Consider the following 57,671-nt stretch of genomic DNA (forward strand, 5'->3'; position numbering starts at 1 on the left):
CGTCAGGGCCATCGAGGCACAACTCGGCAGCTGAGAACAGGTTTCAGGGCCCGGAGCCGGCAGGTGTTGCCGAAGGCTGAAGGCTCGCCTGGCAATGCGCATGACGTTTGAAACGACGGTCGGCGAATTTCCGATAGGCAAATGAAACGCCGCGATAGACGCCCGGCAAGGCGGCGAGCGCGCCCAGAAGCCGCCATCCCCTGAACTGCCGCCAGACCACCAGAAACGCGTCCAGACCGGTTTGGATCATCCCCTCTTCGTCACGCACGCGCAGATAAAGCAAGGCCTCCGACTGGCTCATGCCCGTGCCCTGAAGCAGCTCCGGATGCGTGGCGATATCGTTCCAGACGATGCTGGTTCTCGGTGTCAGCCGCTTGTAATAGCCGATCTCCCGCGAACAGAGCCCGCACTTGCCGTCGTAATAAACTTCGATCAACGCTCTCACCATCCGTTTGTCTGATTGATGGTACCTACGTTGGCAAAGCGGACATGGATTGCAGAAGGGTGTTTGCAAACCACACGGATTGTTGCGATGTCGGGATGTTCAGCAAAAAGGCCGGTCCACCATCGCGTGTCGACCGGCCTTTCTTTTCATAGATACAACTCTGCTTACCCGGCTTCGGCACTCCGGCTGACATGCCCCTGCCCGCCGAGCATCGTCTTGACCTTCTCGCGGATGTACTGGAGGCACACGTAAAGCACGGGGATCATCAGGACCCCGATCACGGTTGCAAACAGCATCCCGCCGAAGACGGCAAAGCCGATGGCCTTCTGGCTGGCAGCACCGGCGCTCGACGCCGTCATCAGCGGCACGACACCGAGCAGGAACGACAGCGCCGTCATCATCACGGCGCGGAAACGCAAGTGCGCCGCCTCGGTGGCCGCGTCCATGATGCTCTTGCCGCTGTCACGCTGTTCCATGGCGAATTCCACGATCAGGATCGCATTCTTCGCCCCCATGCCGACAAGCATGATCATGCCGATCTGGGTATAGAGATTGACATCCCCGCCGGTAACGAACACCGCAACGAGCGCCCCCATGATGGCGAAGGACACCGACATCAGGATCGCAACCGGCATCGACCAGCTCTCGTACTGGGCAACCAGGAAGAGATAGGTGAACAGGATCGACAGCATCAGGATGAACATCACGATGTTGCTGGCGCCCTGCTGCTGCTGCGCCGTGCCCGTCCATTCGTAGGTGTATCCCGGCGGCATGGCTTCGTCTGCCGCCGATTCCATCTCGTTGATGACGACACCGGTCGAGGCCCCGGGGGCCGGATCCGCCATGACGGCGGCTGCCCGGAACATGTTGTAGCGCGTCAGGATCTGCGGCCCGAGCACGTTCTCGGTCGTCAGGATACTGCGCAGCGGCACCATGGTGCCGTCCTGGGAACGGACATAGAGCCGGCCGATATCCTCGATCTTGTCACGATACTGCCCGTCGGCCTGGATCATCACCTTGTAGACGCGGCCGAAGATGTTGAAGTCGTTGATATAGAACGAACCGAGATAGGCCTGCAGCGTGGTGAAGACGTCGGAGACACCGATCCCAAGTGTCTTGGCCTTTTCCCTGTCGAGATCGACGAACACCTGCGGAACATTCGCCCGGAACGTGGAATAGGCGCGCGCGATATCGGAGCTCTGGTTGGCCGAATAGACCATCGAGCCGACGGCAGACGCCAGGTCCTGCGGCGTGCCGCCACCCGTCTGCTGCATCATCATCTGCACGCCCCCGGTGGTCCCGAGGCCCGGGATTGGCGGCGGATTGAAGGCAATGATGTTGGCGCCCGGTATCGTGGAGAAGTCAGCCCAGAACTTTGCCAGAATGGCATTGATGCGAAGGTTCGGTTCCTGCCGCTCCTCCCAGTTGCTCATTGTCGCGATCACGAGCGCGGCGTTCGAGGATGTCGCGCCGTTGAGGATGGAATAGCCGTTGACGATGACGACGTTTTCGACGCCCGGGACAGCCTGCGTCAGTTCAACCACGCGCTCCGTGACCGTCTCCGTCCGTTGTAGAGCGGCGCCATCGGGAAGCTGGACGTCCACCATCAGGTAACCCTGGTCCTCGGAGGGCAGAAAGCCCTGGGGCAGCGTGCTGCCGAGCGACATGATCACGGCGATCGCACCGCCGACGATGATCAGGCCGATGAAGGCCACGCGCACGAGCCGCCGGATGATCGCGGTATAGCCGTCGCGCACACCGGTGATGCCGCGGTCGAACAGCCCCATGAGCCCCTTCGGCGGGCCGGAGCGCGCTTTCAGGATGAGACCGCAGAGCGCCGGCGACAGCGTCAGCGCGTTGATCGACGAGATCACCACCGAAACGGAAATCGTTACGGCAAACTGAGAATAGAGCCGGCCGGTGATGCCGGGCATGAAGATCGTCGGCACGAACACGGCAAGCAGCACGAGCGTCGTCGCAATGACGGGACTGGTGATCTGCTCCATCGCCTTGGCGGTGGCTTCCTTCGGCGCCAGCCCCTCCTCCGCGATGATGCGTTCAACGTTCTCAACGACGACGATCGCGTCATCGACCACGATGCCGATCGCCAGAACCAGTGCGAACAGAGAAATCGTGTTGAGCGACATGCCGAGTGCAAGCAGTACCCCGAACGTCCCGATCAGCGACACCGGGATCGCAACGGTCGGAATGATCGTCGCGCGCCAGTTGCCCAGGAAGATGAACACCACCGACACGACGAGCAGAAACGTGAGGAACAGCGTCGCGATCACGTCGTCCAGCGAAGCCTGCACGAAGTCCGTCGTGTTGAACGGAACCGCGTACGCGACATCGTCCGGAAACGCTTGAGACAGGTTTTCAAGACGCGCGAGCACGTTCTCGGAAACCTGCAGCGCGTTTGCGCCCGGAGCCTGGTAGATCGCAAGAACCGTGGAAGGCTGGCCGTTGAACTCACCGGACGCGTTGTAGAACTGGGCACCGAGTTCGACCCGGGCAACGTCCCCGATCTTCACGATGGCCCCGTCCGCGCCGGTTCTCAGGACGATGTCCTCGAACTCTTCCGGTGTCGCAAGCCGGCCCTTCGCCTTGATCGTATACTGGAACTGCTGCCCATCCGGCACGGGTGGCGCGCCGATCTGGCCGGCGGCGACCTGGATGTTCTGATCCTGAACGGCGGCGATGAAATCTGTCGGCGTCATGCCCAGGCTGGTGAGCCTGTCCGGATCGAGCCAGATACGCATGCCGTAGGCGAAATCCGTCATCACGTCGGCGCGGCCGACGCCCTGAACACGGGCAAGCGCGTCCTTCAGGTTGATGGAGGCGTAATTGGACAGGAAGACAGGGTCATAGGTGCCGTTCGGCGAATAGAGCGTGATCACCAGCAGCATGTTGGTACTGGCTTTTTGAACGGTCACCCCGTTCGCGGTCACTTCGCTCGGCAGCTGGCTGGTCGCCTGTGACACACGGTTCTGCGTGTTGACGGTTGCAATATCCGGATCCGTCCCGACCGCGAAGGTCACGTTGAGCGAATAGTTGCCGCTGTCGTTGCTGGTCGACTGCATGTAGATCATGTCGTCGACGCCGTTGACCTGGCCCTCGATGGGCGCCGCGACGGTCTCCTCGAGAACCTCCGCGTTCGCGCCCGTGTAGGTCGCAGAGACGTTCACCACCGGCGGTGTGATATTGGGAAACTGCTCGACCGGCAGGGACACGTAGCCGAGAATACCGGCAATCGTGATGACAATCGAAATCACCAGCGCGAATTTCGGCCGGTAAATGAAAAAGCGAGAAAACATTTAGCTCTGCTCCGCCGGCTGGGATGCGAGGACAGGGTCGACCTCGACACCCGGTCGGACCTTTTGCAGACCTTCCGTTATGACTTCATCCCCTTCGGCCAGACCGTTCGTGACGACAAAATTCGTCCCGATCTGCTGACCAAGCTCGACATATTTCTGTTCGACCTTCTTGTCCGACGTGATCGCGAGAGCGAACGCGCCCTGCTGATCCCGCTGGATCGCCGCCTGGGGAACGACGAGCGCGGTCTCCGTGTTCGGAGCTTCCAGAAGAACCGTGACATAGGTCCCGGCAAGCAGGCGGACGTCCTTGTTCTCAAATTGCCCGCGGAAGGAAATCGTGCCCGTTGTGGCGTCGATCTCGTTGTCGATGTAGACGATCTTCCCGGTTTCTCCGTATTTGTCGCCGTTGGGAAGCACGAGGCTGATGGAAGGTGCTTCGTCGGGAGAAAGATCGGCGGGACTGATATTGTGGGTCTGCACAGCATTGAGATACTGCGCTTCGCTGACGGAGAAATTGACATAGACCGGCGCGAGACGAATCAGCTTGGCAAGTGAGCTGGTGTTGGGTCCGACGAGTTCCCCGACACTGAATGTGCTCTTGCCGATCTGACCTGGAAACGGTGCTGAAATGTCGGTGTAGCTCAAGTCGAGTTCGGCCTGCTGCAGGCCGGACTGTGCGGCCTCGACGGACGCTTCCGCCTGCTGTTTCTGCGCAAGCGTCGCCTCATACGCGGCTTCCGAAACATGTCCCTTGTCCAGAAGGTCCTTGTCACGCTTTTCGTCGGCCGCCTTGAGAGCCGCATCCGCCTTGGCGCTGGCAAGATCGGCTTTCGCCTTGGTCAGCTGCGCTTCGTATTGCGCCTTTTCGATCGTGAACAGAAGGTCGTCCTGCTTCACGAAAGACCCGTCTGGAACGGCCTTGTCTTCAAGGAAGCCGCTCACGCGGGCAACGAGATCGACCTGATCCACCGCCGCGATCTGGCCGACAAAAGACTCGCTCTGACGCACATCCTGGGAGGTCACCTTGGCAACCGTGACGGAGGGCGGCGGGGCCGCGGGGGCCTCTGCCTGCTTCGATTCGTCAGAACAGGCTGCCACCAGGCTCAGTGCAGCAGCAGCAAGGAGAAGATGACGGGAACGAGAAGCAATACGCTGAAATGGCATTCGAGAACTCCGCTGTCAGACCTTTGGGTCGCGCGCTTGATCGGAGTTCACTATAAAAGGACTGATTGATTCAACAAGCGAATTTTCTCGTTGTACGGGTCAGGCCGGACGATAGTCTTACGTCGCGTTTTCAATCCGCAATTGCCCTTGGTTGTTTTCCCGAGGGTCGGCTCAGGCGCGAAAGTTGTCAGCAGTCTTGTGAAGAAAGAATGAGCGTCAGGCCGTGCAGTCGGCTCGCGGGAAAGACACCTGTCCGGTCAGGTGAACCGGTCCCGATCTCAATTGCGGCAATCTGCGGCAGCTCTCCCTGCAGCGCGTCGGCAGCACTTTCGCCGACGAGGGACCGATACGCCGCCGGATTGAGCACGGAAATCCTGCCGCGCGCCGTCTCGACTTCAAGACCCAGGCTTGTCGCCCGCATTTCCCGCTGACCGGTAAAGCCACCCAGGAACTCGTGATGGTCCGACGGGTCTTCGGCGACCATGTAGATCGTCCTGATCTCCCCTGCTCCGTTGGCATGTGTCTGGAAAGCCGGTTTCCAGAAATTTTCCGGATACTTGTTGTGGCAGGTGAAGTAACCGATTTCCGGGCTTAGCGGATCCCGGAGGATGGTCAGGTCGAAGGCGACCTTTGCCGTCTTCCCGTCCGGCAGGTGTGCGATGCGTTCGAACGAAAACGGTTCGAACAGGGATAGGCCGGCTCTTTCAAAATCCTGCCTGTCGAGGCCTGCATCCCGGCTTTCCATGACCAGCATGCTCGCCCCTTCGCGTTTGGTCAGAAACGACCGGTTGAACGCACCGAAGGAAAACGTCGTTCCGGCCGTTTCCGTGATCAGACCGGGGTCCGCCACGCTGAGCAATTCGATGAAAAATCCGTCGAGCTGTATCAGCCGGTTGGCGGTTCCCCAGGGATGCCTGTTCTCCGGAGTGACCGTGAAGCCAAGCGCTTCATACGCCTTGCCCGCAGCGTCGAGGTCGTTCACTGCGACAACGATATGATCGAGACCTCGTAGCAACTCTGCCCCTCCCCGAAGCCCGGCCTAGACCAGACGGCTCTGCTGCAGCGCCGCCCCGATAAAGGACGCGAACAGCGGATGCGGTTCGAACGGCCGCGATTTCAGTTCGGGATGATACTGGACGCCGATAAACCAGGGATGGTCCTCGATCTCCACCGTTTCAGGGAGAACACCATCGGGAGAGGTTCCGGCGAAAATCAGACCGCAGTCTTCCAGCTGGCTGCGATAGCCGATATTGACCTCGTATCTGTGCCGGTGGCGTTCGGATACGCTTGTCTCGCCATAGATTTGGGCGATCTTCGACCCTGGCTTCAATGTGGCCGGATAGGCGCCGAGCCGCATCGTTCCGCCAAGATCTCCGTCTTCGTTGCGAAGTTCTCTCTCGTTGCCCTTGGTCCATTCCGTCATCAGTCCGACAACCGGCTCGCTGCTCGGACCGAATTCGGTCGAATTGGCTTCCGTGATACCGGCCATGTTGCGCGCGGCTTCAAGAACCGCCATTTGCATGCCGAAGCAGATCCCGAAGTAAGGTATCTTCCGGTTGCGGGCAAAACTTGCGGCGGCAATCTTGCCTTCCGCTCCGCGCTCCCCGAAACCGCCGGGCACGAGGATGCCGTGAACGCCTTCCAGATAGGGGCTGGGATCCTCCTTCTCGAAGGTTTCCGATTCGATCCACTCCAGATTGACCTTCACCCGATTCGCGATACCGCCGTGCACGAGCGCTTCGATCAGCGACTTGTAGGCATCTTTCAGCACTGTGTATTTGCCGACGATCGCGATCTTCACCTCTCCCTCGGGATTGGCGACGGCCTGCGAAATCTCCTGCCAGCGCTGCAGCACCGGCGCCGGGGCGCCCGTCAACCCGAATGCTGCAAGGACTTCGTCATCGAGCCCTTCCTGATGGTAGGCAATCGGCACGTCATAGATCGATTTCACGTCGTAGGCCGGAATGACGGCACTCTCCCGCACATTACAGAACAGCGAGAGCTTGCGCTTCTCCGTCTCGGGGATCGGACGATCGCAGCGGATCATCAAAATGTCGGGCTGAATCCCGATCGACCGCAATTCCTTGACCGAGTGCTGGGTCGGCTTGGTTTTCATCTCCCCAGCGCTCGGAATGTAGGGCATCAGCGTCAGATGGACGTAGACCACGTCCCCGCGCGGCAGATCGTTGCCGAGCTGGCGGATCGCTTCGAAAAACGGCAGACCTTCGATGTCGCCGACGGTACCGCCGATCTCGACAAGAACGAAGTCATAGCCGTCGTTGCCGTCAAGGACGAAGTTCTTGATCGCGTCGGTCACGTGTGGAATGACCTGCACCGTGCCGCCGAGATAGTCGCCACGCCGTTCCTTGGCGATGATGTTCTGGTAGATCCGGCCAGTGGTGATGTTGTCCTGCTGATTGGCAGGCCGGCCGGTGAAACGTTCGTAGTGACCCAGGTCCAGATCGGTCTCCGCTCCGTCGTCCGTGACGAAGCATTCGCCGTGCTGATAAGGGCTCATGGTGCCCGGGTCAACGTTCAGGTAGGGGTCGAGCTTGCGGAGTCGAACCTTGTATCCGCGCGCCTGGAGCAAAGCACCCAGAGCTGCTGAAGCAAGACCTTTTCCAAGCGAGGAGACCACGCCGCCGGTAATGAAAATATATCGCGCCATGGACCAATACCATATCCTTGCCGAGAGCCGTTTGGCCACTCGGGAGTTGCGTTCTCAACACATAAAAATGCCCTGCGAACAAAGCCGCAGGGCAGATGTCTTTGGAAGCGGCCGAAGCCTCTATTGTGCGGCCGGCACCTGCGGGCCAGAAGGCTCGCCCTGGGGTCTCAGCTGATCCAGGATACCGCCTGAACCGCTCGGAGCGCCCTCGACCGGTGCGCCGTCCGTCGACGCCGGTGCGGCATCGAGGATTGAACTCGGAGCCTCTTCATTCTGGGCGATCAGGCTCAGCGTCAGCGATGTCGCGAAAAAAGCGACCGCCAGAACAGCGGTTGCGCGTGTCAGCACATTGGCCGTTCCACGGCTGGACATGAGGCCGCCACCGCCACCGCCGCCGCCGCCAATACCGAGCGCACCGCCTTCAGAGCGTTGCAGGAGGACAACAAGCACCAGGGCCAACACGACCATAAGGTGGATAACGATGACTACGGTTTCCATCGAATGCCATTCTATCTGAATTTCGGGTTTGGCGGCCTTCTACACCAGTCGGCGCGCGCTTTCTACCCTTCAATTGCGACTTCGCGATCAAAGCTTCAAGTCTGAAGCGGTCAGGAATATGCGGCGATGATGCCGAGAAAATCGTCGGCTTTCAGACTTGCCCCGCCGACAAGCGCTCCGTTTACATTGCTGACGGACATGAGTTCAGCCGCATTTGCCGGTTTGACGGACCCGCCGTAGAGCAGCTTCATTGAGCTTCCCTCGCCGCCGAAGCGCTCGGTCAGGATGTCGCGCATGGCGGTGTGCATTTCCTCGACATCTCCGGCAGTCGGCGTGAGTCCTGTGCCGATTGCCCAGACGGGTTCGTAGGCGATGACACTGTTTTCCGCCGTCGCACTGTCGGGCACGGAACCAGCAAGTTGCGTCCTGACAACCTCCAGCGCCTTGCCCGCCTTGCGTTCGGCCTCAGTTTCACCGACACAAATGATCGCCGTCAGGCCGGCCCGCCAGGCAGCCTGCGCCTTTGCGTTCACGTCGCCGTCGGTTTCGCCATGGTCCGTCCGGCGCTCGGAGTGCCCGACGATCACCGCTTGCGCGCCTGCATCCTTGAGCATCTCGGCGGAAATGTCTCCCGTGTGGGCACCGGATGCCGCCGGATGACAATCCTGCCCGCCGATACCCGGCGCACCCTTTCCCGAGATCTCCGCCAGCGCGGCGACAAGTGTTGCCGGCGCACAGATCATCGCGTCGACCGTATCGGCCATCTCGTCACCCAGACCTGCCTTCATCTTGTGAAACTCGGCGAGGCTGGCGCGCAGTCCGTTCATTTTCCAGTTGCCGGCCACAAGCGGCTTGATCTTGGCGCTCATCTGTTTTCGTCTCCCAGATACCCGATGGTTGGACTGGCGCTTATAGAGCAGATGCGCCACCGCGTTGCAATCACCTTGGTTTGAGGACCTCCCTTTCTTCTCCGAACTTTGTTCCCGACCGTCTTGCGAGGAAGCCGCCACCTCATTATGATCCGCCCGCCCCGGTCACAGCGGCCTGGTTAAGCGCCGGTTGGAACGGCCTTGGACAAAAAAATAAATGGAAGTCGTCATGCTTGACTCACTGCGCAAAGGCGCCGGCACCTGGGTTGCCAAACTGTTTATCGCATTGCTGATTTTTAGTTTCGCCATCTGGGGCGTCACCGACTTCCTGCAGGGATTCGGTCAGAACACCGCGGCCAAGGTCGGTGACACGGAAGTGAGCATTTTCGAGTTCGACCGGACGTACCGTCAGGACCTCAACCGGCTCGCCCAGCAATTCGGCCGCCCACTGACCGCGGAAGAAGGCGCAGCCCTCGGCATTCCGCAGCAGGCTCTCGGAAGATTGATCGCGGAAGCGGCCCTGAGCAACACGGCTCAGGACCTGAAACTCGGTGTCTCCGACCAGCGTCTTGCAACGCTGATCCAGTCGGATCCCGCCTTTCGCGGCGCGAGCGGACGTTACGAGCGCGCCAGGCTCGATCAGGTCCTGCGCGCCTACGGCTACCAGGAAGACGAATATGTCGTGCAGCGGCGGCAGACGGCGGAACGAAACCAGCTCTCCGAGGGCATTGCCGGAAGCCTGAGAGCTCCGGTCAGCTACCTCGAGGCCCTGTCCGCCTATCAGTTCGAAACGCGGACTGCCGACTATGTCCTTCTGACGGACGAAGCCATCGGAGCAATTGAAGACCCGACGGACCCGGCCCTGACGTCGTTCTTCGATGAAAACAAGTCAGATTTCCGCGCCCCCGAATATCGGGAAATCAAGATCCTCTCCCTGACGCCTGAAACGGTTGCCAGGCCCGATGACATCGCAGAGGAAGATGCCCGCTACGAATACGAGCAGCGTGCGGAACGGTATTTCCAGCCCGAGCGGCGCAAGGTGCGCCAGATGTCGTTTCCCTCCAGCGAAGCTGCTGCGGAAGCCGCCGTGGAGATCGAGGGCGGCAAGACCTTCGAAGACCTGATGACCGAACGCGGGCTGAGCAACAACGACGTGACCCTGGGCGTGATGTCCAAGGACGACTTTCTTGATGAAACGCTCGGCGACACGGCGTTTTCGCTCGGGGAAGGCGAAACCAGCGGCGCGGTGGAAGGCCGGTTTTCAACGGTCATTTTGAATGTCGAGGAAGTTCTGCCGGAGAGCACACGCCCCTATGAGGAAGTCAAGGACGAGATCATCCAGGATCTTGCGGCCGAACAGGCCGAACGCGAAATCCTCGACATGCTCGACGAGGTGGAAGACGCGCGCGCCGGCGGTGCCCTGCTCGACGAAGTCGGGGAGCGGTTCTCGCTGCCTGTCGAAACGCTTGCCGCCTTTGACCAGTCGGGCAAGTCGGTGTCCGGCAGCGATGTCGAGCTGCCCGAAGCCGAAGGCCTCCTTGCCGCCGTGTTTGAAAGCGACGTAGGGATTGAAAACGATGTGCTGCCTTTCGGAGACCAGGGATTTCTCTGGTACGAAGTCGACAACGTGATCCCGGAACGTGACCAGACCCTTGACGAGGTGCGGGAACAGGTCATCACGGCCTGGAAGGCGGACCAGATGAATACCCGCCTGAGTGAAAGGGCCGCGGACATCCAGGCAAGGCTTGAAGGGGGCACCCCCCTCGAAACGCTGGCCGGCGAAGCGGAACTCGAAGTCAAGCGCGCCGAAAACCTGGCCCGGAACGCACCGGCGGGCGATTTTGGTCCCGACGCCGTAACGGCGGTGTTTGGCGGCCCGGTCGGCACCAGTGCGGTCGCAACCTCCGCCGGTGGCCAGAGGATCGTCTTCAAGGTGGCCGAAGTCTCCGTTCCCGACTTCGATGCAACGTCGTCTGCCAACGCCACGCTCAATGACCAGCTGTCACAGCAGATGAGCGACTCGCTCCTTGGGCAGTTCATCACGGACCGCCAGAACGAGGCCGGCGTCGAGGTCAATCAGGCCGGTATTTCGCAGGCGATCGGTCTGAACCCGCAGTGACGTGACCCGGAACGGACGATGATCATGACGACATTCAAGGAATTCATTGCCAAGGTCGCCGATGGTCAGACGCTGACCCCGGACGAAGCCAGACAGGCTTTCGACGTTATTCTGTCGGGATCGGCCACGCCGTCGCAGCTGGGCGGGTTTCTGATGGCCCTGCGCGTACGCGGCGAGAGCACCGCGGAGGTGACGGGTGCGGTCGCGACAATGCGGTCCAAGATGCTGACGGTCGATGCACCGGCCGACGCGATCGATATCGTCGGCACTGGTGGCGACAGCTCCGGCAGCTACAATATTTCGACCTGCACGGCGATCGTTGTCGCCGGTTGCGGCGTCCCGGTCGCAAAACACGGCAACCGGTCCCTGTCTTCCAAGTCGGGAGCGGCGGAAGCCCTTTCCGAGCTCGGCGTCAATATCGACATCGCACCGCAGAAGATCTCCGACTGCATTCGCAAGGCGGGCATCGGCTTCATGTTCGCACCACTCCATCATGCGGCCATGAAGCATGTCGGTCCGACGCGCATGGAACTCGGTACGCGGACGATCTTCAACCTGCTGGGTCCGCTTTCCAACCCGGCAGGCGTCAAGCGTCAGATGGTCGGCGTTTTCGCGAAGAAGTGGCTCGGTCCGGTGGCCCATTCCCTGAAGGAGCTGGGATCGGAAAAAGCGTGGATCGTGCACGGCTCGGACGGGATGGACGAAATCACCACGACCGGCCCGACCCATGTCTGCGAACTCAAGGACGGGTCCGTGAACACGTTCGACATCTCGCCTGAGGATGCGGGGCTTCCGACGGCTCGGGCCGAAGACCTTAAAGGCGGACTACCGGCCGAAAACGCAAGAGCGTTGCGGGAGGTTCTTGCCGGCGCCAGGAACGCCTATCGCGACATCGTCCTGTTCAATTCAGCAGCGTCCCTCATGGTGGCCGACAAGGCACGGGACCTGAAGGAAGGTGTCGAAATGGCGGCAGCAAGCATTGACGACGGAACGTCGGCCGACACGCTGGAAAAGCTTGTCGCGGCATCGAACGGATAGGATCATGTCTGACATCCTTCAGAAAATAGAAGCCTACAAGCGGGAAGAAATCGCCGCTGCCAAGGCGGCCGTGCCGCTTGACGATCTCAGGGGCCGGATTGCCGATCAGGCGCCGCCGCGCGGCTTTCAGGCAGCCATCGAGGCAAAGCATGCCGCCGGTGACTATGCGCTGATTGCCGAAATCAAGAAGGCGAGCCCCTCCAAGGGCCTGATCCGGGAAGACTTTGATCCGCCGCTCCTTGCAAAGGCCTATGAAGACGGCGGAGCCGCGTGCCTGTCCGTCCTGACGGATGCGCCATCCTTCCAGGGAAAACCCGAATTTCTGACCGCGGCCCGGGCGGCAGTGTCCTTGCCCGCTTTGCGCAAGGATTTTCTCTATGACCCGTACCAGGTCTACGAGGCACGTGCATGGGGCGGAGACTGTATCCTGATCATCCTGGCTGCGGTTGACGACGACACTGCTCGGCAGCTGGAGGAAACGGCTTTCGGTCTGGACATGGACGTTCTTCTCGAGGTTCACAACCTGGAAGAACTTGAGCGCGCGCTCAAGCTTTCGTCCCGGCTGGTCGGCATCAACAACCGGAACCTGAAGACCTTCGAAACCAGGCTAGAGACGAGCGAGGACCTCGCCCCGAAAGTGCCCGGCGACCGCATCGTGGTCGGAGAATCGGGCTTGTTCACGCCCGGCGATCTCGCACGCATGAACAAGGTCGGAATTTCGACGTTCCTGATCGGCGAAAGCCTGATGCGCCAGAGCGATGTCGCCGGTGCCACGCGCAACCTGCTCGCCCGCACATCTGTTTCCGCGGCAGTCTGAGGCCTCATGTCCGAGCAAGATCAGAAACTCACGCATCTGGATGAGGCGGGCGCCGCCAACATGGTCGACGTGTCGCAAAAGGAAAGCACACACAGGATCGCTGTCGCGCGCGGTTCGGTCATAATGCGCGCCGAGACCCTTGACCTCATCCGGTCCGGCAACGCCAAGAAGGGCGATGTGATCGGAACCGCCAGGATCGCGGGCATTCTCGCGGCCAAGAAGACGCACGAGCTGATACCGCTCTGTCATCCCCTGATGCTGTCCAAGGTCAAAGTGGACATCGAACCCGACGACACGCTGCCCGGCCTGGTGGTGACGGCGACCACCAAGGTCAGCGGACAGACCGGTGTTGAAATGGAGGCGCTGACGGCCTGTTCGCTCACCTGCCTGACGATCTACGACATGGCCAAGGCCGTCGATCGCGGCATGGTCATCGGCGACATTCGCCTCGTGGAGAAGGCCGGCGGCAAATCCGGGCACTGGACGCTCGAAAGAGACGGCAGCGAAGGTGGAACCTGATGAGTCTCATGCCGGTTGCCGAGGCGCTGGAAAAGCTTCTCTCGGATGTCGATACGCTGGAATCCGAGTTCGCAACACTCGAACAGGCAAACGGCCGGACCCTTGCCGAGAACCTCGTGTCGAAACGGACGCAGCCGCCTTTCGCAGCCTCGGCAATGGACGGGTACGCAATCCGGCATGAGGATGTTGCTGACGGCGGCGCAGTTCTCGAAGTCATCGGTGAAGCACCTGCAGGCCATGGCTATTCCGGCAAGGTCGAACAGGGTCAGACCGTTCGCATCTTCACCGGTGCACCACTGCCCGATGGCGCTGACACGATCCTCATCCAGGAAAATGCGCAGCGGCAGGACGACCGCATTTCCGTTCTTGAGATCCCTCAGCAAGGTGCATATGTCCGCCCTGCAGGGCTCGACTTTCAGAAGGACCAGGTCCTTCTTGAGCCTCCGCTCAAGCTGACCTACCGCCACCTGGCGCTTGCAGCCGCGATGAACTATCCCGAAGTGCCGGTCGTGAGGCGGCCGAGCGTCGCGATCCTTGCCACCGGCGACGAGTTGGTGCGTCCGGGCACGGAACCCGGTCCGGACCAGATCATAGCGTCCAACCACGCCGGGATTGCCGGACTTGTCGAGGATTGCGGCGGCCTGCCCCTCGACCTCGGCATCTCGCCGGATGACCCTGTCGAACTTGCGCATCACGTGCGCAGGGCAATCACCGACAGAGCCGACATTCTGGTGACCCTCGGCGGAGCTTCGGTCGGAGATCACGATCTGGTCCAGGACGTCCTCGGCCAGGAAGGAATGGACCTTGCCTTCTGGCGTATCGCCATGCGCCCGGGCAAGCCGTTGATGGCGGGCAGGCTCGGAACCACAAGGGTGCTCGGTTTGCCCGGGAACCCCGTCTCAAGTCTTGTCTGCGGATTGCTGTTTCTCAAGCCCCTGATCCACAGGATGCTGGGATCCGCTTCCGGTGCGACCGCGCCAAGACAGGCGGTCCTGGGCGACGACCTGCCCGAAAACGACCGGCGTCAGGACTATGTTCGCTCCACATTGCACGAAGACGCCGACGGACGGCTTGTGGCAACGCCGTTTTCCAAGCAGGACAGCTCCATGCTGGCCCTTCTGGCAAGGTCCGGCGCGTTGATCGTCAGACCGCCGCACGCCCCGGCACTGAAGGCGGGGTCATCCGTGGACGTGCTCGTGCTCTGAAAAAAGGGAGGCCGGTCCGCCTCCCCTTGAACTTCATGCTGACGAAAAGGTGCTACCGCTCACGCATCGCGTGCGCGATCTGGTCGGTGACCGGTTTCACCAGATAGCTCAGGACCGTTCTGTCGCCGGTTTGCAGGAAGGTCTCCACCGGCATTCCCGGGACCAGCGTCTGAGAGCCGAGTTTCTCCAACTCCTCGTCGTCAATGATTAGTCTGGCAGTGTAAAAACTCAGGCCGGTCCGCTCGTCCTGCGTGAGGTCGGCCGCAAGCGTCAGGAGCTTCGCGTTGAGCTCCGGCGTTGTTCTCTGGTCGAAGCTCGGAAAACGGATTCGTGCTTCCTGCCCCGGCTGAAGCTGGTCGATATCGACGGGCTGCACCTGTGCTTCGATGATCAGCTGGTCCTCCCGCGGAACGATCTGCATCACCGTTTCACCCGGTGCGATTACGCCGCCGATGGTATGAACGGACAGCTGGTGCACGAAACCGCTGCGCGGCGCCACGATATCAACCCTTGTCAGCTCGTCCTCAGCGGCAATCTTCTGTTCTTCCAACTGGGCAATGCGCGAGCGTGCGTCCTGCAGTTGTTCGAGAACTTCGGCCCGGTAGGATTCCTCGATTTGAAGGATCTGGATCTGACGCTCGCTGATCGCCTCCCTTGTTCGCGCAATCTGCGCGATGAGATCGCCGTATTCGCCGGAAAGCCGCGCCTGTTCCCGGCGCAGGGCGGATACGCGGCTCTTGGAAACCAGCTGCTTGTTCAGGAGGCCGTCGAGATCCTCGAGTTCTTCCTTAATCAACTCGATCTCGGAATCCTTCGCCTCGACCTGAGCCTCCAGACCCTGGGTCTGCTTGTTGAACTGCCGGATCTGCTCTTCAAGCTGGTTCTTGCGCCCTTCCTTTGAATTCTGACGCGCTTCCAGCAACAGTTGCTGACCCCGTTCGATGTCGCCAAGGCTTTCGATGCGATCTTCGGGCCAGGAAATCGCTTTCAGTTCGTCTCGCTCTGCCTCCAGTCGCAGTTCCTGCGCGGTCAATTCCTGCAATTGCTTGGTGATCACGGCAAGGTTTGCTCGGGTAACCGTATCGTCGAGACTGAGCAGGAGGTCACCTGATGCGACCAGGTCACCGTCCCGCACCTTGATGTCGCGAACAATGCCGCCTTCCCGGTGCTGAACCTGCTTGATGTTGCTTTCCACCACGACCGTGCCGGAAGACACCACGGCACCCGAGATCTCGGTGAAGGTCGCCCACCCGCCGATACCGACAACCACGAAAATCGTGACAAACAGCGAGAAGAGAAGATGTTTGCGAACGGTCTTGCTGAGTTCCTCGTCCGCCGGGTTGGTTGCGGCAGCGTGTTTCATGGAATCTGAGTTTTTCATCGGGCCGCTCCTGCTCCCTGACGCATGGGCTGTACGGGTTGAACGACCTGCTTCAGCACGTCTTCCTTCGGACCGAATCCGGCCATCTTGCCATCCTTGAGGCACAGGATCTTGTCGACGGTCGCGATCGCGCTCGGCCTGTGGGCAATCACCACGACAATCGAGCCTTTTTCACGCATGGCCTTGATGGCGTTGGTCAATGCGCTTTCGCCGATCGCATCCAGATTGGAATTGGGTTCGTCGAGCACGACCAGAAACGGATTGTCGTAAAGAGCCCGCGCAAGCGCGAGACGTTGCCGCTGGCCGGCGGACAGGGAGCGCCCGCTCCGGCCGATGACCGTGTTGTATCCTTCCGGCAGCGCGACAATCATGTCGTGCACATCGGCCAGCTTGGCCGCCTCGATGATTTTCTCCGGTGCCGCATCTTCGCGGAAGCGGCCAATGTTTTCCGCGATTGTTCCGTCGAAGAGCTGCAGATCCTGCGGCAGATAGCCGATGAATTCGCCGCGCTTCTTGCTTTCCCATTGTGAAAGCTCGGCACCATCGAACCGGATGACGCCGCGAAGCGGCGTCGTCACACCGACCAGTGCCCGCGCAAAGGTCGACTTCCCGGATCCCGAGGGACCAATGACACCAAGACCGTCACCGGCCTGGAGATCCAGGGTGACATTCTGGACATAAGGCGTCGTCTCGCCGAAAGGACCGCAAAAGACCTGTTCGACCGTGATTCCCTTTGTCGGTTGCGGCAGATCCATCTTGGGATCTTCCGCCTCGGAGATCTGCAGGATCTCCCGCAGGCGGCGCAGGGCCTGGCGGCTGGCGACAAAGCCGCGCCACTGGGCAACGGCCTGCTCGATCGGTGCCAGCGCACGCGAGGTCATGATAGACGCGGCAATCATCACGCCCGGTGTGATTTCCTGTTGGATGGCAAGCCACGCGCCGACCGCCAGAATCGCAGATTGCAGAATGAAGCGGATGGTCTTGATCGCCGTGCCGAAAACACCTGTCGTGTCCGAAGCCCGCCGTTGCGTCGCCAGATACTCAGTGTTCTGTGCATCCCAGCGGGCGGTCAGGGTCGATTGCATGCCCATTGCGGCGACGACTTCGGCATTGCGCTGGCCGCTCTCAACGACCGCCGTCCTGCGGCCCGATTGGCCGGCTGCATCCTCGGTCGGTCCGCGGGACATGTACTCGTTCGCGACGATCAGGATCGAGATGATAATCGCACCGGCCAGTCCGACAGCTCCCAGCAACGGGTGAAACAGGAACACGATGCCCAGGTAAAGCGGCAGCCAGGGGATGTCGAAAATGGCAGCCGGACCAGGCCCGGACAGGAACTGCCGGATCGTGTCGAGATCCTGCACCGGCCGCAGGCGCGCGGACTTGCGTCCAAGCCGCACCGGAAGGCTGTTGGAGACCTTGTAGACGATGCCTGAAAGCCTGGCATCCACGCGTTGCCCGAGACGGGACAGGATGCGTCCGCGCACCCCTTCCAATATTCCGTAGAACACGTAAAGAACGATTGCCAGCGAACCGATCACCACAAGTGTGGGAACCGAACCGCTTGCAAGAACGCGGTCATAAATCTGAAGCATGAACACCGGGCCGGTGAGCATCAGGATGTTGATGACGAAGCTGACGACCGCCACACCCCAGAATGCTGATCGGATGGGCCGGAAAGCAACCGCGACGGGATTTTCCCGTCGTCCACCGGCTTTTGGAGCCCGTTGATTTGATACCGCCATTTAAACCTCTGTCCCGCCTTACGGCCGAATGCCGCCCGATGTTCTGGTCACCCCTGTGTCCTTATGCATCCATTAGACGAATTTGTGTTCCTTTATGGGCCAAAAAATATGGTTTTCCCAAACTCACTCATCGTTCTAGCACAAACCGAATTCTAGTTTCGTCGTCTATATCACACTTAGGTTGGGTCTTTCATGAATTCGCGGTAACAACCGAGAGCCCGGCTCGTATACGAACCGGGCTCTCCAAAGGATGACGTTTTGTCTGTTTTGTCAGCCGGCTTTCTGGACGGCGCGTTTGGCCATGACGGTGACGAGGTTTGCGCGGTAGTGGGCCGAGCCGTGGATGTCGCTCAGCATGGAGCCTGAATCCACCTGGATGCCTGCGACCGCGTCCGGCGACCAGTTCGATGCCAGCGCCGCTTCCATGCCGTCGACCCGGAAGACGCCGTAGTGGCCCGCCCCGGTCACCGCCACCCGCACCGAGCCGTCCCGGTGCCTGGCCACATAGACCCCCGCCATCGCATAGCGCGAGGCCGGGTTCGGGTATTTGGCATAGGCCCCCTTCTCGATCAGCGGGAACGTCACCGACACCACGATCTCGTCCTCGTCCAGCGCCGTGTCGAACATGCCCACGAAGAAGTCTTCGGCGCTGAGCGAGCGCTTGCTCGTCACCACCGTCGCCCCCAGCGCCACAAGCGCCGCCGGATAGTCCGCGGCCGGGTCGTTGTTGGCGATCGAACCCCCGATCGTGCCCATGTGGCGCACCGCCGGATCGCCGATGCCGCCCGCAAGTCCGGCAAGGCTCGGAAGTTTGGAACGCACCAGATCAGACGCGGCAACCTCCGCATGCGTCGTCGCCGCCCCGATCGACAGGCTGCCATCGCCCTCGCAGATTCCGTTCATCTCCGCGATCTTCGTCACATCGACAAGATCGCTCGGCGACGCAAGACGCTGCTTCATCGTCGGCAGAAGCGTCTGGCCGCCGCCAAGAACCTTGCCGTCCTCAGCCTTCGACATCAGATCCGATGCCTCGGCAACCGAACCGGCGCGGTGATACGTTGTTTCATACATGACGGGTCTCCCCAAAATCTCACTGTCAGATGACCGGGCAGGCAACGCCTGCCCGAAGAACGTTTCTCTTCGACCTTATTCGGCCGCCTGCTTCTCCTGCGACTGGCACAGCTGCCACACCTTCTCAGGCGTTGCAGGCATCGTCAGGTCGTTCGACCCGATCGCATCCGTGATCGCGTTGATCACCGCCGGCGGCGACCCGATCGCTCCGGCCTCCCCGCACCCCTTCATGCCAAGCGGATTGCCCGGGCACAGCGTCTCGTGCGTCGACAGGCTGAACGAGGGAACATCGTCCGCACGCGGCATCGTGTAGTCCATGTAGGACGCCGTCAGAAGCTGGCCGCTCTCGTCATAGGCCGCGTTCTCAAGAAGCGCCTGGCCGATCCCCTGGACAAGACCCCCGTGAACCTGACCTTCCACGATCATCGGGTTGATCACCTTGCCGAAGTCATCCGCCGCAACGAAGCTCACGATCTCCGTCTTGCCCGTCTCAGGGTCGACCTCAACCTCGCACACATAGGTGCCCGCCGGGAACGTGAAGTTGGACGGGTCGTAGAACGCCCCCTCCTTCAGACCCGGCTCCATGCCCTCGGGTAGATTGTGCGCCGTATAGGCCGCAAGCGCCACTTCCGTGAACGACAGCTTCTTGTCCGTGCCCGCGACCTTCAGCTCGCCCCCCTCGATCTGGATGTCGCCTTCCGACGCCTCCATCAGATGCGCCGCGATCTTCTTCGCCTTGTCCTCGACCTTGTCCAGCGCCTTCACGATCGCAGACATGCCCACAGCCCCGGACCGCGACCCGTAGGTCCCCATCCCGAACTGAACCTTGTCCGTGTCCCCGTGAACGATCGACACCGCGTCGCTGTCAAGACCGAACCGCTCGCAGATCAGCTGCGCGAACGTCGTCTCATGGCCCTGGCCATGGCTGTGAGAGCCCGTCAGAACCTCGACCGTCCCCACAGGGTTCACCCGCACCTCGGCAGATTCCCAAAGACCGACACCGGCCCCCAGGGACCCCACCGCCGCCGACGGTGCAATCCCGCACGCCTCGATGTAGCAGGAAAGACCGATCCCCCGCAGCTTGCCCCGGGACGCAGCCTCCGCCTTGCGCGCCGCAAAGCCCGCATAGTCGGCTGCCGACAGCGCCGCATCCAGCGTCGCGTCATAATCGCCCGCGTCGTAGCACATGATCACGGGCGTCTGGTGCGGGAACTCCCGCACGAAGTTCTTGCGCCGGAAGTCCGCAGGCGAAAGACCCACCTCCCGCGCAGCCGTCTCCATGATCCGCTCAAGAAGATACGTCGCCTCCGGACGGCCCGCGCCCCGGTACGCATCCACCGGCGTCGTGTTGGTATAGACCGTCTTCACATTCGCGTGGATCGCCGGAATGTTGTACTGGCCCGACAACAGCGTCGCATAGAGATAGGTCGGAACCGAAGACGAGAACAGCGACATGTAAGCGCCCAGATTGGCAACCGTCTTCACACGAAGACCGACAATCCTGTTGTCCGCGTCAAGCGCAAGCTCCGCCTCCGACACGTGGTCGCGCCCGTGCGCATCCGTCAGGAACGCTTCCGTCCGGTCCGACACCCACTTCACGGGACGGCCAACACGCTTGGACGCCCAAAGGCACACCATCTCTTCCGGATAGATGTAGATCTTCGACCCGAAGCCGCCGCCCACATCCGGCGCAATCACACGAAGCTTGTGCTCCGGCGCGACATTGTAGAACGCAGACAGCACAAGGCGCGCAACATGCGGGTTCTGCGAGGTCGTGTAGAGCGTGTGATGCTCTTCCGCATCGTCGTAGCTGGCAAGCGCTGCCCGCGGCTCCATCGGGTTCGGAACAAGACGGTTGTTGCGGATCTCCATCTTCGTCACATGCGCCGCGCCCGCAAACGCCGCATCAACCGCCGCAGCATCCCCGATCTCCCAGTCGTAGATCAGGTTGCCTTCCGCCTCAGGGTGGATCTGCGGTGCACCAGGCGCAAGCGCGGCAACACCGTCAACAACAGCCGGAAGCTCCTCATAATCGACAACAACCGCATCCGCCGCATCGCGCGCCTGCGCAGCCGTATCGGCAACAACAACCGCAACAGCCTGGCCAACATGGCGCACAACCTCGGGCTCAAGCGCCCGCCAGCCGCCCATCTTCATCGGCGTGCCGTCCTTGGAATGGATCATCCAGCCGCAGATCAGGTTGCCGATCCCGTCGCCGACAAGCTGGTCCCCCGTCAGGACCGCATCCACACCCGGCATCGCAAGCGCCGCGCTCGCATCAATCCCCGTCACCTTCGCATGCGCATGCGGCGAGCGCACAAACGCCGCGTGACCCATCCCGGGAAGAACCATGTCGTCCGTATACCGGCCCTTGCCCGTTATGAAGCGCTTGTCTTCCTTGCGAAGCGCACGTGCGCCAATCCCCTCAATCGCCATCTTCTCTCTCCCAAAACCAAAATCCGGAAACGCGCACCAGACAAACGCACCCTCTCCTCAAAGGCCTCGCAAACCGGGCGGTCCCGCCGTCTCAAAAGCGCGGAAAAACCGCACTCAAAACAAACCAGAAAACCCCTACTCGGCCGCCTGCGCCATCCCGGCCATCTGGTCCGACGCCGCCTTGATCGCCTTGACGATGTTGTGATAGCCCGTGCACCGGCAGATGTTGCCCTCAAGCTCGTCACGGATCGTCGCCTCGTCCAGATTGCCCGCACCGTGACGGTTGATCATGTCAACCGCGCTCATGATCATCCCAGGCGTGCAAAAACCGCACTGAAGACCATGATGCTCCCGGAACGCCGCCTGAACAGGATGAAGCGAATCCGCAGAACCGATCCCCTCAAGCGTCACAACCTCAGAACCCTCAGCCTGCGCAGCAAGCAACGTGCACGACTTAACCGCCTTCCCGTCAACATGAACAACACACGCACCGCATTGCGACGTGTCACAACCAACATGCGTCCCAGTCAGACCACGAACATCCCGAATAAAAGAAACAAGCAACGTCCGGTCCTCAACATCAGCAGACACAGACTTACCGTTCAAAACCATCGATACCTTCGACATAAATTCCTCTCCCTCGTCAAAGCAGCAAACGCGTCATTACGGCGTCATTCTTTTCCCAAAGCGGTCCTTGCCGATGCCAGGTTGCAAGGCCTTCATCAAATCAATCTGTTGCAACGGGGTCAACTTGCAAGAGCCAGGACCAGGATAAGCACGCCCAAGAGCGCCAGCCCCCACACCATCGGCCCGCCAAAGGCACTGCGGCCCGCAGCAACCTCGAGATTTTCCTCAGCCTTTTGCAGCGTCTCCTCGACGGCATGCTCGGCCTCCTCAATCGCATGAAGCACCTCGCCCGGCGTCTCTTCGATCGCTATTCTCTTGGCTTCTTCCGCAACCCCGGCATCCAGTTCGTCGTCGGCAACAGGCTCGTCCGGTGCAGGTTGCGCAGGTGATCCGACCTGTTCGGTGAACTTGCTGAAGAAATCTTCCGCCATCTTCCGGGCGGTTGAATCCACCAGACGGCTGCCAAGCTGGGCCAGCTTGCCGCCGACCTGCGCCTTGGCTTCATAGGTGAGCACGGTTTCATCGCCTTCTTCAGACAGCTTGACGTCAGCCGATCCCTTGGCAAACCCGGCAACGCCGCCCTTGCCCTCGCCCACGATCGTGTAACTCTCCGGCGGATTGGTATTCTCCAGCGTCACCGCGCCCTTGAACTTCGCCTTGACCGGTCCGATCTTCGTCGTCACCGCCGCGTTCATTTCCGTGTCGGATGTCTTTTCCAGGCTCTCGCAGCCCGGTATGCAGGCCTTCAGGATCTCCGGATCGTTGAGCGCCTTCCAGACGTCTTCTCTTTTTGCCGGGATCCGGCGGGTGCCGCTCATATCCATCTTGTTTCTCCCTCTCAACCTTAGCGCAGCCTTGCCGGTTGCCCAACTCGCCCTGCCGGAGCGCATAGCGCGTGAACAGAAGAGCAAACCTATGAGAGCCTGCTTTGCTTCGAATTTCAATCACTTATCGCGGCAATGGAGGAAAAGGCGGGCGCTATTGCCCACCGCCTGGCACAATCGTCTGCAATCAGGCCGAATTTGCCGGTGGTTCGTTTGCGCCTCTTTAGCCGGCCGCGAGATCCGGACAGTTGGAAGCGGTCACGAAGGCGTCCAGTCCCGAACTGGGAAGGGGCTTCGAAAAGAGATATCCCTGCAGAAAATCGCACTCCAGCTCCTGCATGATTTTCCGCTGCTCGGCCGTTTCCACGCCTTCGGCCGTGATACTCAGATCGAGTGCCTTGGCAACGGCGATGATGGATCTCACCACGGCCAGAGCATCCGGATCCTGCTCCATGTTCATGATGAAGCTGCGGTCGATCTTGATGCCGTCCAGCGGCAGTTTTCGCAAGTAGCTGAAGGAAGAGTACCCGGTTCCGAAATCATCGATCACCACCTTCGCGCCCTTGTTCCGCAGCCAGGTCAGCACGGAAAGGGTCACCTGATCGTTGTTGACGAAGAGGCCTTCGGTGACTTCGAACACCAGCCGGTCCAGACCCAGGCCCGCCGATGCCGCCGCGTCCTCGATATCCTTGTAGATCCGGCCGGCCTGAACCTGCCTCGGCGACAAGTTGACATTCAGTCTGACACGCTCGGAAACACCTTTTAGGGAGCTGAATTCTGAGAACGCAGACCTGAACATCCATGCCCCGATCTCGACGATCAGCCCGCTTGTTTCCGCTGCCTCGATCATCCGCATCGTGTTCAAGGTTGCCCCCGAAGCAGTCCGGAACCGCATCAGGGCCTCGAAGGCGGCGATGCTTTCGTCGGACGCCTGCATGATCGGCTGGTAGCTGAGCGAAAACTCCGCCTGGGCTCCCTTTCCCGTCAGGAGTGAAGCCAATCGCAATCTCTCCAGTGCCGCCTCCTGCATGAGCGGGTGGAAAACAGCGTGGTTCGTGAGTCCCTTCTGCCTGACATCGTTCAGCGCGATCGACGCATGCCGCACGATCTCCTCGGCACTGTGCTCACCTTCATCGGCGGTCGCGATCCCGCATCTCAGTTTCAGTGAAATCTGGTTCTCGTCGATGGCGATCGGTTCCTGGAAGGATTCCTCGATCCTTGCAACGATGTCCTGGATTCTGACCTCCAGCCCCCCTCTCAAAAGAATGAGGAACTCGTCTTTTTCCTTGCGCGCGATTGCGAGCGCATCCGGAAACGTCTGCGACAACCGGTGCCCGGTCTGTTTCAGAACCGCCGCGGCCTTTTCGTCTCCGATGCCGTCGACAATAAAGCGGAAACGCTGGATATCGCAATGGATCACCAGCAGAGGATGTTCGGCTGCTGCCTGGCTCTGGAATGCCTCCAGAAATCCGGAAAAAGTCGATTGCCCAGTCGTGCGGTCGACATAGGCAAGGTTGCGAATATGCTCCAGCAGTCCCGTCTTCTCGTAGCCAAGCGCAACATTGGATACAAACAGACGAATAATCTCCGACCCGATTTTTTCATTCAGGGTGGCAAGCGGCAATCCGATGAACAGGGCTCCGGAGAGCCCGTTTCTCGTGATCAGCGGCAACGCGACACCGTGGGACGTGGAATATTCGGTCTTGTTGACAATGCACTCCGAAACGCACTTGCGGACCAGGTCTTCGCCGATAACATCGAGAGGCAGATCCAGCTTGTCCTCAAACGCGCCCGAAGCAGCCAGGACCCGCACGTTCGAAACGCCGGCAGAGCCGGGCTGGGAAAGGGATTCCAGCCCGCATAACAGTCCGTCGACCGGCTCTCCGGCGAGGTCCGAGAAATTCTCCAGCACGAGCGCCGCGAATTCGCTCAAGGCGTTCTTCTCGACGATGGCGGACAATTGCGTGTTCAGTTGCTTCAGCCGTTGCCGATTGGTCTCCAGGGACAGAACGAGCTTATAGCCGCGCAACGCGGTAACGATCGCCGTGATGAGTTTTGTGCGCGAAAGCTCCGCCTTTTCGGCGTAACCGTCCACGTCGAACTTCATGATCACGTCTGTCTGCGGCGCGTATCCCGGCTGTCCGGTCCGCAGGATCAGACGCGTGAAACTGTTTCCGAGTTCCGACCTGATCCAGCTCACGAGCCCCAGACCGGCCGTATCGTTCTCCATCACCACGTCGATAAGCGCGACGGCGATGTCATCGTGTTCTGACAGGCACGCGCGCGCTTCCTCGGCGGACAACGCGTGCAGGAGTTCAAACGGGCGGTCCTCGAAGTCGCATCCGTCCACCGCGATCCGCGTGACATCGTGAACATCGGGATCATCGTCGACGACGAGTATTTTCCAGGGAGACTTTGCAACCCGGTTTGTTTGCGATTTGGGTGGGACCAGAAAATCCATGCTCATTTACGGCACCTGCACCCCGGTTTCCTGCCCGCCCCGCTCCGGTGCCTTCAACGGGATCTCGATCGAGAACTCCGTCCCCGCGCCCACCTTCGACACGACCGACATCGATCCGTTCAGGGCCTCGGTGACCAACTGGTAGCAGATGGCCATGCCAAGCCCCGAACTTCCCTTGCCGAATTTCGTTGTGAAGAACGGCTCAAACACCTTCTTGAGATTTTTCTCCGGGATCCCCACGCCAAAGTCCTTGCACCGCAATTGTATTTTTTTCTCGTGCTGCCGCGCAGCCCCGCCACCACGCACGTCCTGAACGCACGTTTGAATCCGGATTTCGCCGGTATTTCTGCCTTCATACCCGTGCTTGATCGCATTCTCCACAAGGTTGGAAAGCACCTGGCTCACCGCTCCGGGGTAGCCTTCGAGGACAACATCCGCGTCCAGTTTCAGATCCAGGTCGAACGATGTCTTCTTCAGGGTCGGCTGAAGCGTCGCCAGCGTCTCGCGGACAATGTGGTCGAAATTGAACGAACGCATTTTCTCACTTTGCCGGTCGACGGCAACCTGCCTGAAGTTTCCGACGAGGTCCCGCGCACGGCCAAGGGTCTTTTCGATAATATCCGCCGTGTCCCCGATCCGCTGAATTTCGTTTTCAAGAGCTTCTTTACTCAGGCTTTGATTGTCGAGCTCGGTCCGGAGATACGCCGTGGAATCGTTGATCGTCGTTGCAGCCATCAGCGCGTTTCCGAGTGGCGTGTTCAACTCATGTGAAACGCCTGCCACGAGCGCGCCGAGAGCGGCAAGATTGTCGGCCTGAATCAGCTCCTCCTGAACCAGCTTGAGCTGTTCCGTCCGGCGCGCGACGAGCTCTTCCAGATTGGTCTGATATTCCTGGATCTTCTGCAGGTCATGATGTCTGCGCTGAACCATCGATTGCAGGCTTGATGCCAGAATACCGATCTCGTCCTCCCGCCCGGGCATGAGCTTCGTGTCGGGCGGGTTTTCGATCAGGCGCGGCGTCGAAAGATAGGCAACGATGTCCGTCAGCGGCCGGCCGATCAGCCGTTTGAACACCGCGCGGATCACGACCGTGAGCAAAAGCAGATAAACGACGATGGCCGCCACGATGTAACCGACCGTCGCGAAGATCTCTTGCGAGATGGTATTCCTGTCTATGAGAATGAAAACCTGGCCGATCGCATCCTTGTGCAAGATGGTACTCGGCGACTGCAGGGTATAGCTAAGCGCTTCGGAACGGCGCGGCCCGGTCACGGGCTCGCCGAAATTCCCGGTGTCGGGTGTCTCGACCCAGACCCGCTCGACCACTTCGAGACTTTCCAGTCCGCGGATCAGCTGGAGTGTCGCTTCCGCATTGACGGTCCAGATGGCACGTTCGAAGGGGCGCTTTGTGGCTTCAAAAAACGCTTCCGTCACGCGGATGGCGCGCGCGTGGGACGCGTCCCACGTTATCTTTGTCAGGACGCCTATGAAAATGATGCCGAGAATTGCAAACAAACCAAGCGTATAGAGGATGAATGTCCGGGACAAACTGACCCGGCCCACCTTTTTCGGAGCATATGGCAACGACGCACTGCCGCTAACACTCAAGATGCCTACCTCTAGACTGGTCGTGACACTGTCGGGAAACGGGATACGCACCGGCCCGGTCGTGCACCTGAGTCTTCAGGCAAGTCACATCACGCCATACCGGTTCACACCCCAACCCCGACTACAGATTTTGCGTAGGTTTTCTAAATTTTCCATAAAAATCAATTGTAAATTAAAACAGTCAAAGCCGCCTTTTTTAATACCGATGACTTCATCCGCCGCTAAAAAAAGGTCACGTACTTGTTTGCACGGAATGAATTATTAGTACTTCCTCTCCCGATTTTTCAATTCAACCGAATTTCTACAGAAACCGGTGTATGAAAATAATATAAAACACACGCGCAAAGGAAATTTATCTGCGTGATTTTGGCCTTCAATCATGTATACTTGACGTAAGGTCTTGCCCAGGAACCGATGGGTCTGGGCGTTTGCTTCGATCAGCCGAGTAGGCGCAATGAAAGAAGACGACGGACTACGTTTCGAACTGCCGGACAAAGCTCTGACGGCCCTGCCTACCGGGGCAGTCAAAGATACGGTCGAGCGTTTGGGGCACAAAATCGCACTTGGTGACTTTCCCGTGGGAGGCGTTCTCCCCAAGGAAGACGAACTCGTCGCCTCACTTCGTGTCTCGCGGACCGTCATTCGCGAGGCGATCAAGGTTCTGTGTGGCAAGGGCCTGATCCGCACCGCACGGCGGTACGGTTCCAGGGTCTGTCCGTTCACCGACTGGAATCTGCTCGATCCCGACGTTGTTCGCTGGCACACGCCAGAGTGTCCGATGACGGCCCGCATCTATGCGGAGACCGACCAGTTGCGATCGATTATCGAACCGGAAGCTGCAGCCCTGGCCGCTGAAAACGGATCTAGAAACCAGCACGCCAGGATCTTGCAGGCAGCGCGAAACATACATTCAGACTATGGCGAGGACGCCATGATCGGAGCAGTGTTCGCTTTTCATTCGACAATTCTGCAAGCGACCGGGAACCTGATGCTGACGCACTTTCAGAACTTGATCCACGCCGTTCTCGTGTCCTCTCACGGCCAGGAGGGTGCGAGAACGCGTGCGGACACTGTTTCCCGGGAGCTCCACGTTGCCGTGGCTCAGGCGATCCGGGCCCAGCAGCCGGACGAGGCGCGGCAAAGGATGCGGGACCTTATTGCCTTGCATTGACCTGATGCCGGCGGGCACGAGGCGTCCGCCACCCGGATCGATCTCGGAAGGCGGCAATCGGGTCAGGCTGACAAAAGTGTGCGCACCAACTGGCTTTCCGGATCTTTCAGCGCGTCGATCACGTCGAAATGGTGCCTGTCGGGTTCCACATGAAGACGCGTTCCGGGCCACGCTTCGCAGAGGAGCCTCGATTGGCGCACGAACTCGGGACGCTCCGCCGCACCGACCCACGCGGTGACGGTGCAGTTCGCTTTCCTGGTGCGCAGCGCCGGGCTCTCTTCTTCTGCCGCCGCCTCCGACAGGGAAAAGGAGTCGTTCATCGAGGTCCTGCGCAAGGGTCTCAAGTCATGGAGCCCGCTGATCGAAACCACGTTTTCAAGCCTGCCCATGGTTTTCGCGTCAAGCGGCGAGTTATCGCACACCATTCGCGTTACCAGATGCCCGCCCGCCGAATGGCCGGCCAGGCGCACCGGGCCGTCCTGCCGCTCCGCGGCGGCCATGATGGCGGATTCGATCTGCCGCGTGATGTCACCGATGCCGACCGTTGGTGCCAGATCGTAACTGGGCAGAGCAACGGTCCAGCCGCACTGCAAGGCACCGGCGGCAAAATGGGACCAGAAACTCTTGTCGAAGCGCAGCCAATAGCCGCCATGCACGAAGATCACCAGCCCCTTGGACGTGCCTTCCGGATGGAACAGGTCAAGTTTTTGACGGTCCGAAGCCCCGTAGGCGACGTCCAGAGCCTTGTTCGCCCACCCTGCCCTGAAGGTTTCTGCGGCGCTTGCCCACATGTCCGGATAGGCGGCCGAACCGGGGACATGGGCCCCGTTTGCATAAGCGTCGTCCCAGTCTTTGATATCCGCGTCCGTCATGAAATGTCCTGCATGGAATGAATCAACTGAGGACAGTGTTGCACAAAATGAACCGCATCAGGAACGGGGCGCCGACGCTCCGCCTTGTCAAGGAAGGTCCGACCGGCCTAGGGTACGGACTCCTAAATGAAGTCAATTTGGTTTGGATCGTTTTGACCAACTGCGAGAAGCGAAAGCGCAGGAAATGTGGTTCATTTTCGAGCCTTTCGCGACGATGCAGATGACCAAAACGGCCAAATCCAAGGGACGGCAAAATGGCTTCACCTCGCTGCGTCACCGCGCTTGACCGGGCAAAAGCCCGCTCCGCGCACGCTTCCTTGCGAAATTTTGCCATTTCTGCCGCCAAATGGGCTTCATTTATGGGTCCGTACCCTCAAGTCGCTCAACACATCAAGAACCGGAAAACAGTCGACCCATGATGCAACGCTGCTCCAACCGCGTCCCGAACCTCTCGCACTACCTGACCAGGAACGCCTCCCGGTGGCCGCAGCGCCCCGCGATCCACTGGGAAGACAGAACGTGGAATTGGGCGGATCTGGACAGGCGGGTGTCGGCGCTTTGCCACGCGTTGCACCTGGACCTCGGTGTTTCAAAGGGTGACGCGATCCTGGTCCAGGCGCAAAACTCCAACCAGATGGTCGAGACCATGCTTGCCGCCTTCAGACTTGGCGCCGTCTGGGTCCCCTGCAACTTTCGCCAGGCACCGGGCGAGACCGCATATGCCAGCGTCAAGGCGAACGCTCAGGTTTTTGTCTGCGATGCGGATTTCGGGGATCAGGCAGAGGCCGTCAAATCCGAAAGACCTGATATCAAGGGTATCATAAGCATCGGCAGGAGCGATTTCGGTCTCGACTACGAAAGCCTGATTTCAGGCCACACCGGCTCCGGGTTTGCAAATGAACCCGTCACCTATGACGATCCCTGCTGGCTCTTCTTCACGTCCGGCTCCACCGGCCGGCCCAAGGCAGTTGTCCTGACGCATGGCCAGATCGGATTTGTCGTCGTCAATTACCTGGCCGACCTTCTGCCCGGAACGAGTGAACAGGATGCCTCCCTTGTGATAGCCCCTCTCTCCCACGGAGCCGGTCTTCAGCAGATCGCGCAGCTGCCGGCAGGATCGGCCCATGTGCTGATGCCCGGCGGTGGCTTCAATCCGGCGGTGGCTTTCGAGTTGATCGAAAAACACCGGGTCAGCAACCTCTTCACCGTGCCCACGATCGTGAAACGGCTGGTGGAAGATCCCGCGGTCGACCGCTACGACCACTCAAGCCTGCGTCACGTGATTTATGCCGGTGCGCCGATGTATCGCGAAGATCAGAAGACAGCGCTCGAGAAGCTCGGAAACGTGCTGGTTCAGTATTACGGCCTCGGCGAAGTGACCGGAAACATCACGGTTCTGCGCCCCCAGGACCATTCGCTGGAAGATGGTCCGCAGGCGCGTGTCGGCACGTGCGGCACGGAGCGGACCGGCATCGAGGTCAGCATCCAGGACGAGGACGGCAACCTGTTGAAACCCGGAGAAACGGGTGAAGTCTGCGTTGTCGGGGCGGCCGTTTGCGCCGGATATCTCGACGACGCCGCTGCAAACTCCAAGTCGTTCCGCAACGGCTGGTTCCGGACGGGCGATATCGGCCACATGGATGAAGACCGGTTTCTCTACCTGACTGGACGGGCCTCCGACATGTACATATCCGGCGGCTCGAACATCTATCCCAAGGAGATAGAGGAAGTCCTGCTTGCTCATCCGGATGTTTCCGAGGTCGCGATACTCGGAATTCCGGATCCTCAATGGGGCGAAGTCGGGCTTGCCGTTTGCGTTCTAAGTGACGGAAAAAGCGTCACGGACGCCGAGCTTTCGGACTTTCTGACGGGCAAGATCACCCGGTACAAGATGCCCGCACGTTATCTCTTCCTCGATGAAATGCCGACAAGCGCCTACGGTAAGATCACCAAGAAACTTGTGCGGGAGCACCTCGCAGAACAGGGATTGCTATGAGGCACCCGGCTCCGGAGCATGTGTCGCAGATCGTCCATCCCGGCCCCAGAAACGACGACAGGCGCCCTTACCGTCTTTGCAACGCCGAGACGGCTTCAATCGTTCTGCCGGCGGGTAGCTCCCTGCTGAAATCGCTGGCCGACTGGATCATGGCGGCAGGATACGATTCGGCCGTGCTTGACCTGGCCGGACTGACCCTCGGCCCGTTTGAATACGTCATGCCGGACCGGGCAATCGATGACAGGCACGCTGCCTGGTATAGCGACACGAAATATTCCGCTGGGGCTAAAATCTCCGATGCGGTTGCCATTTTCGGAAAACGGGACGGCCATTGGTTTGCGCATATCCACGCCTTTTGGACAGAAGACGGCGAGACGCATCTCGGCCACCTGCTGCCGGACAGTTTGCATGTCGGTGCTCAAAGCCGGGTTGCAGGCCATGGCATCAGAGGTGCACAATTTGTCTCTCGGCCCGATCCGGAGACGGAATTCACGCTTTTCAGGGTCACCGGGTCACCGCAAAACGGGTCTGATCTGCCCGTCAACGCATTGATCACCACGCTCGCGCCGTTCGAAGACCTGCCGACAAGCGTCCAGGCGTTGAGAGAAACGCTCGGCGCCGCGGCGGTCAGGGTCGCGGGCCTTGGCAGTCTCGCCGGTACGGAATTCACCAACGCTCAACCCATGCGCGGTCTCATCTCGGAAGTTCTTCTGGCGCCCGAATGCTGTGCGCGAAGTGACGGCAGCACCAATCTGCCCGTCCGATGCGTCGACCTGAACGGCAATTTGCACGCCGGCCATCTGCTCCCCGGATCGGCGCCGACGCTGATTACGTGCGAACTGCTTGTTGTCGCGGACGACTGACACTGTTCGCGCAATCGCGTTTCGCGCGAACATTTAGGACGCACGGGCAGTAACGTCCGGCAGCGTCCGAATTCTGTATAAAATAAGTGAAATCACATATTCATTTGCGTGTACTCCATCCCAAAACCAAGTATTAATGTCGAGCTTGCCTAAAATTATTGCAAACTTGCCATTTTTATCAAGTCTATTCCTATACGTTTTTATTTACTCATTGTGCTGATTGACTTGGCAGCATGGCCGCACGTTGCAAATCATCGCCCAATGCTTCGCAAATGGGTGGTTTTCGAAGTGCCATGTCACCTGGATGGGAAACAGCAGATGTCCGTTGAATCCGAAGTATTTGAGCACCGCCTGCACTTTGCGCAGATTGATGATGAGGTTGTGGCCGGTCTCCGGTCGCTTTGGCCCCTGATCTCGAAAAACATCGATGAAATCCTGTCCGGATTTTACGATCACCTGCAGCAGTTCCCGGAAATGGCGGAGCTGGTCGGGGATCAGCAGGACCGTCTCGAAGGAGCTCAAAAGGCCCATTGGGAAAAGCTCTTCAACCAGGGCTTCGACCAGGACTATGTTGAAAGCATTGACCGCATCGGCCGTGTCCACAGCCGCATCGGACTGGAACCGAGATGGTACATTGCGGGCTACACGTTCGTGCTCGTCCGGCTGCAGGATCTTCTCATCAGAAAATTCAGATTTTCACCTGCCCGGCTCTCCCGCTCGCTGACACATGTGACAAGTGCGGTACTGCTTGACCTGGACATGGCAATTTCGACCTACCAGGCACTTCTCATGGAGGCCCAGGAACAAAAAACGCGTCAGCTCGCTGCCGCAATAGACGTGTTCCAGTCCTCGGTCCATGAACCGCTTCAACATATCGGGACAAGGGCCGGCACCGTTTCAGGCGATGCAGCTGACCTGCAGCAAGTCTGCGGTTCGGCAAAGGTGGAGACGGATTCTGCGAACACAATTTCGCAGGAAACCGGTCTCAATGTTCAGACGGTCGCCTCGGCGACAGAAGAACTGTCAGCGTCCATCCTCGAGATATCCAAACAGGTGACAGGCGCATCACAAATCGCGAACCAGGCGCGCGCGAATGCCGAAAGCACGAGCGATGGGGTTGAAAGCCTCTCCGGAGCTGCTCAGAAAATCGGCGACGTGATCGGCCTTATCCAGGCAATCGCCGAACAGACAAATCTGCTGGCGTTGAACGCGACCATTGAAGCCGCGCGCGCGGGTGACGCCGGCAAGGGGTTTGCCGTCGTCGCCGCCGAAGTCAAGGAACTGGCGACACAGACCTCAAGGGCCACCGAGGAAATCAGCCACCAGGTCACCGAGATTCAGGGGGCAACGACTCATGCCGTCGATTCGATCGGATCCATCGCAGAAGTCGTACGACAGCTTGATGAAATGACCGCATCCATTGCAGCAGCCGTAGAGCAGCAAGGCGCCGCCACAGGCGAGATATCGGCAAGCGTCCAAACGGTTGCCGATGGCACCAACGTCCTATCAGGCAATATTTCAGGCGTTCAGCAGGCCATCGATTCCGCGGACGCTACCAGCGCGACGTTTCTGTCTGCAGCGACGGAGATGCAACAGAGCGTGGAGACGATTTCGTCGGAAATAAGCGGCTTCTTCAACAAGGTCCGCCAGATCAACTGACAGCGCCCGGCAGGTAGAGGGCACAACGGGCCTTCAGAGCCCTCGCTCCGTTCGGCGACACACACATGATCGGAACCGGAATTCGCGCTGCAAGACACACGACCTGCACCGCGCGGCATTCCGCGACGCGCCGCGTCTTGCACGCCGAACCCTCCCGTCGCGTCAGCGTAGACCGACGTTTGCATTCGAGATCAGGCCGAGTTCGTAGGCGATCGCAATCATCTGCGTCTTGTTCTGGGCATGCAGTTTGCGATTGAGCGATGCGATGTAGCCGGCAACGGTCGATTCCGCTACGCCGAGTATCGTTGCGCATTCGGAAGATGTCTTGCCGCGGGCTGACCAGACAAGACATTCGATTTCCCGTGTACTGAGCACGAGCTTCTCGCCAAGATCCCCCATGAGCGCATAAAGGCGGGAAAAGATGTGCTGACTGATGAGATGCAGGGTCGCCATCTCTGCAGGTGAAGGCAGCGGCCGGTCGCCTGCGAACCCGATTGCGCCCCGGCGCCCGGTCTTGTCATGACATCCGAAATAGACGCCTCGTGGCATTTCATGCTCAAGGAACAGGTTGATCGCGGCGCTTTGCTCCCCTTCGGGCCGGTCGATCCCCTGCGTTTCAAGATCATATTCGACGGGGTCGTCCGACTGACGCAACCCGGCTATGATCGGACTGTTTTCGAGGAGCTTCAGCCTGTCATAAGCGGCCAACAGGGCGCTGCTCCAGTTTGAAGCGACGATGCTGGGCCGTATGTTTTCGTCCGTCACCTGGGGCAGAAACAGGACGACATAGCGCCCGAACCGAAGATCTTCAGCAATGCGGCGCAGCTTTGCATATAACTCCGAAGGATTTTGAACGCCGTTGACGGAACTGTAGAGTCCGGACAAGTAACCCGCATTCTCTACCGTTATATCTGTCATGGCAGCCTTCCGGGTTGTATTTTTCGGCGGTCCAAGCGGCCAGCCGGTAGATCGGTGTGATCGCAGTCCAGAGCACGAGAGCGCCGGTTAGAAGAACAGAAATTAGTGTTTTGTTCCGCCACTGCCCCGACAACTCACGTGCGCTGGAAGCAGACACGCCACCAACGCAACCCATAATTGCATGACTTGTTTCGCGTCGCCAACTGAAAAACGCGACACTCCACACCGCGTTTCTCGAGTTTCTCATTGCTCAATGGTGCCGCCAGGTCTCCCTGGTGACGAACAACGCTCAGGCTGAACTTCCTGATTCGAACTAAGATGTGCAAAGCGCACGATGTCGCCAGGCGCGGACCGGACGCAGACCTTGAACATTCGACAAGACGCTATCGACGTGTCACGACGCACGCAGTGATCACGGCGCCATCGACCGCCCTGCCGAGCATATTCTGCGCTGCACCGAGGCTCCTGTCCGGCCTCCTCCGTGCTCCACTGAAGAACAGTAAGAGAACATTTACCCTTGCAGAACACAATAGGAACAGGTACTGTGTTCTTGATTTGTACCAGCCCCTCTTTGTGGTCAGGGAGAGCCAAAGATGCTCACGCGCAAGCAGTATGAACTGCTCATGTTCATTCACGAACGTCTCAAGGAAACCGGCGTTCCGCCTTCATTTGATGAAATGAAGGACGCGCTGGATCTGCGGTCGAAATCGGGTATTCACCGCCTGATCACCGCTCTTGAGGAACGCGGTTTTATCCGGCGGCTGCCGAATCGGGCGCGCGCCATGGAAGTGGTGCGTCTTCCGGACTCCATCGCCCCCGGCCTTGGAACGCCGCGCCCGAGAGGAAGTTTTTCTCCGGAAATCATCGAGGGATCCCTGGGAAAACAAGAACCGGAGCGCTCCGTCCCGGTACAACCGGAAACGGGTACGGAAATTCCGGTCATGGGCCGTATTGCAGCCGGCGTGCCGATCGAGGCGATCCAGACCCACAGTCATTCAATCAGCGTCCCGCAGGAACTTCTGGGAAAAGGCGAGCATTACGCACTTGAGGTGCGCGGCGACTCCATGATCGAGGCGGGTATCCTGGATGGTGACACGGTCCTGATCCGCAGAACCGAGAGTGCGGACAGTGGCGACATTGTCGTTGCCCTTGTCGACGAAGAAGAAGCGACTTTGAAACGTTTGCGCAAGAAGGGTGCGTCGATCGCGCTTGAAGCGGCGAACCCGGCTTATGAAACGCGGATATTCGGACCTGGAAGAGTTCGTGTTCAAGGTCGGCTGGTCGCGCTGTTCAGGCAATACTGAGCGCCGGACACGCCGCGTTGACACGCGGCAGGAGACGTTTCGCAAAGATGCGGATGCGCGCAGCTAAGGTGTATTCCGCAGCGACGCACGTGTGACCTCGCCGTGCCTGTGCCAGGGACGCGGTGTCTCGGCGATCGCGAATTCAATTCTGATGATCTTGGTGGCGAGGTCTCCTTCGTCACTGCCGTCTAGGGCATTTGCCCCGGATCGGGAAGCTTTACTTTCTTGCGGATGTTCCGACAGCCACAGCGAAATTGCTCCCCTGCTCTGCCTCAAGGTTCTGTCGAACACGAGCGGGCCCCGACAGGTGCCAGGGACGATCATGTCGCTCACGATCAGATCGGCATACCGGCAATCCTGACGAAGCGCTTCCGGCGTTCGGGGCAAGGCGATTTTCAGCGGCTTGACCGGCCGGGTCTTCTCCCGGTCGTCGTCAGATGGGGCATGAGCCGCCACGACGCATCCAAGGGCATCGCATCGTATTTGCGGCGATCTTGTCTTTTGCGATTTTATCGCCTCTCCTGCGACGCCTTCGGACTGGTACCATGTTTCGATCAGGAAGGTTTCATTGCGTCCGGACCACTTCAAGACACCTTCACCGTCCCTTGCTGCGATGCGATAGCCGGACGCTGCAATTTGCACGTCGGGAGAAGGTGAAAGCCGGACCAGGCACAGCCCGAGTGCGAGCGGTAACAAGGCGCAGGCCCGCAACCATCCCCGCATCAGAAGAAAGGCGAACAGGGCAACGGAAAAGGCGAGCATCTCCGTTGCCGTGACCTGCGCAATCACGCCGCTCTCCCCGTCCATGGCGGCCACCAGAGCCGCGATCTTAAGAAGCAGGTTCAATCCAAAGGCCATGACTGCCAGAGGAAGCGCAGCGAGACCGAAGGGCATCAGGACGAATGCGAGCACCCCCATCGGCATGATCAGGAGCGAAAAGACAGGCATTCCGAGCATGTTTCCGAGGAGACCGTAGGGTGCAACGCGGCCGAAATGATGCGCTGCGATGATCCCGGTCGCCGTACCGGCCACCAGCGCGGTGACGAACAGGCCCAGCAACCACCTGCCCGCCGACCTCAGCAACCTGGCGGAAAAGCTGCCTTGCGACGTCTTTGAAAAGCGCGTCCGGCCCGCCTGTTCGCGCCAGGTTTCATAGACGGCGACCAGGCAGATGACAGCCGCGAACGACATCTGAAATCCGGGATGAAAGAGGCGTTCGGGCGCCAGGACAAGCAGAAAGAGGGCCGCGAGCGCGACACTGCGCACCGTCAGGCCTCTGCGGCCTGTCAAGACGCCCAGAAACACCAGGGCAATCATGAGAAATGACCTCTGGGTCGCAATCGAGCCACCCGAAACAAGCAGATAGAAGATTGCGGCAAGCAACGCGCAGGCAGCAGCAATCTTGTCGGTCGGCAGCCGCAGGCTCAGAACCGGAAAGAGAGACAGAAGAAACGAGGCGGCCGCGTAGGTACCACCGGCAAAAAGAGCCATGTGGAGACCCGAAATCGCAAGGACATGTGCAAGTCCCGCGGCACGAAGATTTTCCTGATCACGATCACTGATCGCTGATCGCTCCCCCACGAGCAACGCAACTGCAAGCGCGGCTTCAGGCGCATCGCCAAGATCGGCCGTGATGCGCGCCGACAACAGGTCTCTGAGAGATTGCACGAAAGCCGGAAAACGCATTGAAAGGGGGGCGGTGTCCTTGTCCACGACGACAGGTGCGCCAAAGCTGAAACCCGTGGCTCCGATTTGCGCGTAATACGCCCCGAAAGAAAAGTCATATCCTCCGGGCATTACCGGACCGGCGGGAGGAAACAGGCGCGCGCGCATGGTCACGGTGTCACCGATAATGGCCGCCGTATCAGCGGGCACACGCACCCTTATGCGTTTCGGAAAGAGGACGTCAGGCAAGGACCGGTCATTGACGGCGTCAACACCGACAACCAGCCGCAGCCCGTTCGTGCGCTCGATCCGGTCAACGACGATCCCGCTCAGGTTCACGGTCATGTCATGGGCAAGGCGTGGTGCCGCGACGGCGGCCGTGCGGATTGCCGAAACCGTGCCCCCGGTCCAAAATGCCAGCGCCAGCACGACTAGCGTCGCCAGGCCCTTTCGCCGGTTCTCCAGAACCGCAAGCGCCGTCAGGACCGACAAGACGACTAACAACACCTGCCATGAGGGTTCGGCCGGAAGGATCGTGTAGACGGCAATGCCGGCGGCGAAAGAAAAACTGATCCATAGCAGTGCCTGGTCTTCAAGGACGCTGCGCGCTGCTGCACTGCCGCCCTCGTCCCCGGCACGCGCAAACAGCCTTTGGATGGACCGGCCTGCCCGGTATGGACCGTTGTTTTTGCGCGTGGCTATTTCGTGCGTCTCAGCAGACCGTGTCGCGTTCTTCGACGCGCCGTTGCGTATTCTGGTATGACTTTCCCCGTCAATGTCCGGCATGGACAGTCCATTGTCGCCGGACAAACGGAAGAAACGGTTCGAGCACTGTCTTGCCCCGTTTTCCTGTGCTAAGACCGCGCCAGATTGATGGCGCAATCCGCGCTGCTCACCCGATAGAGACCTTCAAAAATACACCATGGCAAAAGAGATCGTTACGCGTTTCGCTCCATCCCCGACCGGATTTCTGCACATTGGCGGTGCCCGGACGGCATTGTTCAACTGGCTCTTCGCCAAACATAACAACGGCAAGATGCTGCTGCGGATCGAGGACACCGACAGGGCGCGATCGACCGAGGAGGCGGTAGACGCCCTGATCGACGGCCTCACCTGGCTGGGACTGGACTGGGAAGGCGATCCGATCTCCCAGTTCTCGCGCGTCGACCGGCACAAGGAAGCCGTCGCGCAGATGCTCCAGTCCGGCAACGCGTACAAATGCTACAGCACGCCTGAAGAAATCGAGGCAATGCGCGAAAAGGCGCGTGCTGAAGGCCGCCCGCCGAGATACGACGGAACATGGCGGGACAGGGATCCGTCCGAGGCACCCGAGGGCGTTGATCCCGTGGTGCGGCTCAGAGCGCCGCAGGACGGTGAAACCGTCATCGAAGATCAAGTCCAGGGACGGGTTGTCATCCCGAACAAGGATCTCGACGATCTGATCCTGCTGCGCTCCGACGGCACCCCGACCTACATGCTTGCAGTCGTGGTCGATGACCACGATATGGGCGTAACGCACATCATTCGCGGCGTCGATCACCTCACCAATGCAGCCCGGCAGACACTGATCTTCCAGGCGCTCGGCTGGGAAACGCCTGTTATGGCGCACATTCCGCTCATTCACGGGCCGGACGGAGCCAAACTCTCCAAGAGACACGGTGCGACGGGCGCAGAAGCTTATCGCGCGCTCGGCTACCTGCCGCAGGCAATGCGAAACTATCTTGCCCGGCTCGGATGGAGCCACGGTGACGAGGAGATCATGTCGCTTGATGACATGATCAAATGGTTCGGGCTGGACGCGGTCGGACAGTCGGCCGCCCGCTTCGACTTCAAGAAGCTGGAAAACCTGAACGGACACTACATGCGGTCAACCGATGACGCGGAACTCATGGGTCACTGGAAAACCTATCTGCAGCATGCCGGTGAGGGCGATGAAGTCCTTGCCTGGCTCGCGGCGGGTGATAACGAACGGACTGCACTGGCTGCCCTGCCCGGTTTGAAGGAACGGGCCAAGACACTGGTCGAACTCACGGAAAGCGCATCATACCTCTGGCGCCGGAGGCCTCTGGACCTGGATGAAAAGGCGCAAAAGATTCTCAACGACGATGCAAAATCCATTCTTGCGGCGCTGTCTTCCGTCCTTGAACCGATACCGGGATGGGATGCGGAAGTGCTCGAGACGGCAGTAAAGTCGTTCGCCGAAGAAAAGGACCTGAAGCTGGGAAAAGTCGCCCAGCCGATCCGAGCAGCGCTGACCGGGCGCGGTGTCTCGCCAGGCATCTACGACGTTCTGGTTGCCTTGGGCAAAGAGGAATCGCTTGCACGGATCAAGGAACAGGCAAACTGATCGGTCTTCACCGACTTACCCTGTCGGTACATCTACCGAAGGTGTCTTCCGGCAGGGGGAACGGGAGGCGCAGCTTGCGCGAGCGTCTTTGACCAAAGCGTTATACCGGGCTGCTTGCGGCACTGCAGTAAATGGGCTACGCAAGACGCGAAAATTTCTCAAGTGCCGTCCGGCGCAGGCTTCTCGCGGTTGAGAGATACCTGTGCAGATCGGCACATCAGGATAACACGAAGGGGTTTCTGTATGGCCGAAAACAACGCCAAGCTAAACGTTGGTGGTGGCGACCACGATTTCAACGTTCTTGACGGATCCATCGGGCCGTCAGTGGTGAACATCTCGTCCCTCTACAAGGACACGGGCATGTTCACCTATGACCCCGGTTTCACGTCAACCGCCTCCTGCGAATCCAAAATCACCTATATTGACGGCGATGAAGGCACCCTTCTCTACCGTGGTTACCCGATCGAACAGCTTGCCGATCACGGCGATTTCCTGGAATCCTGCTATCTGCTGCTCTATGGCGAGTTACCGACAAAGGTTCAGAAAGACGACTTCGTCAATCGCGTGACGTATCACACGATGATCCACGAGCAGATGAACCGGTTCTTTTCCGGCTTCCGCCGTGACGCCCACCCGATGGCGATCATGGTCGGGACGGTTGGCGCCCTGTCGGCCTTCTACCATGACTCCACGGACATCACCGATCCGCATCAGCGCATGGTCGCATCGCTGCGCATGATCGCGAAGATGCCGACGATCGCGGCCATGGCCTACAAGTATCACATCGGTCAGCCCTTCGTTTACCCGCGCAACGACCTGGGATACGCCGCCAACTTCCTGCACATGTGTTTTGCTGTGCCCTGCGAGGAGTACAAGGTAAACCCGGTTCTCGCCCGCGCCATGGACCGCATCTTCATCCTGCACGCGGACCACGAGCAGAACGCGTCCACATCCACGGTGCGTCTCGCCGGCTCCTCCGGCGCCAACCCGTTCGCCTGCATCGCGGCCGGCATCGCCTGCCTCTGGGGTCCGGCACATGGCGGCGCCAACGAAGCAGCGCTGAACATGCTGTCCGAAATCGGATCGGTCGACAACATTCCCGAATATGTCGAACGCGCCAAGGACAAGGATGATCCGTTCCGTCTGATGGGTTTCGGGCACCGCGTCTACAAGAACTACGACCCGCGCGCGCGCATCATGCAGAAAACGACCCACGAAGTTCTGGGCGAGCTCGGCATCAAGGACGATCCGCTTCTCGATGTCGCGATCGAGCTGGAGAAGATCGCGCTCAACGACGAGTACTTCATCGACAAGAAGCTCTATCCCAACATCGACTTCTATTCCGGCATCACGCTTCGGGCTCTCGGTTTCCCGACAACGATGTTCACCGTGCTCTTCGCGTTGGCCAGAACTGTCGGCTGGATCGCGCAGTGGAAGGAAATGGTCGAGGATCCGTCCCAGAGAATTGGCCGTCCGCGCCAACTCTACACCGGCGCGACCAAGCGGGACTACACACCGATCGATCAGCGCCGCTAAGGCCAGAACCGCAACAAAATCCAGATACCCCCGGCCACCCCGGGGGTATTTCCGTTTGAATGGACAAGACCGGCGCGCAGGATCGGTCCGTGTCAGAACTCTGCGCGGATTCACTCCTTTGGAAACGCGTAACGCGTTTGCGGATCGCTATTTTCGCATCGCCTCTATGACGACATCGGCGGCGGCGTCTCTCTGACTGTGACCGTCCGGCAATCGCATCAGATCGTCAAGACGCTCCAATTCCGACAATTGTGCATTCCGCTCGGGGCTGTCTTCAAGGAGCGGCAAAAGCTGATCTGCGAGCACCCTCGCCTTGACTTCCTCGTCCAGAAACTCAGGAATCGCTTTCTTTCCCAGGATGATGTTGGGAAGGACAAAGGTCTCGATGTTCGCCAGTTTGAGAACACGGTTCAGCTCCTTCAGCCGCCGGAAGAACCAGTCCACCCGGTAAGCAACCACCATCGGCACGCCGGAAAGCGCAAGCTCCAGCGAAACGGTTCCGGACGCCGCCAATGCAGCATGGGCCCGGCGGAACGCGGCGTTTTTGGCCTGAAGCCCGGTCACGATTTCAGGCTGGTAACGCCAGCCGGAGACACCTTCGCGGATCCTGTCCTCCAGATGCGGCACCGCGGGCAACAGCACCTGGACATCCGGCATCTTGTCCTTCACGAGACCGACCGTGTCGCCGAAATCGGACAGGAGGCGCTTGATTTCGCTGCCGCGGCTGCCGGGCAGCACCAGCAGCACCCTGTTGTCCGCACCGACAGTGCTTCTTTCACCGGGCGACGGGCGAAGCCGTTCAAGATTTTCGCTCAAGGGGTGGCCAACATAGTGGGTGCGCGGCCCGCCAAGACGCTTGTGCACCGCCGGCTCGAACGGCAGAAGGGCCAGCAGTTCGTCCACATGGGCGCTCATCCTTTTGGCGCGCCCCGGACGCCAGGCCCAGACGGAGGGCGACACATATCCCACGATAGGGATGTGAGGTGCCCGCTTCCGCACCCGCCTGGCGACACTGTGCGTGAAGTCCGGACTGTCAATGATGACGAGCACAGAAGGATCCTGCGCAACCACGGCGTCAACCGTCTGGTAGACGCGCCGGACGATCAACGGCAAGCGCGCCAGGACGGCGCTCAGGCCCATAACGGACACGTCGGTCATGTCAAAAAAGCTTGTCAGACCGAGCGCCGTCATCCGTTCGCCACCGACGCCGCAATAGCGCAGGTTCGAACCAAGCCGTCCGTTCAGCGCTTTCATCAGTTCAGAGCCCAGCTGGTCGCCTGACTCCTCGCCGGCAACGAGACAAATCGTCGGCCCGGCCTCACTCATCCGCTGGCCCGTCAGACATGCGTGCGCGGTCGACCCCGACAACGAAAAGACCGGCTGAATCGGCTTTTTGCAGCGTACCGGTCTTGTCCGCAATCAAGGCGCCCTCGGCTTCCACGGCTATGCCGGACAAGCCTGCGGCCAGGGCAAGTTCGATCGTTTTCGGACCGACAGTCGGAAGATCAACGCGCAGGTCCTGGTTCGGCTTGGCCGTTTTCACCAGAACACCCTTCCGTCCGCGGGCACTGACACGCCCGCTGGACTTGAGCTCGGCGCAGCGCTGCAGCATGGCATCAGTACCTTCCGCCCCTTCCAGCGCGATCACGCGCCCACCGACGGCAACTGCCGCCTGTCCGATGTCAAGTTCGCCAAGCTTCTCGGTAGCACGCAGGGCAAGCTCCAGGTCATTCCAGTCTGCCTTGGAGGGCTTCGCACGCCCCAGAACGCCACTCGACGCCAGAAGCTGAGGTGCCACATCTTTTATCCCCACAACGCGAAACCCTTCGTTTTCAAAAAGCCGGATTACCTTGGTCAGCAGGCTGTCATCGCCACCGGACGACAGTGCACGGATAATCGCGGGCAGTCGCTTCAACGTGCTGAAATCGGTCAGGAATGGCAAGAGATCCGGTCTCTTCGTCACGCCGCCAATGAAGAGAACTTCCTTGCATTGCGTTCGCTTGAGAAAGGCGTGAAGGCGGCCTATCTCACTCCAACCGAGTTCGGCATGCGCCTTCCGCCTGGTTTCCTCGTCGGCCTCGCCCTTGATCGCAACGATCTGAAAGTCGCGTCCGGATGCCTCGAGGACACCGGCGATCTGCCGGGGGATCATTCCGTTTCCTGCAATCAGAGCCAGGCGTGCAGAGCCCGCATCCGCCAGTTGCGGCATCTCGTCAGTCTTCGTTGCGCGGCGTACAGAACCGCCGGTCTTCTTTCTCGAGAATGAAGTCGGTGACCGTTTTCACCAGCGGTTGATCCTGCGCCTCGGCGGCGAGCGCTTCGGCCCGGCTGCGCAAGGTTCCTTCTTCACTCTCGAACAGGGCACGGTATGCCGCCCGGAGTGCGTGGATCTGCTCGCGCGGCAGACCTTTACGTTTCAGGCCGATGAGATTGAGGCCGGCAAGACGGGCCCGGTCACCGATCACGGATCCATACGGAATGACGTCGAATTCGACACCGGTCATGCCGCCGACAATTGCGCCGGTCCCGATACGCGACCATTGCCGGATCGCACTCAGGCCGCCCAGAATAACGAAATCTGCGAGTTCGACATGACCTGCCAGTGTTGCGTTGTTGGCAAGTATGACGTTGTTTCCGACCACGCAATCATGCCCGACATGGGAGCCCATCATGTATAGGCCGTTGTTGCCGACCCTCGTCACGCCACCGCCGCCCTCGGTCCCGGGGCTCATGGTCACGTGTTCGCGGATCTGGTTGTTCGACCCGATTTCGAGCCGCGTTACCTCACCGGCAAACTTCAGATCCTGAGGTTTGTGACCAATGCTGGCAAAAGGAAAAATGTGCGTGCCGGACCCGACGCTGGTGTGGCCTGCGACGACGGCATGCGCCTCGAGTATCACACCGTCGGCAAGTTCAACGTTCGGCCCGACGATCGAATATGGACCGATACGAGTTCCCTCGCCGATCACGGCCCCGTCTTCAACGATGGCCGTAGGATGAATATCTGTCATTTTTCCTCACGCATCTATCAGCATGGCGCTGACTTCCGCTTCCGCTACCTTCTTGCCGTCAACCTGGGCGACTGCGTCGAACTTCCAGATATTGGCGCGTTGCTTGATCTTCTTGACGTGAAAATACACCTGATCTCCGGGCTCGACCGGCTTGCGGAACTTCGCCTTGTCGATCGTCATGAAATAGACCAGTTGCGGCGGCGCGTCATCGCCGCGTGCATGCACACACAAAGCACCGGCCGTTTGCGCCATGGCTTCGATGAGAAGAACACCAGGAAAGACCGGTCTCTCGGGAAAGTGCCCGGTAAAATGGGGTTCGTTGATCGTGACGTTCTTGATTCCGATGCAACTGTTATCGCCATCCATCTCGATGATCTTGTCGATAAGCAGGAAAGGATACCTGTGCGGCAGAAGTTTCATGATTTTCATGATATCTGCGCTGGCAAGTGTCTTTTTTTCTTCGTCTTCCATGAGTGCCCCTCGGCGGATTAACTCCGAAACATTCAATTTAACGCGGTTTACGGCTCGTTGCCGCGTTCTGCAAGCTTTCTGACCGCGGCGACTTCCCTGAACCACTGTTTCACAGGCTTCGCGGGCGTGCCGCCGTAGCGTCCGCCGGGAGCCAGGTCTTCGCTTACCACGCTCACGGCCGCTATCTGTGCGCCCATGCCGATCGTCACGTGGCCGCGTACGCCGGTCTGGCCGCCTATCGCCACGAAGTCTTCCAGGGTACAACTGCCGGACAGGCCGACCTGCGACACCAGAACACAATGCCGTCCGACAACCACGTTGTGGCCAATCTGGACCTGGTTGTCGATCTTGGTGCCTTCTCCGATGATGGTGTCCCGGTTTGCCCCCCGGTCAATCGTCGTATTGGCGCCGATCTCGACATCGTCCTGGATTATGACGCGGCCTACTTGCGGAACCTTGAGATGTCCCTGTGGCCCCATCGCATAGCCGAAACCGTCCTGTCCGCAACACACACCCGGGTGAAACGTGACCCTGTTTCCAAGGACAGAATGCTGAACGGTGCAATTGGGTCCAACAACGCAATCGCGGCCGATCTTCACTCCGAAACCGATGACCGCATTCGCGCGAATGACGCTGCCCGAGCCGATCTCGGCATCCGCCCCGACAACCGCTCCCGCCTCGATCGTGACATTTTCCTCAAGCGTGGCCGTCGGATCGACAACCGCCCTTTGCGACACGCCTGAACTGGCCGGTTCCGTGGGCGACATGGCGTCAGGAAAGAGGTTCGCCAACACCTTTGCCCAGGACCGGTAGGCATCGTCGCACACCAGTACCGCCACGTTTTCCGGAACCTTGTCCTTGTGTTTCTTGCCGACAAGACAGGCCGCCGCCCCGGTGGTTTCCAGCTGCTTCAGGTAGGCCGTGTTGTCAAAGAATACGAGCGCGCCGGACCCAGCGTCTTCCAGCGGCGCGACATCCGAAATTTCGAGCGTTTCGTCGCCGCGGTAGATTTCCGCCCCTGCCCATTCGGCAACCATCTTGAGCACAATGGAATTCGGGAATTCGAAGAACCTGGGCTCGGACATATTGTCATCCTTGTTGCAAGCCAACAAAAAAGGCCGCCGTAAAGACCGGCGGCCGTTTTCTAACCCGATTGACCGCCATTTAGAAGCGGGTACCACCGCTCAGTCTGAACAGCTGGGTCTTGTCGGAGTCTTCCTTTACGAGCGGATAGGCAAAGTCGGCACGGATCGGGCCGAATGGCGATCTCCACCGCACACCTGCACCGACCGACGCGCGGATCGCCAGATCGTTGGAATCGATCCTGCCGCCGTTGTTCTCAACCAGATTGACCAGATCGCTATCCGCATCCCACAGAGATCCGGCATCGGCGAAAACCGCACCGCTCAGGCCAAGTTCCTTCGGAATGATCGGGAACGGGAATGTGCCTTCAGCAGTCGCCGCGAAGAAGAACCGGCCGCCGATAGCATCATCCGTCGTTGCATCGCGAGGACCGATACCCTGGTTTTCGAAGCCGCGCACGAGGTTGCCGCCGAGCATGAACTGTTCGGACACGCGCAGGCGCTCGTCACCGAGTGCCATGATGTTACCACCGCGGAACTGCAGGCTGCCGACGACTCCGTAGTCAGCCAGGATTTCCTTGTAGGCGCGGGCCTGTGCTTCGGTCTTGATGTAGAAGCTGTCGCCGCCGAGACCTGCAAATTGCTGACCGAAAGAGGCATAGATGCCGTCCGTCGGGTCCAGGTTCCGGTCGAGCGTGTTGTACCGAAGGTCGTAACCGACCAGCGATGTGAGGTAGGTTCCGAGCGAGTCACAAACAGCAAGCGAAAGATTGTTGGTGTTACAATTGTTGATGTTGGTCGACTCGTTGTCGGGGTCGGAGTTGTCTTCCTGGAAGATGTTGTAGAACAGCCGAAGCGTCAGTTCTTCTTCGCGCAGCGGCAGCGTGAAACCGAAGCCGCCACCCGTTCTCTCCTGGTCGAACGAACGGTAGTCGTTGGCATCATCCACCCTGCGATAGACATCGACGTCGAACGCTACCCGGCGCCCCATGAAGAACGGTTCCACGAAACGGAACTCGTAGGACTGGGTATCGGTGCCGCCACCGATCGAGAGTTTCACGAACTGGCCTCTGCCGAGGAAGTTCTTTTCCGTGAGCGACACATCACCGACGATACCGTCCACGGTTGAGTAACCGACACCGAACGAGATTTCGCCCGTCGGCTTTTCTTCCACGCGAACATTCACGACCACGCGGTCCGGGGCACTGCCCTGCTGCGTGGTGATCGATACGTTCTCGAAGAAATCAAGGTTGCGCAAACGCCGTTCGGCCTTGTCCACGAGCGCCCGGTTGAAGGCGTCGCCTTCCACGATATCGAATTCGCGGCGAATGACGTATTCACGGGTCCTGTCGTTCCCGATGATATTGATCCGCTCGATATAGGCACGCGGGCCTTCCTCGATGTAGTAGATCAGCGAAATCGTGTTGTCGTCGTAGTTGCGCGACCCTCTCGGGCGAACGCGCGCAAACGCATACCCTTCTTCGGAAACACGCAGGGTGATTTCTTCGACGGACTGCTCGACGCGCAAGGAGTTGAAGGTCTGGCCGCTGCGCGTACGCACGAGCTTGCGCAGGTCTTCAGGGTCGACTTCGGCGATGGTCGACACCAGTTCGACATCGCGGATCTTGTATCTCTCGCCTTCATCAACGGTGAAGGTGACGTAGAAGATGTTCTGCTCGCGATCGAGGTCTGCGCTTACCGAAACAATCCGGAAATCAGCATAGCCCTTCTGATTGTAGTACCGGCGAAGCAGTTCCTCGTCGGCCGCCAGGCGATCGGGATCATAGGTGTCGGTGCTGCGCAGGAAGCTCAGAAGACCGGTTTCGCGCGTCCGGATGACGTCGCGCAGACGGCCGTCGCTGAACGCCTTGTTGCCGATGAAACTGATGCGCTCGACGCCCGTCTTCGCACCTTCGTTGATTTCAAAAACCAGGTCGACCCGGTTTTGCCCCCGGTCGATGATCTTCGGCTCGACGGACGCACCAAAGCGTCCGGAGCGACGATAGGACTCGAGAATGTTCTGAACATCCGCCTGAACGCGGGCGCGGGAAAGCGTTGTCCTGGGCTGCGAACGGACCGCAGTTTCCAGCGCATCGTCCTTGATCTTCCGGTTGCCTTCGAAAGAAACGCGATTGATGATCGGGTTTTCCGAAACCGTTACGATGACCGTGCTGCCGCGGGGGGTGATGTCGACAGTGGCGAACAGGCCGGTCGCATAAAGCGCTTTCAGGGATTCATCCACATCAAAGGCGCTGTAGGAGCGGCCGGGAACGATCGTCATGTAGCTTATGACGGTTTCATCCTCGACGCGGGTGTTCCCCTGCACCTGAATGCTTCGGGCCACGGCTGCCTCGGCAACCGAAACGAAGGAAATTGGCCCTGCCACCTGCGGCACGACCGACCCTACCGAAAATACGGCTGCCGCCAAACACACGGCCCGTATAAGTTTCTGCAATCGCTGCATTATTGCGCTATGCCTTTTTTGTAGTACCCCATCCGGGAACCTGCACTCACCCCTGCGGATTCTCGGAACCGACGAACGTTGTATAGGTTTTTACCGATAACGCAACCGCACTTCGAGGCTGAAAGCGATTTAGTCTGAAGACGTTGCGTCAATGTCACGGCTGCTAGGAATCGTTTGATACGAGACGCAAAATATCCCTCCAGGTCACGAAGACCATTAGCATTAATACCAAGCCCAAACCGATGCGGAAACCGACATCCTGCACACGTTCGCTCAAAGGCTTGCCCCGCAAGGCTTCCGCAGCGAAGAAAACAAGATGGCCTCCATCCAGAATCGGGACAGGTGCAAGATTGATCAGACCAATGCTCACCGACAGAACGGCGGCGAGCGAAATCAGCGGGATCAGGCCGTGTTCCGCGACTTTTCCCGAAATCTCGGCAACGCGGATCGGGCCGCCGAGCTGGTCCGCGGACTGGCGCTGGGTGATCACGCCCCAGATGTAACTGACGGTGCCGTCCATGATCCTGTAGGTTTCCCGGGCACCTTCCGCGATGGCTCCGAGCGGGCCGTACTGGATGCGGATGACATTCTCCGGATCGGCACTGCCGCGAAGACCAATGTCACCGGCCATCTGGCGTTCGCCGAGGAACACTTCCTTTTCCTTGGCATCCGGCGTGACCGTCAGGGCGACTAGATCTCCCCCGCGCTCAACCTGAAAAACCAGCGGATTGTTGGCATTCATCAGGACAATCTGACGAAGCTCGCCGAAAGTGTGAATGTCACGCCCGTCGATCTGCTTCACGACGTCGCCGGCGACGATACCGCCCCGCGCCGCCGCGCCATCGGGAAAGACCTCTTCCACGACCGGGACCAAGCCCTGTTTGCCGGCGGACACGAACAGTGCTGCAAAGATCACGATGGCAAGAAGAAAATTCGCCAGCGGGCCGGCGGCGACAATCGCCGCGCGCTGCCAGACGGGCTTGGCGATGAAGGCGGTCTTGCGCTCTTCGTCGCTCATGTTCGCGATGATCTCACGGCTGGGAACACTTGCCGCGTTTTCATCACCGGCGAATTTTACGTAGCCGCCGAGCGGGATCATGCACAACTTCCAGCGCGTTCCCTTACGGTCGTTCCAGCCGAAGATCTCGCGGCCGAACCCGACGGCGAACGCATCCACCTTCACGTTGCACCAGCGGGCAACGGCGAAGTGTCCAAGTTCATGGAAAAACACAACGATTGTCAGGACAAACAGAAAGGGAATGATCGTTCCGACAACAAGGGAATAAGCAGATACTAAGAGATCCATGAACGGGTCCGATCCAAACGCGACGACGCATTTATTGCATCACATTATTAATAAGAGAATTACGGCGCGTTAATGGTAAGACACTTTTTTGCTGCAGCATCAATGCCATGACGTCCGGCTCTCGACCCATTCTAGGGTCTTTTGCCGCGCTTCGGAATCCAGGTCGAGCACGTCTTCAACACATTTTGAAGGTTTGAGCAGGTCGGAAGCGGACAAACGGTCGAGAACGGCCTCGATTGCCGCCGGAATATCCAGGAACCCGATACGGCCGTTCAGAAAGGCCTGAACCGCGACCTCGTCCGCCGCATTGAGCGCCGCCGGCGCACCGCCGCCCGCATCCAGGGCCTGAAGAGCAAGACCGAGGCACGGAAATCGGACGTGGTCAGGAGCTTCGAAGGTCAGCGTTCCAAGTTCCGCTAGGTTCAATCGCTTGACCGGAACGGGCATGCGCTTCGGGAAGGACAGGCAGTGTGCGATCGGTGTCCGCATGTCCGGGCTTCCCAGTTGCGCAAGCAGCGAGCCGTCTTTGTACTGCACAAGTCCGTGAACCGTCGACTGCGGGTGAACAAGAACATCGAGCTGGTCATTTTCAACGGGGAAAAGATGCGAAGCCTCAATAACTTCGAACCCTTTGTTCATCATGGTTGCGCTGTCGATCGTAATCCGGGAACCCATATCCCAGTTGGGATGCCTGAGCGCCTGTGCCGGGGTAACGGATTGCATCTTCTCGATCGGCCATGTTCTGAACGGACCGCCTGACGCCGTGAGGATGACCTTTTCGATCTGATCAGCCTGGTCTTTCTCGAAAACCTGAAAAATCGCATTGTGCTCACTGTCGACCGGCAGCAGTTCCGCTTCGGCTTCACGAACCCGATCCACGAACAGATCGCCGGCACACACAAGGCATTCCTTGTTGGCGAGCGCGATGCGGCGCCCCGGCTTGATGGCCCTGAATGTCGGTGCCAGCCCCGCGGCACCCACGATTGCGCCGACAACCAGATCCGCCTCCAGGTCCACGGCTTCCGCAATCGCGGCCTGCCCGCTCGCAGCCCGGATGCCGGTTCCGCTCAGTCGATCAGCAAGCAGTTGGTAGTTTTCGGTTTCCGCCAGGACTGCAATCGACGCCTTGAGCTTGATGGCCATCTCGGCGAGCCCATCCGCATTCCGATTGGCCACAAGCGCGACGACGTCAAACCGATCGGGATTTCTTTCAAGAAGATCGGCGAGACTTTGGCCGATCGAGCCCGTTGCCCCCAGAACGGTGACCCTGACCGGGCCCTGCCCGATATCGGTTGCGGCGTCAGCCGGCATCGAACTTCCCCCAAGCTTATCCAAGTCCAAGGCCCGCGACAGGATCTGAAAGCGGGCCACCGAGCAGAACTCCGATGAGAACGGCAAAGATCGCGGCGGCAACGAGGCCGTCGATCCGGTCCATGATACCGCCGTGACCGGGGATCAACTGACCGGAATCCTTCACGTCGAACCGGCGCTTGATTGCCGACTCGAGCAGATCTCCCGCCTGCGAGATCACGGACAGAACCATCGCGACACCGGCCCAGCCTAGCAACCCTTGCGCGTTTGCAAGCGCAGCCACCGCGGTACCGAAAACGGTCGCAAAGAACAATCCGCCAAGCGCACCCGACCACGTCTTTTTCGGAGAGATACGCTCCCAGAGTTTCGGTCCCCCCAGCGCCCGTCCGGTGAAATAGGCGAAGATGTCGGTCGCCCAGACGACGGACATGAGGAAAAATGCGAACAGCAGTCCGTCACTCCCCGCTCGAATTGCGAGAAGCGAAAACAGGGCGAGACCGCTGAACAGCACACCCTCCGCCCCCCAGCGGCCGGTCTGGCCGCCGCCGGCACAAAGAAACACGGAGACGGATCCCGCGACCAGGACGATGAGCGCAATTTCCGGCAGGCCGATGACCTGCAGAACGGCCAGTGCGGGGAGCGTCAGAAGACTCAATGCGGCCGGAAGCAAGGCATCCCGAGTTCCGGTGATCGACATCCATTCCCACAGGAAAAGCAAAGCGGCGACCAGAACGAGGATCGCAAAAGCCAGCCCGCCCCAGAAGGTGATCAACAGCACGAGCGGTCCCAGGATCACTGCAGAAACAAGCCGCAACCGCAAGTCGGACATTTTGGTTTGTTTCGGTCCGGGCTCTTCCATTATGGACGCCGCATGTCAGAGCGCTTTGGCATCGACCCCGCCATAGCGTCTCTCGCGATTGCAGAAACAGCTGAGGGCCTCGTCGAGCGCGGCTTCGTCAAAATCCGGCCAGTTCAGGTCACAGAAGTAGAATTCTGAATAGGCGGCCTGCCAGAGAAGAAAATTGGAAAGACGGATTTCACCGCTGGTCCGGATGATAAGATCCGGATCCGGCAAGCCGCCGGTATCCAGTGCGTGTGACACCATATCCTCTGAAATGTCTTCGACCCGCAAGTCGCCGTCCTTGACGCGCTGTGCAAGATGTTGCGTGGCTCTGACGATCTCATCGCGCGCGCCGTAGTTGAAAGCGACCACCAGATCCAGTCCGGTGTTCTTTCGCGTCAGGTCCTCGGCCTCTTCCAGCAAGGCCAGAATGCCCGGTTCCAGATCACTGCGCCCGCCGATCACGCGAATACGGACATTCGCCTCGTGCAATTCACTGAGGTCGCGCTGAACGAAACGCTTCAGCAATCCCATCAGGAACGAAACCTCCGTTGCCGGCCGGTTCCAGTTCTCGGAGGAGAAACTGTAGATCGTCACGATCCTGATACCGACTTTTCCGGCGTGCCGGATTGTCTTTCTGAGCGCTTCCAGGCCCTGGCGATGCCCCTCGGTCCGCGGCAGGCCACGTGCCGTCGCCCAACGTCCGTTGCCATCCATGATGAAGGCAACATGTTTGGGCAGATTGCCGATCGATCCGCTTTCCGCCGGTGCTTGCGGGTTCGGGCTGACGCTCATAGGCTCCCCCTGATCACAGGTCCGGTCACAGCCTAGACCTGCGAAATTTCCTGTTCTTTTCGCTCCAGCATGCTGTCGACTTCGCCAATCATCTGATCGGTCAGCTTCTGCACTTCGTCGGACGCGGCCCTGCTGTCATCCTGGGAGATTTCACCGTCTTTCTCCGCTTTCTTGGCGTCATCCATGCCGTCGCGGCGCACATGTCTGATGGCGACCTTCGCCTGTTCGGCATACTTGTGCGCAACCTTGATGAGTTCCTGGCGCCGCTCCTGGTTGAGTTCGGGAATCGGCAGGCGCAGCAATTGCCCGTCAACCACCGGGTTCAGGCCGAGATTTGATTCCCGGATCGCCTTCTCCACGGCGGCAACCATGCTCTTGTCCCAGACCTGCACGGCGACCATGCGCGGTTCCGGAACGGACACGGTAGCGACCTGGTTGATCGGCATGGCCTGGCCGTAGGCGTCGACGGATACCGGGTCCAGCATGGACGCGGATGCACGACCGGTCCGAAGGCCTGCAAAATCGGTTTTCAGCACCGAGAGCGCTCCTTGCATGCGGCGCTTCAAATCGTCCAGATCGACACCTTCTACCGACATTTTGTCCTCACTGTTGTTTTATGCGTGGCTAAATGGAGTCTCAGCGCGCGCCAACATGGCACAAACGCGCTGAAACACAAGGGCTTGAAGAAAAGATCAGGCTGAAAAGTGTCAGTCGCCCACGACTGTATAAGTGCCTGTTTCCTGAAGCACGCTCACCAGCGCACCTGGAGTATGGATTGAAAATACGATGACAGGGATAGAGTTGTCGCGCGCCAGTGCAATGGCCGTCGTATCCATGACCTTCAGATTGCGCGTGATGACTTCTTCATACCCGAGGGTCGCATACCGTTCGGCATCGGGATTTTCCTTGGGGTCGTCGGAATAGACCCCGTCGACCTGGGTCCCTTTCAGGAAGGCGTCGCACTTCATCTCCGCCGCGCGCAGGGCCGCTCCGCTGTCCGTGGTGAAAAACGGGTTCCCCGTTCCGCCGGCGAAGATGATCACATCGCCGTCTTCCATGTAGCGGTCGGCAACACGCTGCGAAAACGTCTCGCAGATCGACGGCACCGCGACGGCCGACAGGACGCGGGCATTCACTTTCAGGCGCCGCAAGGCATCGGCCAGGGTCAGGCTGTTCATGATGGTCGCGAGCATCCCCATGTGGTCGCCCGTGACCCGGTTGCCGCCTTTTGCTGCAACGGCAACGCCGCGGAAGATGTTACCGCCACCGACGACAACACCGACCTGGGCTCCGAGCGCCACGGCATCGGCGATTTCCTTCGCGATCCTTTGCACAATGGCCGGGTCAATTCCAAAAGCCTGCGATCCCATCAGGGCCTCACCGGAGAGTTTCAGAAGGATCCGTTTCCAACGCAAAGAATTCGTCATGTGTTCACCTGGATTAGAATTGTCTTTCTAAAAAAAAAGCGCCGGACTTGCCGGCGCTTTCGTGAGCTTACTGCCCGGTGGCTGCCGCCACCTCCGCGGCGAAGTCCTGCTCTTCCTTCTCGATCCCCTCGCCCAGGGCAAGGCGGACGAAACCGGTAAGCTTGACTTCGGTCCCGAGTTCTTTCGCAAGCGCCTCTACAGCCTGTTCAACCGTCTGGTCCGGGTTGATGACAAAGGCCTGTTTCACGAGGGTAACTTCCTCGTAGAATTTGCGCAAACGTCCTTCCACCATCTTTTCGATGATGTTGTCAGGTTTGCCGGACTCGCGCGCCTGCTCGGAGAAAACGGTCTTTTCGCGTTCGACGACGGCCGGATCCAGCGCTTCCGTGTTCAGGGCAAGCGGGCTTGTCGCCGCGACGTGCATCGCGATCTGGCGGCCGAGGCCGTCGAGCTTCGCAGCGTCTGCAGACGATTCCAGCGCGACGAGCACGCCGATCTTGCCAAGTCCCTCAGCGACCTTGCCGTGGACATAGGTCGATACGACGCCTTCGTTGACCGAAAGCAGTGCGGAACGGCGCAGCGTCATGTTTTCGCCGATGGTCGCGATCGCGTCGGTGATCGCGTCGGCAACGGATTTGCCGTCGAGATCGGCCGCAGCCAGTGCTTCCACCGAACCATCGGTCGATGTTGCAACCTTGGCAACCTTGGCGACCAGTTCCTGGAAGCCCTCGTTGCGCGCAACAAAGTCGGTCTCGGAGTTCAGCTCGATTACGGCAGCCTTGGTGCCGTCGGTCGCAACACCAACAAGACCTTCCGCGGCTACGCGTCCGGCTTTCTTCGCGGCCTTTGCGAGGCCTTTGGTGCGCAGCCAGTCGACAGCCGCCTCCATGTCACCGCCAGATTCATTCAAAGCGGTCTTGCAGTCCATCATGCCAGCGCCGGATTTCTCACGGAGCTCTTTTACCATCGCAGCGGTAATGCTCATCGATTGCCTCGTGGATGGGGGTTTCAGATATGACACGGTTTAGCTGATCGCTGCCCGCATCTTTATGACGGGACTGCAACAAAGTGCAGCCCGCCTTGCGAATTCAACATGTAGTCTGCCGCGACATTCCGCGGCAGCGCCGGATCAGGCTTCCGCCTTAGCCGTCTCGCCTTCAGCCGGAGCTTCGTCAGCGACCGGAGCTGCTTCTGCAGCCGGTGCTTCTTCAGCGGGTGCAGCTTCTTCGGCAGGTGCAGCTTCTTCCACTGCCTCGACCAGAACCTCTTCAACAGGCGCTTCTTCCGACTCGCCAAGGTCGACACCGGCAGCACCCTGTGCACGGGAAATACCGTCGATGGCAGCGCGCGCAATGAGATCGCAGTAAAGCGAAATGGCGCGGCCGGCATCGTCGTTGCCCGGCACCGGATAGGTAATGCCATCCGGATTGGAATTGGAATCGAGGATCGCGGCGACCGGAATGCCGAGACGGCGTGCTTCCTGGATGGCGATCGCCTCGCGGTTCGTGTCGACCACGAAGATAAGGTCGGGAATACCGCCCATGTCCTTGATACCGCCCAGGTTCCGCTCGAGCTTCTCGCGCTCGCGGTCCATGAACAGGCGCTCTTTCTTCGTCAGGGCGTTCGCCGCATCCGAAGACAGCGTTTCTTCCAGCTTGCGCAGACGCTGAATGGACTGGGAGATGGTCTTCCAGTTGGTCAGCATGCCGCCGAGCCAGCGGGCGTTGACGAAATACTGTGCGGAATTGCGGGCAGAAGAAGCGACGGCTTCCTGAGCCTGACGCTTGGTGCCGACGATCAGAACGCGGCCGCCGCCGGCCACCGTATCGGAAACAGCCTTCAGCGCCTGGTGCAAGAGCGGCACCGTCTGCGACAGATCCATGATATGAACATCGTTGCGCACACCAAAGATGTACTGACCCATGCGCGGGTTCCAACGGTGTTTCTGGTGACCAAAGTGAACGCCGGCTTCGAGCAGCTGACGCATGGTGAAATCGGGCAAAGCCATGGCCCTTAATCTCCTGAGTTTTCCGGTTTAACCTCCGCAAGAGGAGTATGGGCCGGAGGATCTCTCCAATCGGCCACCGGATGGACCCCGATAAGCTCAGGTTCCGCCCCTTGCGTGTGGAATGCGCGCCTTATAGTTGGCAGCGAAATTTATTTCAAGACCAAAACCAGCTTTTCTTTCCAGTGTCAGGCAATCACCGGTGCCCCCGGAAACAAGGAGGTTCTGGCTATTCGGACACATACAAATGGAATGACAGGCCGGCTGGCGTCAGAAGGGCTCGAACCGTTTGGCCCCATGTGACAATCCGGAGATCACGAAAAGGGTCCGCTGCACTGGCTCTTGTCAATCAAGCCGGCCACCTTGCGCCGAACCGACTGACCAGTGATCCGGGTTGACGCGCACGAAGATCTGGGCCCGCTGGCGTTCTGTCACATCGGCATTTTCCGCCGAATCCTCCACGCTGCGCAGCGCAAGTGCCAGCGATCCCACTTGTTGCGCCTGGACCACCACTTCAGACTGGAACAGCGTCAGCTCGAGCGTGGCCGTGCGCTTGGGGGAAAGGTTCTTGCCGTCCTGCTCTCCGGCCGTGGTGCTGTCGATCGCAAGAACGCGAATGTTTTCCAGGATTGTTTCACTCGTGACCCCGACACCTTCCAGCTCACGCGTCAGGATGAGATCGACCTTGTCGCCCGGAAGGATGAATCCGCCCGCGGAGGTTTCCTGCCCGACGAGAACAGCGATGGCACGCTTTCCCTTCGGCAGCATGGTGGCCATGTATCCCTTGTCGGTCTGGATCAGGCGTTCGCCGCGGATCGGTTCACCGGAAAAAATCGCGGTTCTGGCGATGCTGCCGATCACGTCCTGGCTCGCTTTCGCTGCCTTTGCCTTGGTCATGACACCACGGGGGACAGCGTCCTTCGGCCATTCGACCCAGGCAAAGTCCCGGTCCGAGATCTTTCCGCCCTGCGGAATATCCTTCGCCGCAACAAGAACCTTGGCGTGCTCGACGGGTGGCGGCGGAGGCGGAGCCGCGACCGCCACTTCCGTATCCCTCACAAAATGAAACGCCTGGTAACCTGCGCCAAGGGATACAAGAAGTACAAATATCCTAGCGAGTTTTGTCCACAATTTGCATATTCCCAGCACACATCATGATTTTTCGAGCCAAGAATACATGCAAAAGCCCCAAATCATAAGCAACCGGGAAGGAAAACACGCAGTACTATTAACAAGATGCCAATTTCCTTTCTCACGTTCAAAGCATTAAGAATTCACAAGATAAAATTCCATGAAATTGATTTGTTTCCATTTCAGGTTTTCTTAATTCCTCAATTGGACAGGCGAGAGCCTGCGAACGGATGCATGACGACGGGTACACTGCGCCCGGCCCGATTCAGCTCTCACATGAGAGCGCCGGCGAAACGCAGGTTCACGCCATTTGCACATCCGTCACACCCGGCACTGCCTTGAGGGCGCCGGCAATTTCCGGAGATAGCCTGAATCGGCCCGGCAATTTCACTTCAACCTCTCGCGAACCGTTCTCCAGCAGCACGATCACCGTGACATCGCCCTCGCCTCTGACGGTAAGCTGCCGTGCAAGGCTCTGTATCGGGCGTTCGTCGCGCACAAATACGCGCATGCTTTTTTGCAATCGCGCCGCGACCTTGTCGATCGGGTCGACCTGCTCGACGCGCAAGGACGGTTCCTCGTCTCTCATGTCGGCGCCGACAAGGACAACGACCGACCGGCCCGGCTGCAGCACGTCCCGGAACTGCTCAAGTTTTTCCCGGAACAGCAACGCCTCGTATTGACCGC

Annotated in this window: 48 protein-coding genes (2 of these 48 cut by a window edge); 14 read left to right on the top strand and 34 right to left on the bottom strand. The window is 59.6% G+C overall.

Annotated elements, in window-relative coordinates:
* Positions 1-34, top strand: partial view of a glutathione peroxidase gene (locus tag ACO07N_RS22405; RefSeq protein ID WP_421983150.1) — the final stretch only. It extends 539 nt beyond the left edge of the window; only the last 34 of its 573 coding nucleotides appear in the window; the start codon falls outside the window, past its left edge; the stop codon is at positions 32-34.
* A gap of 9 nt (positions 35-43) precedes the next feature.
* Here ACO07N_RS22405 and ACO07N_RS22410 read toward each other — a convergent pair whose 3' ends face one another.
* The 7 genes from ACO07N_RS22410 to tpiA form a co-directional block, all read right to left on the bottom strand.
* Entirely contained in the window at positions 44-436 is a 393-nt protein-coding gene (locus ACO07N_RS22410) for a thiol-disulfide oxidoreductase DCC family protein (protein ID WP_421983151.1), read from the bottom strand.
* Positions 437-609: 173 nt separating this feature from the next.
* The gene (locus ACO07N_RS22415) at positions 610-3,759 is read right to left on the bottom strand and encodes an efflux RND transporter permease subunit (RefSeq protein WP_421983152.1); all 3,150 of its coding nucleotides are present in this window, start codon (positions 3,757-3,759) and stop codon (positions 610-612) included.
* A complete protein-coding gene (locus ACO07N_RS22420; protein WP_421983153.1) occupies positions 3,760-4,923 on the bottom strand; it encodes an efflux RND transporter periplasmic adaptor subunit in 1,164 nt (387 codons plus the stop codon).
* 187 nt (positions 4,924-5,110) lie between these two features.
* Positions 5,111-5,938, bottom strand: coding sequence for a VOC family protein (locus ACO07N_RS22425; RefSeq protein ID WP_421983154.1), 828 nt, complete (start codon positions 5,936-5,938; stop codon positions 5,111-5,113).
* A gap of 24 nt (positions 5,939-5,962) precedes the next feature.
* A complete protein-coding gene (locus ACO07N_RS22430) occupies positions 5,963-7,591 on the bottom strand; it encodes a CTP synthase (protein ID WP_421983155.1) in 1,629 nt (542 codons plus the stop codon).
* A 120-nt stretch (positions 7,592-7,711) separates the two neighbouring features.
* Complete coding sequence (secG, locus tag ACO07N_RS22435) at positions 7,712-8,089, bottom strand: preprotein translocase subunit SecG (protein WP_421983156.1); 378 nt, start codon at positions 8,087-8,089, stop codon at positions 7,712-7,714.
* Between the two features lie 110 nt (positions 8,090-8,199).
* Entirely contained in the window at positions 8,200-8,958 is a 759-nt protein-coding gene (gene tpiA, locus ACO07N_RS22440) for a triose-phosphate isomerase (RefSeq protein WP_421983157.1), read from the bottom strand.
* Between the two features lie 229 nt (positions 8,959-9,187).
* Here tpiA and ACO07N_RS22445 point away from each other — a divergent pair, with 229 nt between their 5' ends.
* Genes ACO07N_RS22445 through glp form a run of 5 tightly spaced genes read left to right on the top strand, consistent with a single transcriptional unit; the run spans position 9,188 to position 14,656 of the window.
* Positions 9,188-11,077: a SurA N-terminal domain-containing protein gene (locus tag ACO07N_RS22445; protein ID WP_421983158.1), complete on the top strand. Its 1,890-nt coding sequence runs from the start codon at positions 9,188-9,190 to the stop codon at positions 11,075-11,077.
* A gap of 24 nt (positions 11,078-11,101) precedes the next feature.
* Positions 11,102-12,115, top strand: a complete 1,014-nt coding sequence (gene trpD / locus ACO07N_RS22450) for an anthranilate phosphoribosyltransferase (RefSeq protein WP_421983159.1) — start codon at positions 11,102-11,104, stop codon at positions 12,113-12,115.
* 1 nt (position 12,116) lies between these two features.
* Entirely contained in the window at positions 12,117-12,932 is an 816-nt protein-coding gene (gene trpC / locus ACO07N_RS22455) for an indole-3-glycerol phosphate synthase TrpC (RefSeq protein ID WP_421984478.1), read from the top strand.
* A 6-nt stretch (positions 12,933-12,938) separates the two neighbouring features.
* On the top strand, positions 12,939-13,451 hold the full coding sequence (gene moaC / locus ACO07N_RS22460) for a cyclic pyranopterin monophosphate synthase MoaC (protein WP_421983160.1): 513 nt from the start codon (positions 12,939-12,941) through the stop codon (positions 13,449-13,451).
* Positions 13,451-14,656, top strand: a complete 1,206-nt coding sequence (glp, locus tag ACO07N_RS22465) for a gephyrin-like molybdotransferase Glp (protein WP_421983161.1) — start codon at positions 13,451-13,453, stop codon at positions 14,654-14,656. Before moaC ends, glp begins: the two co-directional genes overlap by 1 nt.
* 52 nt (positions 14,657-14,708) lie before the next feature.
* Here the strand turns inward: glp and ACO07N_RS22470 are convergent, their stop codons facing one another.
* The 8 genes from ACO07N_RS22470 to ACO07N_RS22505 all read right to left on the bottom strand — a co-directional run bounded on the left by ACO07N_RS22470 (position 14,709) and on the right by ACO07N_RS22505 (position 26,749).
* Positions 14,709-16,037 carry an HlyD family type I secretion periplasmic adaptor subunit gene (locus ACO07N_RS22470; protein ID WP_421983162.1) on the bottom strand — a complete coding sequence of 443 codons (1,329 nt, stop codon included), beginning with the start codon at positions 16,035-16,037 and terminating at the stop codon, positions 14,709-14,711.
* Complete coding sequence (locus ACO07N_RS22475; RefSeq protein WP_421983163.1) at positions 16,034-17,782, bottom strand: type I secretion system permease/ATPase; 1,749 nt, start codon at positions 17,780-17,782, stop codon at positions 16,034-16,036. Before ACO07N_RS22475 ends, ACO07N_RS22470 begins: the two co-directional genes overlap by 4 nt.
* A 270-nt stretch (positions 17,783-18,052) precedes the next feature.
* Complete coding sequence (locus tag ACO07N_RS22480) at positions 18,053-18,853, bottom strand: FAD binding domain-containing protein (protein ID WP_421980781.1); 801 nt, start codon at positions 18,851-18,853, stop codon at positions 18,053-18,055.
* A 75-nt stretch (positions 18,854-18,928) separates the two neighbouring features.
* Positions 18,929-21,289: a xanthine dehydrogenase family protein molybdopterin-binding subunit gene (locus tag ACO07N_RS22485; RefSeq protein ID WP_421983164.1), complete on the bottom strand. Its 2,361-nt coding sequence runs from the start codon at positions 21,287-21,289 to the stop codon at positions 18,929-18,931.
* A gap of 135 nt (positions 21,290-21,424) precedes the next feature.
* A complete protein-coding gene (locus ACO07N_RS22490) occupies positions 21,425-21,916 on the bottom strand; it encodes a (2Fe-2S)-binding protein (protein ID WP_421980779.1) in 492 nt (163 codons plus the stop codon).
* Between the two features lie 119 nt (positions 21,917-22,035).
* On the bottom strand, positions 22,036-22,740 hold the full coding sequence (locus ACO07N_RS22495; RefSeq protein ID WP_421983165.1) for an SRPBCC family protein: 705 nt from the start codon (positions 22,738-22,740) through the stop codon (positions 22,036-22,038).
* 223 nt (positions 22,741-22,963) lie between these two features.
* Positions 22,964-25,207, bottom strand: a complete 2,244-nt coding sequence (locus tag ACO07N_RS22500; RefSeq protein ID WP_421983166.1) for a putative bifunctional diguanylate cyclase/phosphodiesterase — start codon at positions 25,205-25,207, stop codon at positions 22,964-22,966.
* Positions 25,208-26,749, bottom strand: a complete 1,542-nt coding sequence (locus ACO07N_RS22505) for a sensor histidine kinase (protein WP_421983167.1) — start codon at positions 26,747-26,749, stop codon at positions 25,208-25,210.
* A 514-nt stretch (positions 26,750-27,263) separates the two neighbouring features.
* On the opposite strand from ACO07N_RS22505, the gene ACO07N_RS22510 reads away from it, so the two are divergent.
* Complete coding sequence (locus tag ACO07N_RS22510; RefSeq protein WP_421983168.1) at positions 27,264-27,980, top strand: FadR/GntR family transcriptional regulator; 717 nt, start codon at positions 27,264-27,266, stop codon at positions 27,978-27,980.
* 62 nt (positions 27,981-28,042) lie between these two features.
* On the opposite strand, the gene ACO07N_RS22515 is transcribed toward ACO07N_RS22510, so the two are convergent.
* The gene (locus tag ACO07N_RS22515) at positions 28,043-28,852 is read right to left on the bottom strand and encodes an alpha/beta hydrolase (protein WP_421983169.1); all 810 of its coding nucleotides are present in this window, start codon (positions 28,850-28,852) and stop codon (positions 28,043-28,045) included.
* Positions 28,853-28,994: 142 nt separating this feature from the next.
* Between ACO07N_RS22515 and ACO07N_RS22520 the strand changes: the two genes are divergently transcribed.
* From ACO07N_RS22520 to ACO07N_RS22535, 4 genes are all read left to right on the top strand, one after another.
* Entirely contained in the window at positions 28,995-29,138 is a 144-nt protein-coding gene (locus ACO07N_RS22520; protein ID WP_421983170.1) for a hypothetical protein, read from the top strand.
* A 129-nt stretch (positions 29,139-29,267) separates the two neighbouring features.
* On the top strand, positions 29,268-30,848 hold the full coding sequence (locus ACO07N_RS22525) for an acyl-CoA synthetase (RefSeq protein ID WP_421983171.1): 1,581 nt from the start codon (positions 29,268-29,270) through the stop codon (positions 30,846-30,848).
* Positions 30,845-31,711, top strand: a complete 867-nt coding sequence (locus ACO07N_RS22530) for a hypothetical protein (RefSeq protein ID WP_421983172.1) — start codon at positions 30,845-30,847, stop codon at positions 31,709-31,711. Before ACO07N_RS22525 ends, ACO07N_RS22530 begins: the two co-directional genes overlap by 4 nt.
* Before the next feature lie 318 nt (positions 31,712-32,029).
* Positions 32,030-33,370 (top strand): protoglobin domain-containing protein, encoded by a 1,341-nt coding sequence (locus tag ACO07N_RS22535; protein ID WP_421983173.1) that lies wholly within the window; start codon positions 32,030-32,032, stop codon positions 33,368-33,370.
* A gap of 162 nt (positions 33,371-33,532) precedes the next feature.
* Here ACO07N_RS22535 and ACO07N_RS22540 read toward each other — a convergent pair whose 3' ends face one another.
* A complete protein-coding gene (locus tag ACO07N_RS22540) occupies positions 33,533-34,288 on the bottom strand; it encodes a helix-turn-helix transcriptional regulator (protein ID WP_421983174.1) in 756 nt (251 codons plus the stop codon).
* Positions 34,289-34,881: 593 nt separating this feature from the next.
* Here ACO07N_RS22540 and lexA point away from each other — a divergent pair.
* The gene (gene lexA, locus ACO07N_RS22545; RefSeq protein WP_421983175.1) at positions 34,882-35,592 is read left to right on the top strand and encodes a transcriptional repressor LexA; all 711 of its coding nucleotides are present in this window, start codon (positions 34,882-34,884) and stop codon (positions 35,590-35,592) included.
* 63 nt (positions 35,593-35,655) lie between these two features.
* Here lexA and ACO07N_RS22550 read toward each other — a convergent pair whose 3' ends face one another.
* The gene (locus ACO07N_RS22550) at positions 35,656-38,043 is read right to left on the bottom strand and encodes a ComEC/Rec2 family competence protein (protein ID WP_421983176.1); all 2,388 of its coding nucleotides are present in this window, start codon (positions 38,041-38,043) and stop codon (positions 35,656-35,658) included.
* Between the two features lie 136 nt (positions 38,044-38,179).
* On the opposite strand from ACO07N_RS22550, the gene gltX reads away from it, so the two are divergent.
* Both gltX and gltA read left to right on the top strand, forming a co-directional pair.
* The gene (gene gltX, locus ACO07N_RS22555) at positions 38,180-39,604 is read left to right on the top strand and encodes a glutamate--tRNA ligase (RefSeq protein WP_421983177.1); all 1,425 of its coding nucleotides are present in this window, start codon (positions 38,180-38,182) and stop codon (positions 39,602-39,604) included.
* Between the two features lie 243 nt (positions 39,605-39,847).
* Positions 39,848-41,140: a citrate synthase gene (gltA, locus tag ACO07N_RS22560; protein WP_420332501.1), complete on the top strand. Its 1,293-nt coding sequence runs from the start codon at positions 39,848-39,850 to the stop codon at positions 41,138-41,140.
* Between the two features lie 147 nt (positions 41,141-41,287).
* On the opposite strand, the gene lpxB is transcribed toward gltA, so the two are convergent.
* The 16 genes from lpxB to dnaE all read right to left on the bottom strand — a co-directional run.
* Positions 41,288-42,466 carry a lipid-A-disaccharide synthase gene (gene lpxB, locus ACO07N_RS22565; RefSeq protein WP_421983178.1) on the bottom strand — a complete coding sequence of 393 codons (1,179 nt, stop codon included), beginning with the start codon at positions 42,464-42,466 and terminating at the stop codon, positions 41,288-41,290.
* Complete coding sequence (locus ACO07N_RS22570; protein WP_421983179.1) at positions 42,459-43,349, bottom strand: LpxI family protein; 891 nt, start codon at positions 43,347-43,349, stop codon at positions 42,459-42,461. Before ACO07N_RS22570 ends, lpxB begins: the two co-directional genes overlap by 8 nt.
* Positions 43,350-43,353: 4 nt before the next feature.
* On the bottom strand, positions 43,354-44,151 hold the full coding sequence (gene lpxA, locus ACO07N_RS22575; RefSeq protein ID WP_421983180.1) for an acyl-ACP--UDP-N-acetylglucosamine O-acyltransferase: 798 nt from the start codon (positions 44,149-44,151) through the stop codon (positions 43,354-43,356).
* Positions 44,152-44,157: 6 nt separating this feature from the next.
* Complete coding sequence (fabZ, locus tag ACO07N_RS22580) at positions 44,158-44,622, bottom strand: 3-hydroxyacyl-ACP dehydratase FabZ (RefSeq protein ID WP_421983181.1); 465 nt, start codon at positions 44,620-44,622, stop codon at positions 44,158-44,160.
* 47 nt (positions 44,623-44,669) lie between these two features.
* On the bottom strand, positions 44,670-45,707 hold the full coding sequence (gene lpxD, locus ACO07N_RS22585; protein WP_421983182.1) for a UDP-3-O-(3-hydroxymyristoyl)glucosamine N-acyltransferase: 1,038 nt from the start codon (positions 45,705-45,707) through the stop codon (positions 44,670-44,672).
* A gap of 79 nt (positions 45,708-45,786) precedes the next feature.
* Entirely contained in the window at positions 45,787-48,048 is a 2,262-nt protein-coding gene (bamA, locus tag ACO07N_RS22590) for an outer membrane protein assembly factor BamA (protein ID WP_421983183.1), read from the bottom strand.
* Between the two features lie 283 nt (positions 48,049-48,331).
* On the bottom strand, positions 48,332-49,474 hold the full coding sequence (gene rseP, locus ACO07N_RS22595; protein ID WP_421983184.1) for an RIP metalloprotease RseP: 1,143 nt from the start codon (positions 49,472-49,474) through the stop codon (positions 48,332-48,334).
* Between the two features lie 99 nt (positions 49,475-49,573).
* A complete protein-coding gene (locus ACO07N_RS22600) occupies positions 49,574-50,785 on the bottom strand; it encodes a 1-deoxy-D-xylulose-5-phosphate reductoisomerase (RefSeq protein WP_421983185.1) in 1,212 nt (403 codons plus the stop codon).
* 16 nt (positions 50,786-50,801) lie between these two features.
* The gene (locus ACO07N_RS22605; RefSeq protein ID WP_421983186.1) at positions 50,802-51,614 is read right to left on the bottom strand and encodes a phosphatidate cytidylyltransferase; all 813 of its coding nucleotides are present in this window, start codon (positions 51,612-51,614) and stop codon (positions 50,802-50,804) included.
* Positions 51,615-51,659: 45 nt separating this feature from the next.
* Positions 51,660-52,421 (bottom strand): isoprenyl transferase, encoded by a 762-nt coding sequence (locus tag ACO07N_RS22610; protein WP_421983187.1) that lies wholly within the window; start codon positions 52,419-52,421, stop codon positions 51,660-51,662.
* A 32-nt stretch (positions 52,422-52,453) separates the two neighbouring features.
* Positions 52,454-53,017 (bottom strand): ribosome recycling factor, encoded by a 564-nt coding sequence (gene frr, locus ACO07N_RS22615; protein WP_421983188.1) that lies wholly within the window; start codon positions 53,015-53,017, stop codon positions 52,454-52,456.
* 111 nt (positions 53,018-53,128) lie between these two features.
* Positions 53,129-53,848: a UMP kinase gene (pyrH, locus tag ACO07N_RS22620; protein WP_319382312.1), complete on the bottom strand. Its 720-nt coding sequence runs from the start codon at positions 53,846-53,848 to the stop codon at positions 53,129-53,131.
* 67 nt (positions 53,849-53,915) lie between these two features.
* The gene (gene tsf / locus ACO07N_RS22625; RefSeq protein WP_421983189.1) at positions 53,916-54,833 is read right to left on the bottom strand and encodes a translation elongation factor Ts; all 918 of its coding nucleotides are present in this window, start codon (positions 54,831-54,833) and stop codon (positions 53,916-53,918) included.
* 144 nt (positions 54,834-54,977) lie between these two features.
* Positions 54,978-55,856 (bottom strand): 30S ribosomal protein S2, encoded by an 879-nt coding sequence (gene rpsB / locus ACO07N_RS22630; protein WP_421983190.1) that lies wholly within the window; start codon positions 55,854-55,856, stop codon positions 54,978-54,980.
* Positions 55,857-56,198: 342 nt separating this feature from the next.
* The gene (cpaB, locus tag ACO07N_RS22635; RefSeq protein ID WP_421983191.1) at positions 56,199-57,002 is read right to left on the bottom strand and encodes a Flp pilus assembly protein CpaB; all 804 of its coding nucleotides are present in this window, start codon (positions 57,000-57,002) and stop codon (positions 56,199-56,201) included.
* A gap of 283 nt (positions 57,003-57,285) precedes the next feature.
* Positions 57,286-57,671, bottom strand: the 3' portion of a protein-coding gene (dnaE, locus tag ACO07N_RS22640; protein ID WP_421983192.1) for a DNA polymerase III subunit alpha. Its footprint extends 3,118 nt past the window's final position; the window shows 386 of its 3,504 coding nt (coding positions 3,119-3,504); its start codon lies beyond the right edge, outside the window — the gene reads right to left on this strand; the stop codon is at positions 57,286-57,288.

The sequence above is a fragment of the Roseibium sp. genome, from assembly GCF_965229775.1.
Classification (GTDB): domain Bacteria; phylum Pseudomonadota; class Alphaproteobacteria; order Rhizobiales; family Stappiaceae; genus Roseibium.

Coding starts and splice junctions, on each gene's coding strand:
- ACO07N_RS22415 (WP_421983152.1), bottom strand. CDS start 3,759: ATGTTTTCTCGCTTTTTCATTTACCGGCCGAAATTCGCGCTGGTGATT.
- ACO07N_RS22420 (WP_421983153.1), bottom strand. CDS start 4,923: ATGCCATTTCAGCGTATTGCTTCTCGTTCCCGTCATCTTCTCCTTGCT.
- ACO07N_RS22430 (WP_421983155.1), bottom strand. CDS start 7,591: ATGGCGCGATATATTTTCATTACCGGCGGCGTGGTCTCCTCGCTTGGA.
- secG (WP_421983156.1), bottom strand. CDS start 8,089: ATGGAAACCGTAGTCATCGTTATCCACCTTATGGTCGTGTTGGCCCTG.
- tpiA (WP_421983157.1), bottom strand. CDS start 8,958: ATGAGCGCCAAGATCAAGCCGCTTGTGGCCGGCAACTGGAAAATGAAC.
- ACO07N_RS22445 (WP_421983158.1), top strand. CDS start 9,188: ATGCTTGACTCACTGCGCAAAGGCGCCGGCACCTGGGTTGCCAAACTG.
- trpD (WP_421983159.1), top strand. CDS start 11,102: ATGACGACATTCAAGGAATTCATTGCCAAGGTCGCCGATGGTCAGACG.
- moaC (WP_421983160.1), top strand. CDS start 12,939: ATGTCCGAGCAAGATCAGAAACTCACGCATCTGGATGAGGCGGGCGCC.
- glp (WP_421983161.1), top strand. CDS start 13,451: ATGAGTCTCATGCCGGTTGCCGAGGCGCTGGAAAAGCTTCTCTCGGAT.
- ACO07N_RS22470 (WP_421983162.1), bottom strand. CDS start 16,037: ATGAAAAACTCAGATTCCATGAAACACGCTGCCGCAACCAACCCGGCG.
- ACO07N_RS22475 (WP_421983163.1), bottom strand. CDS start 17,782: ATGGCGGTATCAAATCAACGGGCTCCAAAAGCCGGTGGACGACGGGAA.
- ACO07N_RS22480 (WP_421980781.1), bottom strand. CDS start 18,853: ATGTATGAAACAACGTATCACCGCGCCGGTTCGGTTGCCGAGGCATCG.
- ACO07N_RS22485 (WP_421983164.1), bottom strand. CDS start 21,289: ATGGCGATTGAGGGGATTGGCGCACGTGCGCTTCGCAAGGAAGACAAG.
- ACO07N_RS22490 (WP_421980779.1), bottom strand. CDS start 21,916: ATGTCGAAGGTATCGATGGTTTTGAACGGTAAGTCTGTGTCTGCTGAT.
- ACO07N_RS22495 (WP_421983165.1), bottom strand. CDS start 22,740: ATGGATATGAGCGGCACCCGCCGGATCCCGGCAAAAAGAGAAGACGTC.
- ACO07N_RS22500 (WP_421983166.1), bottom strand. CDS start 25,207: ATGAGCATGGATTTTCTGGTCCCACCCAAATCGCAAACAAACCGGGTT.
- ACO07N_RS22510 (WP_421983168.1), top strand. CDS start 27,264: ATGAAAGAAGACGACGGACTACGTTTCGAACTGCCGGACAAAGCTCTG.
- ACO07N_RS22515 (WP_421983169.1), bottom strand. CDS start 28,852: ATGACGGACGCGGATATCAAAGACTGGGACGACGCTTATGCAAACGGG.
- ACO07N_RS22525 (WP_421983171.1), top strand. CDS start 29,268: ATGATGCAACGCTGCTCCAACCGCGTCCCGAACCTCTCGCACTACCTG.
- ACO07N_RS22530 (WP_421983172.1), top strand. CDS start 30,845: ATGAGGCACCCGGCTCCGGAGCATGTGTCGCAGATCGTCCATCCCGGC.
- ACO07N_RS22535 (WP_421983173.1), top strand. CDS start 32,030: ATGTCCGTTGAATCCGAAGTATTTGAGCACCGCCTGCACTTTGCGCAG.
- ACO07N_RS22540 (WP_421983174.1), bottom strand. CDS start 34,288: ATGACAGATATAACGGTAGAGAATGCGGGTTACTTGTCCGGACTCTAC.
- lexA (WP_421983175.1), top strand. CDS start 34,882: ATGCTCACGCGCAAGCAGTATGAACTGCTCATGTTCATTCACGAACGT.
- ACO07N_RS22550 (WP_421983176.1), bottom strand. CDS start 38,043: ATGCCGGACATTGACGGGGAAAGTCATACCAGAATACGCAACGGCGCG.
- gltX (WP_421983177.1), top strand. CDS start 38,180: ATGGCAAAAGAGATCGTTACGCGTTTCGCTCCATCCCCGACCGGATTT.
- gltA (WP_420332501.1), top strand. CDS start 39,848: ATGGCCGAAAACAACGCCAAGCTAAACGTTGGTGGTGGCGACCACGAT.
- lpxB (WP_421983178.1), bottom strand. CDS start 42,466: ATGAGTGAGGCCGGGCCGACGATTTGTCTCGTTGCCGGCGAGGAGTCA.
- ACO07N_RS22570 (WP_421983179.1), bottom strand. CDS start 43,349: ATGCCGCAACTGGCGGATGCGGGCTCTGCACGCCTGGCTCTGATTGCA.
- lpxA (WP_421983180.1), bottom strand. CDS start 44,151: ATGACAGATATTCATCCTACGGCCATCGTTGAAGACGGGGCCGTGATC.
- fabZ (WP_421983181.1), bottom strand. CDS start 44,622: ATGGAAGACGAAGAAAAAAAGACACTTGCCAGCGCAGATATCATGAAA.
- lpxD (WP_421983182.1), bottom strand. CDS start 45,707: ATGTCCGAGCCCAGGTTCTTCGAATTCCCGAATTCCATTGTGCTCAAG.
- rseP (WP_421983184.1), bottom strand. CDS start 49,474: ATGGATCTCTTAGTATCTGCTTATTCCCTTGTTGTCGGAACGATCATT.
- ACO07N_RS22600 (WP_421983185.1), bottom strand. CDS start 50,785: ATGCCGGCTGACGCCGCAACCGATATCGGGCAGGGCCCGGTCAGGGTC.
- ACO07N_RS22605 (WP_421983186.1), bottom strand. CDS start 51,614: ATGTCCGACTTGCGGTTGCGGCTTGTTTCTGCAGTGATCCTGGGACCG.
- ACO07N_RS22610 (WP_421983187.1), bottom strand. CDS start 52,421: ATGAGCGTCAGCCCGAACCCGCAAGCACCGGCGGAAAGCGGATCGATC.
- frr (WP_421983188.1), bottom strand. CDS start 53,017: ATGTCGGTAGAAGGTGTCGATCTGGACGATTTGAAGCGCCGCATGCAA.
- pyrH (WP_319382312.1), bottom strand. CDS start 53,848: ATGACGAATTCTTTGCGTTGGAAACGGATCCTTCTGAAACTCTCCGGT.
- tsf (WP_421983189.1), bottom strand. CDS start 54,833: ATGAGCATTACCGCTGCGATGGTAAAAGAGCTCCGTGAGAAATCCGGC.
- rpsB (WP_421983190.1), bottom strand. CDS start 55,856: ATGGCTTTGCCCGATTTCACCATGCGTCAGCTGCTCGAAGCCGGCGTT.